Here is a 56,950-nt window from a genome sequence, read left to right as displayed (position 1 = left end):
ACGCCACCACTGCACCGCTGCGCCTGTCGCGCCTGGCGGAACAGGCCAACCGGCTTAACCTCAAGGCAAACGTGGCACAGACCATCAGCCAGATTATTGCCAACTACCGTGAGTTATTGCGTGCCCAGGAGCAACTGAGCATCAGCCAGGAGGCACTCAAGCGCTCCACTGCCTTACTGGACGTGAACAAGGCACTGATCGATGCCGGGCGCATGGCCGAGTTTGAAATCGTGCAGACCGAAGCCGACATCGCCACCCAGCAATTAAGTGTCGAGGAAGCCCAGAACCAACTGGATATCAGTCGCCTGGCACTCTTGCGCCTGTTGGCACTGGACCTGTCGACACCGATCCGCGCCACCGAAGCCCTGGAGGCCTCGCGCATGGACATCGATAAGCGCCAGGCCTTCAACCTGGCCCAGAACCAGCAGCCGGAATACCTCGCCACACTGCTCGGCAGCCAGCAGGCCGATCTCAATCTGGTGGTGGCCAAGGATTCCGGGCGCTGGCAGGTCAACCTGGTGGCCGGCGCCAACCAGGTGCGTGCCGCCACCAACAACCAGACCGGCAACACCCATGACCGACGCTGGGACAGCTATACCGGGATCCAGCTGCAGATTCCGATTGGCGACATCAGTACCCGGCAGGCCGAGGTGCGCGCGCGGGTGAATGTGGAGAACCAGGCCATTCTCATCGCGGACGCACGCCAGGAACTGGAGCGCAACGTCAACAACGTGGTGCGCGACCTCGGCACTCGCTGGCGCCAGTATGAAATCGCCCAGCGCGCGGTTGAACTGTCCAGGCGCAAGATCGACATTGAGCGCGACAAACTCAGCGCCGGACGCTCCACTAACTTCCAGGTGCTGAGCTTCGAAGCCGACCTGCGTAACGCCGAAAATTCGCGCCTCAATGCGTTGATTGCCTATTTGAATGCTCAGACCCAGCTCGACCTGACCCTGGGCATGACACTGGAAAGCTGGGAAATCGCCCTCAATGACTACTAATCGAAAACGCCTGCTGGGTGCTGGTTTGCTGGTGCTGCTGGGGTGCGCCGGGATCGTGCTGGTCAACCTCCAAAACCCTGGCACCGAACCTACCATCGGCACTGCCGAGCAATGGCTGGCGGTGAAGAACGATCCGCTGGTGCATCAAATCGGCCTGGTGGGCAAGATCGAACCTGACACCACCATCACCCTCACCGCACCGTTCGACGGCAACGTGCTGGACAATCTGGTGCAGCAGGGGCAACGGGTCGAGGCCGGCCAAGTGCTGCTGCGCATGGACCCGGCGACGCTCGAAGTGCAATTGCGCGATGCGCTTTCGGCCCAACTCAAGGCCCGTCGCACGGTGCAGGAGATGCAAGACTGGGACAGCGGCCAGCAAGTCAGTCGTGCCCGACGCAGCCTGCGTACCGCGCAAATGGCTACCGACAATACCCAGCGCAAACTCACCGAAAGCGAAAACCTCTTCAAACGCGGGATCATCCCGCGCAATGAACTGGACGACCTCAAGCAGCAGTCCAGGCAGCAACAGCTGGACTTGGCAGCGGCGCGCAGTGAACTGCAACAGACCCTGGAGCAAGGCAAAGGTGAGTATCGCCAGATCGCCGACATGGAGCTGACCAACGCTACAGTGAAATATGAGGCCTTGCGCACCCTGCTCGATGGCAAGGAAGTCAAAGCACCCTTCTCCGGCATCATCGTCCCGGGGCCGGGTAGCAACGGGCCGCAGGGTTCAGGCAGCAACAACGCGCCAGTGCAGGCCGGCAGCAAGGTCAACCAGGGCCAGGTTCTGTTCGGACTGGCCAATATCGAACGCCTGAAAATCATCGCCAATGTCTCTGAGCTGGATATCAACCAGCTGCATCAAGGCCAGGCTGTGGAAGTCATGGGAGACGGTTTCGACGGCGAACGCCTGAACGGTTCGGTAAGCGTGGTCAGCGGGCTGGCCATCTCCAGCGATAGCCAGGGTAGTGCGCAATTTCCGGTGACATTGTCGATCCCCACGCTTACACCGCAGCAGTTGCAAAAGGTTCGCCTGGGCATGAGCGCCAGGTTGACCATCGTCACATACAGCAATGACCAGGCCATCGTGGTCCCGGCCCAGGCGATTCGCCGCAATGGGAATGGCATGAGCGTGGAGTATCGGGCGGCGATGGATAAGCCAGTGGAGCGAGTGCCCGTGACCACTGGCCAGTCCACGGCGGCGGGCGTCGAAGTGTTTGGACTCAAGCCAGGCTTTGTGAAGACTGACTATTGAAAGCATGTCTCAGGGTGCCAGCCTTCCCCAAAGATGGGTGGACTTGTGTGGGAGCGGGCTTGCTCGCGATGGCGCAGAGTCAGTCAAAGCAGTCACGGCTGGCCCACCGCAATCGCGAGCAAGCCCGCTCCCACATTTGCACGCATGCGCTCCCCCTGGTGCCTGCAAAATCAGGTCGTCCTCACCAATCGCGCCGCCAACGCTTTGGCCTGTAGCGCCACGTCCGTCACCGCCGTGCTTTCCCACCACACTCCCCGCAACGGTGGCCCCATGGCGAACAGTCGCTGGCTGGCAAGACCCTGCGCATCCACAACCGCTCCGGATACATCCGCAGCGATCCCCAACGCCAGCGGCCCGGGCTGCACCAGGCCACGCGCCAATAATTGCTGCGGCAATGGCCGGGCCACTCGGCGCCAGTCGTATTCAATGCCGCTGGAATTGATCAACGCAGCGCCGCGAACCAATGTCGTGTGCTGCTCACCACGACGACGCAGGCGCAGAATGACGTCACCGTTTTGCGAAGGCTCCAGTCCCTGAAACGAGGCAGCCTGGATACGCAACCGCCCTTCCCCGTGCAGTCGCGCCACCAACTCGGCACTCAAGGGCGGCGAGCGGTGATGGTGACTTTCCCACCAGGGCCGTACATGGCGCACGAACTGACGCTTATGCCGCTCACTGGCCTGGCTCCACAACCGCCCGATGTGCGCACGTACGGTGTCCAGCGGCGCCTGCCAGTCGATACCCTGATGCACCGCACACCGGCATTGCCGGCGCACTTCCCGCAGCAATTGCCGGGGGCTGCACAGGCTCTGGTCTTCGGCCAGGAAATCTACCCAGGCCGGCGGCTGGCGGCGCACATGGGGCAGCAGGCCATGGCGCGAGAAGACTTCGATGGGACCGCGATGACCGGCCTGATCCAGCGACACCACCGCATCCACCATGGTCAGGCCGGAACCGATGATCAGCACCGTCGATTGCGGGTCCAATTGACGCATCGCGCTCACGTCCCAAGGGTCGACGGCGGCTGCGTTCAGTCCGCTGGAGGCAGTCTGCGGCGTGCGCGCCGCCGGGAACATGCCAGTGGCCAACACCGCAAACTCGCCGCGCAGCCACTGGCCGTCGCTCAACGTGAGCAAGGTCGAAGACACCTGCACCTGCAAATCGATCACTTCGGCACGGATATGTTCGACACTGGACGTCGACTGCGCCTTAGCCTCAGCCAGGCGCTGTTGCGCATACAGGCCAAACATCCCCCGCGGCACAAACAGTTCGCTGACGGGCACGTGCTGTTGGTCTGACTCCGGCCAGCCACCGGCCGCGATGTAGGCGGTCAACCATTGGGTCAAGTCGTCGGCGTTGTCCGGGTCGACACTCATGCGCGCCGCATTGCCGTTAAGGGTGTGGCCCAGTTCCACTGCGCTATAGGCTTCACCACGCCCCAGTTCTGCACGCGGCTCGATCACCAGAACCCGTCGCGTACCAGGCAAGCGCAGCAGCTGCACCGCCAGCATCGTACCGCTCAAGCCGCCCCCGACGATCAGCACATCAGCGTTACGGATGGCGCCGTTCACCTGTGCCCGCTCGGTTTCACTCATGAAAATGCGCCCTTACTGTGTGCCCAAGTAAATATCGTGTAAATCGCCCCGCGCCAGCAACCCGGCGGCTGTGCCACTGAGAACTATGCCCCAGTATCCAGCACCTGAGCCTGGGACGCATAGTCGAGCGCCAGACAGCCCCGCATCAAGGGTTGTGCCCGACACCATTCGTCGGGCCCTGCGAACATCTGATTAAACTCCCACCTCGCCACACACCTCTTAGTTAAACACCCGATCGCTTTCGTTCCGGGTGCGCTGCGTCAACGACGTCAACTCGCCTGCCGGCGTAAAACTGAGGGATCAGTACGGGGTCAGCATCATGAATAACTTAGGGTTGTCGATACTTGAATTAAGGTGCCTGATCGAAAAGGCCTTCCTCCCGGACCGCTGTATCTGCGAATGCCCCGACGGCAAGACCCTGCATCTTGAACTGAGCAGTTTCGCTCAGCCGACGGTGCCTACGTGGGTTACCAGTATTCCCATCAGCGATCTGGATTCTTTTCGGGTTGTGGCCGATTTGATTGCCAAGGCACGCTACGAACTGACCTGCGCGCACGCCCAACCAGCCGCTCGCCAGCCTGCCAGTCGATATTGACGTCAGGCTGGTCAGTGGGCTGTGTTTAACCGGGACGAGGATTTATACCCAACCGCCGTCGACGATAAAGTTCTGCGCAGAGCACATCGCCGACACATCAGAGGCCAGGAACAGCGCCATATTGGCAATATGCTCGGGTTGCACACTGCCGGGCAGGCACTGACTGCGACGGATCAACTCACGTGCCGTGTCATCGACCCACAGCGCCAGTTGTTTTTCAGTCATTACCCAGCCGGGAACCAAAGTGTTGACGCGGATATGCCAAGGTCCCAGTTCCCGTGCCAGGCCCCGGGTCATGCCGTGGGTCGCCGCTTTGCTCGCGGCGTACACCGGATAGCCGCCCGAAGCCATCATCCAGCCAATCGATCCCAGGTTGATGATCGCGCCCTGCCCCGCCGCTTTCATCATCGGCACTACCGCCTGACTGGCAAAAAAAGCGTGCTTGAGATTGACGCCAATCAGCTTCTCGAACATTTCCCCGTCAATTTCCTCAAGGGTGTGCCGGACATCATTGGCCGCGTTGTTGACCAGCACGGTGATCGGCCCCAGCGTGCGCGCCAGGTGCGCGATTGCAGCCTGATAGGCGCGCTCATCGGTGATATCGCAGTGTACAAATTCAACGCCATGGCCCTGGGCGGATAACTGCCCAGCCAGGTGTTCACCCGGCGCCTTGGCCAGGTCGACGAATCCGACCTTTGCACCCTGTTGTGCAAAGGCGCGCACCAGCGCTTCGCCGATGCCCGAGGCGCCACCGGAAACCAATACGGTTTTACCTTTCAGATCGGCATACACCGCCTGAGTGCCTGCCACCTTTTCATTATTCATACAATGCTCACCCATCCAATTAGTCTTATTTTATATTGCAAAAAAGCCTTTAACCGCTATAGATTTGCAGTGCAATCACACTATATCTGCAAATTAGTAGAACTATTCCATCAAAACAACAAAAGGAAGTTCAACCATGCCGCAATCCCGACACCTGCTTTCCAGCCTGGGCCTGGCCCTGGCGATGGCCAGCCTCGGCGCCCAGGCCGCTGGTCTGTCCAGCGAACACAAACCTTTCGGCAAAACCAACGATGGCACACCCATCGAACAATACGTGCTGCGTAACGGCAATGGCATGCAAGCCACGGTCATTACCTACGGCGGCGTCCTGCAATCATTGATCGTGCCGGATAAAAACGGCCAGCTCGACGATGTGGTCCTGGGTTTTGACGATGTACAGGGCTATCAGAGTGGAACGGCCTTTTTCGGGGCAACCATTGGCCGCTTTGGCAACCGCTTGGCCAAAGGCGCCTTCGAGCTGGACGGCAAACGCTACCAGGTACCGCTCAACGATGGCCCGAACTCGCTGCATGGCGGCGCCCAAGGCTTCGACAAACGCGTTTGGCAGGCCGAACCGATCAAGAGCCAGGACTCGGTAGGCGTGACGCTCAGCTACCTGTCCAAAGACGGCGAGATGGGCTTTCCAGGCAATCTCAAGACTCAGGTCACTTACCTTCTCAACGATAAAAACGAGCTGCACATCAACTACGCCGCCAGCACCGACAAACCGACGGTGCTCAACCTCACCAACCACAGCTACTTCAACCTCGCCGGCGCAGGTAACGGCGATGTGCTCAAACAGCTTGCGACCTTGCATGCCAGCCATTACACGCCAGTCAACAGTACCTTGATTCCCACCGGCGAACTGGCCCCGGTCGCCGGTACACCGATGGACTTCCTCAAACCCACCGCCATCGGCAAACACATCAAGGAAGATCACCCCCAGCTAAAATTCGCCGAGCCGAAACAAGGTGGTTTTGACTTCAACTGGGTCCTGGACGCCAAGGGCGACGTCAGCCAACTGGCCGCCGAGGTACATGATCCGCAATCGGGGCGCCGTTTGCAGCTCTACACCAGCGAGCCGGGTGTGCAGTTCTACACCAGCAACTTCCTGGATGGTTCGGTCAAGGGCAAGGCCGGCAAGACCTATAACCACTGGAGCGCGTTTACCCTCGAAACCCAGCATTACCCTGACGCGCCGAACCAGCCGAACTTCCCTTCGACTCGCCTGGATCCGGGGCAGGTTTATACCCAGAACACGGTGTTCAAGTTTTCCACTGACTGATCTTTTGGGCACGGCAAAAGAGATCTATCGGGTGTAAGCACCCCAAATGTGGGAGCGGGCTTGCTCGCTCCCACATGCATCAGCGCTGCTTCATCCTGTCGATTATCACCGCCAGCAGCAGGATCGAACCGCGAATTACATATTGGTAGAAGGTGTCGATGTTCTTCAGGTTCATCGCATTCTCGATAATCGCCAGGATCAACACCCCGGCAATCACATGACGGATCATGCCGATACCACCACTGAGCGATACCCCGCCCAGCACGCAGGCCGAAATCACCGTCAACTCGAAGCCCTGGCCGATCATCGGCTGGCCCGAGGTCATGCGTGAAGCCAGGATCACTCCGGCCAATGCGCCAATCACGCCGTGGACGGCAAAGATGATGATCTTGGTGCGATCGACATTCACCCCCGCCAGCAGCGCCGCTTCCTGGTTGCCACCGATAGCCATGGTGTTGCGCCCGTAGGTGGTGTAGTTCAACAACCAACCGAAAAACATGAAGCACACAATGGTGATCAGGATCGGCACCGGCACGCCCAGCAACTGCCCGTTGCCAAATACAAAGAACTGCTCCTGGGACACTCCGACCGCCTTGCCATCGGCAAAGATGTAAGCCAGGCCACGCACGATCTGCATGGTCGCCAGCGTGGTGATCAAGGCGTTGACTCGCAGCTTGGCGATCACGATTCCGTTGATCAGCCCAACGACGAGGCCCATCAACAATGCCGCGCCGATCCCCAGCATGACGCTGTCGGTATCGCGCATCACGATCGCCGCCACCACCCCGGCACAAGCAATCACCGAGCCGACTGACAAGTCGAAATGCCCTGATGCCAGGCAATACAACATCGTGCAGGCTGCGATGCCGACAGTGGAGATTGCCAGGCCCAGCCCGCGCATGTTCAGCGGCGACAGGAAGTTATCAACGAGCAACGCACAGAGTAAAAAAATCACCGCGGCGGCCATCAGCATCGCCCAATTGTCGAGCACGCCGCGCAGGTCCAAGGGTTTGCGCATCGTCGGCAACCCATTGTTTTGACTTGTCATATTCACCTCTTCAGTTCGCCAGGCCGTCGGCACGTTGGCTCGGCAAAGCCAGTTGCAGCAGATTGGATTCGGTTGCGTGTTCGCGGTTTTTTTCGCCGCGCATCGCGCCTTCGCACAGCACCAGGACGCGGTCGCTGATGCCCATCACTTCCATCAAGTCGCTGGACACCACAATCACCGCAATGCCGCTGGCGGCCAGGTTATGGATGATCTGGTAGATCTCGGCCTTGGCGCCGATGTCGATCCCCCGGGTCGGTTCGTCGAGCAGCAGCACTTTCATCGGCATCGACAGCCAGCGCCCCAGGATCGCTTTCTGTTGATTGCCGCCCGACAGGTACATGATTTTCTGCGCCGCAGTCGGGGTTTTGACTTTCATGGCTTTGATCTGCTGGCAGGCGTTGGCCTTTTCCCAGCCATCACGCAGCAGCCAGCCAAAGGCCGAATGCCTGCCACGGGCACTGATATTGATGTTTTCAGCCACGCTGGACAGCGGGATGATGCCTTCCTTCTTGCGGTCTTCCGGGCACAGCAGCACCCCGGCGGCGATGGCATCGCGCGGTGAGCGCAGGTGCAGTTGTTCGCCACACAGCTCCAACTGGCCGGCAGTGCGGCGCTCCAATCCGCTCAACAGCCGAAACAGCTCGGTGCGCCCTGCGCCTACCAGCCCGAACAAGCCGAGAATCTCACCCTTGCGCACCTGGAAACTGAGCGGTTCGCGCAAGCCCGGCCCCAGCAGGCCTTCGACCTTGAGCGCCACTTCGCCGTGCTCGCGCGCGCGGTAGTCGTAGATATCCTGGATATCACGCCCCACCATGCAGGTGACCAGTTGGTCGTGGGTCAGCGTGCTCATGTCGTCAAAGGTGCGCACGTAGCGGCCGTCCTTGAACACCGTCACCGCGTCGCAGATGCGGAACACTTCTTCCATGCGATGGGAGACATACAGCACCACTTTGCCCTCGTCACGCAGGCGCGCGATGATTGCCATCAAGCGGTCGATCTCGCGGGCCGACAGGCTGCTGGTGGGTTCGTCGAAGGCGATCACATGGGCGCCACGGGACAACGCCTTGGCGATTTCCACCAGTTGGCGCTGGCCCAGGGACAGGCGGCCCAGCTTCTCTTGCGGGTCGATTTCATCGGCCAGGCCCTTGAGGCAGGCCAGTGCCTGCTGGCGCAGCACGCCGCGGTTGACCACGCCGAACCGCGACGGCAGATGCCCCAGGAACAGGTTTTCGGCAACGGTCATTTCCGGCACCAGGTGCAGTTCCTGATGAATCACCGCGACGCCACTGGCAATGCTGTCGGCGGCGCACTTGAAGGCCATGGTCTGCGCGCCGATCTGCAGCGTGCCGCTGCTCGGGATGTAGGCACCGCCGAGGATTTTCAACAGCGTCGACTTGCCCGCGCCGTTTTCCCCCATCAGCGCGTGTACCTGCCCAGGGTGTGCGCTGAAATGGATGCCATCCAGCGCCTTGACCCCCGGAAAGGTCTTGCCGATGCCGTTGAAACACAGGCTGGCAGCGGTCATTTCCACAGCCCGATCTTGCTCAATTCTTCCTTGAAGTTGTCGCGGGTGATCAGCGTCACTTCGTCCATCGCCGTGTATTTCGGCGGCTCGGTGCCTTTGGTGACCCAGTCGAACATCATCTTCGCGGTGTCATAACCCTCGATGTGCGGGCTTGGCAGCATCGAGCCGAAGAACCCGCTGTTGGCTTTCTTCAGCTCGCCGATAGCGTCGGTGCCGTTGATGCCGATCCCAATCACGTTGGCCGCGGCAAAGCCTGCACTTTCCGTGGCGCGCACGCCGCCGAGCACGGTGTTGTCGTTCATGCCGCCGATAATCAGGTTTTTCGCACCGCTGGGCAGCTTGACCAGCGCCGAGTTGGTGGCGTCCATGCTGCCCGGCACATCCAGGGTCTTGAGGGCCGCAGTGAGGATATGGTCTTCAGGAATGCCGGCTTCCTTGAGGGCCTGGATCGAGCCGTCGGTGCGTTTTTTGCCAGTGTCCAGTTCGTTGAAGGTGTTGATCACCGCGTAGGTGTCCTTCCAGTCCCAGCCACGTTTCTGCGCTTCGCCAGCCATCGCGGCGCCTTGCTTCTGGCCGACTTCAAAAGCGGCCATGCCCAGGTACGGCACGTCTTCCATGAAGTTGCCCTTGGCATCGACGAAGCGATCATCCACCGCCATCACTTTCAAGCCGTTGAGCTTGGCCTTGGTGACGATGGCCGGGCCCAGGGACACGTCCGGCGGACAAATCACAAAACCCTTGGCGCCGTTGGCGGCCAGGCTGTCGATGGCCGACAGGGTTTTCTCGCCATCCGGCACGGCGATCTTGATCACGGTAAAACCATGCTCCCTGCCGGCCTTTTCGGCGAAGGCCCATTCGGTCTGGAACCAAGGTTCTTCGGCCTGTTTGACCAAGAAGCCGATTTTCACTTCTTCGGCGAGTGCGAATGTGCTGAGGCCGCTTAGCACGACGGCAGCGGCGCAGCACAGCGTACGGATAGCACGACGACGATTCATAGGGTGACTCCTTGTTGTTGTTTTTCTAAGGCAGAGTGGGTTATCCGGCAAAGCGATGGCAGGCTTTGCCGGGTATATCGACTTCGATGGCCAGCACCGCGCCGTCCAGCGGATGATTCAGTGGGCTGGCGGCGCTGGTGATGTACAGGGTGGTGAGATCCGGGCCGCCAAATACGCAACTGGTCGGGCGGCTGACTGGCAGTTCGATCACGCGATCGACTGCACCTTCAGGGCTCAGGCGCAGCAAACAACTGCCGTCCCAGCGCGCGTTCCAGATATAGCCCTCGACGTCCATCGCTGAACCATCCGGGCCGCCACGCCCATGCGGCCCGAACCACACCTTGGCGGGGCCCAGCTGACCATCGGTCTGGATCGGGTACCGGTACAGCGTGCCGTCGAGGCTATCGCCAAAATGCACATGGGTCGCCTCGTCGTTCCAAAGCAAGGTATTGGGAATGCCCAGCCCTTGTAGCAAGCGGGTGACCCGCGCATCGGGGTCCACACGAAACAAGCCACCGCAACGACGAAGCACGGGTAAATCTTCCCCATGCTCACCGATATTGTTCTGCATGGTGCCCAGCCACAATCGGCCCAGGGCATCGCAGCGGGCTTCATTGCCGCGATTGCCGGGTTGCGGATCGGCCACGCACAGCAAAGTCAAGCGTGGCGCCTGTGGCTCGCTGGCCAAGTCGAGGCGATACACGCCGCTGCTCATGGTCAGCAGCGCATCGCCGCTGGCACACGGGATGAACGCCGACGCATGCTCCGGCAAATGCCAGGCCTGCAGCCTGTCGCCGGTCAGGCGCAGGGCCTGTTTGCCGGCGATGTCTACCCAATACAGGGCCTGACTGGGCACGTCCCAGAAAGGCCCTTCGCCCAATTGCGCACGGTGTGCGGTGACGGCGTTACACGACATGAAGCCTCCTGGATTGTTGTTGTTCTCAGGTATGCGCTTTCAGGCAGGAAGATCGCGCGCCCTACAACGCTTCGCGCGATGGCACGCCATCCACCAGCCGCTGGATGCGCAATGGGTTGGCGTTTTTCAACGCATCCGGCAGCAGGCTGTCGGGGTAATTCTGGAAGCACACCGGACGCAGGAAACGGTCGATGGCCAGCGTGCCCACCGAAGTGCCACGGGCATCGGAAGTCGCCGGATACGGGCCGCCGTGGACCATCGAGTCGCACACTTCGACACCGGTCGGATAACCGTTGAGCAGGATGCGACCGACCTTGTGCTCGAGCAAGGGCGTGAGCTCGGCAAATTGCGCGAGGTCCGAAGGTTCACCAATGATGGTTGCCGTCAGTTGGCCGTGCAGGCCGTGCAAGGCGGCACTGAGTTGCGCCTGGTCGGCGACCTCGACAAACACGGTGGCCGGGCCGAATACCTCTTCTTGCAGCACTTGATCGGCATTGATCAGCAAGCTCGCGTCGGCCTTGAACAGTTGTGGCTGTGCCTGATTGCCCGCTTGAGCATTGCCGGCCAGATGCTCGATGCCAGGGTGCGCCGCAAGTTTCTCAAGGCCCTTGCCATAGCTGCTCAGGGTGCCAGCGTTGAGCATGGTTTGTGGCGGCTGGTCCCCCATCAGTTGCGCCACCTCCTGGGTGAACGCCGTGAACTGCGGCGAAGCAATGCCGATCACCAGGCCAGGATTGGTGCAGAACTGACCGCAACCCTGTACCACCGAGGCCGTCAGGTCGCGGGCCACCGTTTGCGCCCGCGCCTGCAGCGCCTGCGGCAGCACGATGACCGGGTTGATGCTGGACATCTCGGCAAACACCGGGATCGGTTGCGGGCGTGCCGCCGCCATGTCGCACAAGGCGCGCCCGCCTTTGAGCGAACCGGTGAAACCGACCGCCTGGATCGCGGGATGCTTGACCAGCGTCTCACCGACGCCGCCACCGAAGATCATGTTGAACACACCATCCGGCATGCCGGTAGTCTGCGCCGCACGCAGGATGGCATCGGCCACCTGCTCAGCCGTCGCCATGTGCCCACCGTGGGCCTTGAATACCACCGGGCAGCCCGCCGCCAGCGCCGCGGCCGTGTCGCCACCCGCCGTGGAAAAGGCCAGGGGAAAGTTGCTGGCGCCGAACACCGCCACCGGGCCCAGGCCAATGCGGTATTGGCGCAGGTCGGGACGCGGCAGCGGTTGACGCTCGGGCAATGCCTTGTCGATGCGCGCCCCGTAGAAGTCCCCACGACGCAGCACGGTTGCGAACAGACGCATCTGGCCGCTGGTACGTCCACGCTCACCCTTGATACGCGCGGCGGGCAGCGCGGTTTCGCGGCAAACCAGCTCGACGAAATCGTCGCCCAGCGCGTCCAGCTCATCCGCCACCGCATCCAGAAACTGTGCGCGTCGCTGGGCACTCAGGGCCCGATAGACCGGGTACGCGACGGCAGCAGCCTTGGCCGCCGCATCCACTTCCTGCAGGGTGGCCTGATAGAACAGCTGCGGCAAGGCCTCACCGGTATTGGCATCGACGCTGTGCAGCGTGACGCTACCCTTGGCACTGCGCTGGCCGCCGATATAGTTGTGGCCGAGAAACTGGGACATGTAGCTCTCCTTAAAGCGGAATGACGTTACCGGGTTCGAACACTGCGTCGACAGAGTCGATACCATTGATCAGGGGTGCACCGAATTGAGCCTGGCTGATCTCGAACACATCCCCCGGCTGGGTACGTATGCCGTCGGCGAATGACAGAGTGGCTGTGCCAAAGAAGTGAATGTGTACATCGCCCGGTTTGAGGAACTGAGCGTATTTGAAATGGTGGTACTCGAGGTTTTCCAGGCTATGGCACATGTTGGCTTCGCCACTGAGGAATTCGTTCTCCCAGATCACCTGGCCGTTGCGCAAGATCCGGCTGGTACCGGCCAGGTGCTGGGGCAGATCGCCAACCCGCAACTCAGGGCCATAGCTGCAACTGCGCAACTTGGAATGGGCCAGGTACAGGTAATTCTTGCGTTCCATCACGTGATCGGAAAACTCGTTACCCACCGCAAACCCCAGGCGATATGGCTTGCCATCGTGACCGATGACATACAAGCCACCGATCTCCGGTTCTTCGCCTGCGTCCTCGGCAAATGGCGGCACCGGGAAGGATTGGCCTGGCCGCACGACAATGCTCCCGTCGCCCTTGTAGAACCACTCCGGTTGTACGCCGACCTGGCCGGACGCCGGTTTACCGCCCTCCACGCCCCACTTGAAGATACGCATAGTGTCAGTCATTGCGCTGTCGTCACCGGCCTGCTGGTGCATTTTGTCACGTGCCGAGGCGCTGCCCAGATGAGTAAGTCCGGTGCCGCTGACCAGCATATGCGCCGGGTCCGGGTGATCCAGCGGCGCCAGGATTTTCAAGGCTGCCAGCAGTTGCGCGTAGTCGTGGCTTTCACCCAGGCCAAGGGTCTGGACTTGCTGCTGCAAATCGACACCCGCCTCGATGGCCGCCAGCGCCAGCTCGCGTGTAGTGTGGGCGTGCTGCACTTCGTGTACCCGCATGCCCTCGACCACGCCTACCCGACGCTCGCCGTTATTCAATTCAAACTGAACTAAACGCATGAATCTTCTCCTGATAACCGATTAAGTCCGCGTTGCGCCGCGGGCACTGGCAGCGAACTGCTCGGCCGGCAGCGCGTGCTTGCGCTCCAACAACCGATACACCACGCCGGTCAGCAACAAACCGAACACCATCACGCAAGACAGAAAGTACAAGCCCGAGGCCAGGTTGCCGGTGTATTCCTTGAGCGCACCGATCACGAACGGGCCGATATAGCCACCCAGGTTGCCCACCGAATTGATCAACGCAATGCCCGCCGCCGCACTGGCGCCGGCAAAGAAACGCCCGGGCAAGGTCCAGAACACCGCCGTGCAGGAAAACAACGCGAACGCCACCAGGCACAGCGCTGCCAACTGCAGCACCGGCACCGTCAGCCAGGCGCTGAGGAACAGGCCGATCGCGCCCAACACGTACAGCACCGCCAAGTGTCCGTAGCGATCATTCAGGCGGTCGGAGCTGCGCGGGATGATCAGCAACCCGACAATCCCGAAGATATACGGCACCGACGAGACAAACCCGGTGGTCAGGTCGCTGCCGCCAAATTGCTTGATCAAGGTCGGCAGCCACAGGCCCAGGCCGTAGATACTCAAGGTCACCGGCAGATAGAACAGCGCCAACAGCAGCACGCGTTTGTCCTTGAGGGCATGCAGCGGGTTGCCGTGACGGGTCTGGCCGTAGGCCTGCAGGTCTTTGCTCAATTCACCGGCCAACCAATCCTTCTCGGACTGGTTCATCCATTTGACCTGTTGCGGGCCATCCGGCAGGTAACGCAGCACCGGCCAGGTCAACAGGATCGCCGGGGTGCCGATCACGATAAACAACCACTGCCAGCCGTGCAGGCCAAGAATCCCGTCCATACCCAGCAAGCCGCCGGACACGGGACCTGTGATCATCATCGCAATGGGCTGGGACAGAATGAACAGGCCGAGGATCTTGCCGCGATGGCGCACCGGGAACCATTGGGTGATGTAGTAGAGCACGCCCGGAAAGAACCCGGCTTCTGCCGCACCGAGCAGAAAGCGCATCACATAGAAACTGTGAGGCCCCTGGACGAATGCCATGCCGATGGTAATCGCCCCCCAGGTAACCATGATCCGCGCGAACCAGCGACGTGCGCCGAAGCGGTCGAGCATCAGATTGCTGGGAATTTCGAACAGAAAGTAGCCAATGAAAAACAGGCCGGCGCCCAGACCATAGGCGGCGTCACCAATGCCGACATCGGCGCCCATGTGCAACTTGGCAAAACCCACGGCGGAGCGGTCCACGTAGGCGATCAGGTACAGCAGGATCAGGAAGGGAATCAGTTTCAGCGTGATGCGCCGTATAAGCCGCAGTTCCTCGCTCATGGGGGTCGATCTCCGATTGTTGTTTTTATAGAAGCTCGGGGGACGCCTCTCGCGGAAAACCGCCAGGGTCATGCCTCAGTTAGACCGACTATATAGTAGTACTATTTACTAAACAACACTTCCAAAGTGAAGATTTTGCGCTTATGTTTAGCCTTGTAGAGAACATATAGTCATACAATAAGAGAAGCGATCATGCCTGATAAAAAGCCCACCCTTCGCTCCGCCCAGTGGTTTGGTACCGCCGACAAAAACGGCTTCATGTACCGCAGCTGGATGAAGAACCAGGGGATTGCCGACCACCAGTTCCATGGCAAGCCGATTATCGGCATCTGCAACACCTGGTCGGAGCTGACGCCCTGCAACGCGCACTTTCGCCAGATTGCCGAGCATGTGAAACGCGGTGTGATCGAGGCCGGCGGCTTTCCCGTGGAGTTTCCGGTGTTCTCCAACGGTGAATCGAACCTGCGCCCCACCGCCATGCTCACCCGCAATCTGGCCAGCATGGATGTCGAGGAAGCCATTCGCGGCAATCCGATTGATGGCGTGGTGTTGCTGACCGGCTGCGACAAAACCACCCCGGCGCTGCTGATGGGCGCTGCCAGTTGCGACGTACCGGCCATCGTCGTCACTGGCGGGCCGATGCTCAACGGCAAGCACAAGGGCCAGGACATCGGCTCGGGCACCGTGGTCTGGCAGCTCAGCGAGCAGGTCAAGGCCGGCACCATTACCCTGGATGATTTCCTCGCGGCCGAAGGCGGTATGTCGCGCTCGGCGGGCACCTGCAACACCATGGGCACCGCCTCGACCATGGCGTGCATGGCCGAAGCACTGGGCACTTCCCTGCCCCACAACGCGGCGATCCCGGCGGTGGATGCGCGGCGTTATGTGCTGGCGCACATGTCCGGCATGCGCGCGGTAGAGATGGTGCGCGAAGACTTGAAGCTGTCGAAGATTCTCACTAAAGAAGCCTTTGAAAACGCGATACGCGTGAACGCCGCCATCGGCGGTTCGACTAACGCAGTGATTCACTTGAAGGCCATCGCCGGGCGTATCGGCGTCGAACTCGACCTGGATGACTGGACCCGCATCGGTCGCGGCATGCCGACCATCGTCGACCTGCAGCCGTCCGGACGCTTCCTGATGGAAGAGTTCTACTATGCAGGCGGACTGCCCGCCGTACTGCGCCGCCTGGGCGAAGCCAACCTGATCCCCCATCCTGATGCACTCACCGTCAACGGCAAGTCCCTGGGCGAGAACACCAAGGACTCGCCGATCTACGGCCAGGACGAAGTGATCCGCACCCTCGACAACCCGATCCGCGCCGATGGCGGCATTTGCGTGCTGCGTGGCAACCTGGCGCCGCTGGGTGCGGTGCTCAAGCCGTCAGCGGCCAGTGCGCAACTGATGCAACATCGCGGGCGCGCCGTGGTGTTCGAAAACTTCGACATGTACAAGGCGCGCATCAACGACCCGGACCTGGACGTCGACGCCAACTCGATCCTGGTCATGAAAAACTGTGGCCCCAAGGGTTATCCCGGCATGGCTGAAGTCGGCAACATGGGCCTGCCGGCCAAACTGCTGGCGCAGGGTGTGACCGACATGGTGCGCATCTCTGACGCACGCATGAGCGGCACGGCCTATGGCACCGTGGTGCTGCATGTCGCTCCGGAAGCCGCAGCCGGCGGGCCGCTGGCCACAGTGAAGGAAGGCGACTGGATTGAACTCGACTGCGCCAACGGACGCCTGCACCTGGACATCCCGGCTGCGGAACTGGCAGCGCGCATGGCGGATTTGCCACCGCCACAGAAACTGATCGTGGGCGGCTATCGCCAGCTGTATATCGACCATGTGCTGCAGGCTGACCAAGGCTGCGACTTCGATTTCCTGGTCGGTTGCCGTGGCGCCGAAGTCCCGCGTCATTCCCACTGACAGTGCCGGGAGCAATGCTATGATGCGCCGTATTTCGTCAGAGTAACCTCCCAGTTATGGATCACCAGCCGCCCAAGCCACGCAAGAGCATGCACGCCCAGATCGTTCAGGACCTGGGCATGCACATTGTCTCCGGACGCTTCAAGCCGGAAGAACGATTGCCCATGGAGGCGACACTGTGCGAAGAGTACAAAGTCAGCCGCTCGGTGCTACGCGAAGCGACCCGGGTGCTGAGCGCCAAGGGGCTGGTGTATTCCAAGCCACGGGTGGGCGCGGTGGTACGCCCGCGATTGAAGTGGCACTTGCTCGACCCAGACGTGTTGTCGTGGCTGATGCAGTCCACGCCTCACAGCGAATTCTTCAACACCCTGGCCGGGGTGCGCCGCATCCTCGAGCCGGAAATCGCCGCGATGGCCGCTACCACGGCGACCGACGCGGACATCGGCATCATCGAACAAGCCTATCTGGCCATGGAAACCGCGCAGACCCACGACAAACTGCTGCAGGCCGACCTGGATTTCCACCGGGCAATCGCCGACGCGACCCGCAATGACTTGCTCGCGTATATGTGCAACATGCTGTCGTTGCCGCTACGCGAGTCGATCAACATCACTAACCGCCGCCCCGACAGCCAGCGCCTCAGCCTGCCCCGGCACAAGGCGATCCTCACCGCCATCAAGAACCGCGACGCACTGGGCGCGCGGCATGCTTCGCTGGTGCAGTTGGACGACACCCGTGTAGCGCTGGATACGGTAATGAATGTGCTGACGCCGCTGTAGTGAAGCGGCGTCGACCCGAACCTCTTACTCGGTCACACCCGCCATCTGCTCAGGTGCAGGCTGCGCGCTGATCGGCGCGTTGAGCAGCAGGAAGTACGCCAGGGCCGAGCACAGCGCCACCACCGCGCTGATCATAAACGCGGTATTGAACGAACCTGAATACTGGATGCTGAAGCCGGTGACAATCGGCGCAACGGAGCCTGCGATGTAGCCGCCGAAGTTCTGGATCGAGCCGAACGAGGCCACCCGGCGGCTGTCGACGATGGTATTGACGATCATCCAGGCCGTGGCGCTGGCCATGTTGATGCTGAACAGCGCCAGGCACAGCAGGATGACGCAGCCGGTAAGACTGGTGACCTGTGACAGCGGCAAGGTGAAGAATGCAGCCAGCACCAGGCCCGTGATCACACTGAACTTGCGGCTGCCAAGGATGCTCATGCCACGGCGCACCAACATGTCGCAGAAGCGCCCGGCGACGATGGTGCCCACTGCGCCGAAGCCATAGGCCAGCGACACCAGCCAAGCGGTTTTATACAGATTCATGCCATGCTCGCGCTCGAAGTAACCGGGCAACCAGGTCAGGTGCAGCCACAGCATGTAGATCACGCCCATGAAGCCCAGCACCGCACCCCAGGTACTGCGGTGCTTGAACAGGTCGAACCAGCCGGCGAAGTAAGACACCTTCGGTGCCTGCGGGTCGGGCGCTTGCACTTGGAGCGACTGCGCGGTCGGCAACGGTTTGCCCTCAGCCGCGAGCTCGGCCAGGTACTGCGCCTTGCTCTTGTAGAAGGCCAGCCAGCACACGGCCAGGACAATACCGATCGCCCCGGTAATGATGAACATCCCACGCCAGCCGAAGTTGACCATGAACAGCGTCAGCAAGGGCGGCGCCAGGCATGGGCCCAGGCAGGTCGACGACCACACGACCCCGGTCGGCGTACCGCGCTCGTTGGCATCGAACCATTCGGACAGGGCCTTGGCCGCCGAGGGGAACATCGGTGCCTCGCCAATCCCCAGCAACACGCGCAGGCCCATGAAGCCGGCAAAGCTGTTGACCATGCCGAACGCCGACTGAGCCACCGACCAGGCCAGCAATGAGCCGCCCAAGACGATCTTGCTGCCCAGGCGGTCGATGATCAGGCCCATCGGCAACTGCGCAAAGGCATAGGCGACGGAGAAGGCAGACAACAGAATGCCCATCTGCGAAGGGCTGATCATCATGTCTTTCTGGATCGAGGTATTGGCAATCGACAGCGCGCTACGGTCCAGGTAGTTGACGATGCCGATCAATAGCAGGAAGACAACGGTGATGTTCTGATACTTCTTCAGTGCGTTCATCTGATGGCCTTTATTATTGTTATTCAGCGGTTTCAATGCACGGAAGGTCCTTCAACCGGTGCCACACTCATCCTTGGGGTATGGCAAAAAATCAGGGCTGGCGCGCCGTCACTGCCGCATCGAGCAGGCCACGCCGACTCAGGCTGTCAATCAACGAGCGCAGGCCGAAGTCCCACTGCGGTGCCTGGTCGCTGGTGGTCACACGGTTGCACAAGATACCGAGCTGGGCATTGCTGATGGACACCACATCGCCCAGCTTGTGGGTGAAACCGTTACCCGGCTGGTCGCGGTCCTGCTTGGGGGCAAACAGGGTGCCGAGAAACAGGACCAGGCCGTCGGGATATTGATGATTTTCGTTGAGCGTCTGCTGAACCAGGTCGAGCGGGTCGCGACTGATCTGGCGCATGGAACTGCGGCCTTCAAGGATGAAACCGTCCTGGCCTTCGACACGCAGGTCCACCTGTGCATTGCGCACGTCATCCAGGTTGAAGGTCTCGTCGAACAGGCGCAGCAACGGCCCTAGCGAGGTGGAAGCGTTATTGTCCTTGGCCTTGGACAGCAGCAAGGCGCTGCGCCCTTCGAAGTCGCGCAGGTTGACGTCGTTGCCGAGCATGGCCCCTTGAATGCTGCCATTGCTCGACACCGCCAGCACCACTTCCGGTTCCGGGTTGTTCCAGCTCGACTTGGGGTGAATGCCAATATCGGCGCCGTGGCCGACCGCTGACAGAGGCTGGGCCTTGGTGAAGATTTCGGCGTCCGGACCGATGCCCACTTCCAGGTATTGGGACCACAGGCCCTGCTCCACCAAGACCTTGCGCAAGGCTTCGGCCTGAGCCGAGCCCGGGACGATTTGCGAAAGGTCGGCACCAATACGGCTGGCCAGGGTGTCGCGGATCGCGTCGGCCTTGGCCGGATCGCCCTTGGCCTGCTCTTCGACCACGCGCTCCAGCAGGCTGGCGGCGAAGGTCACGCCAGCGGCCTTGACCGCTTGCAGGTCAATCGGCGCCAGCAGCCAAGGCAAGTTTTCGTCGCGCAGGCTTGGGTCACTATTGCCCAGCAACGCAGGCAGCTCGATCAGGGCCTGGTTCAATGGCAGTGCACGCAGGTACGCGACCGGGTCAGCTACTTCAAGCAAGGCCGAGACCGTCGCCACATGGGCGCTGATATCGTGCACGGCACCGGCCTTGACCAGCACCACTGCCGGCCCCTGGCCAGGCAACCAGACTCGTCCGACCCAACTGCCGGTATTGAATACCTCGGCGTTGTTACTCAACTGCAGCGGTGTCAGTACGCTCGATTGGTTTGTCATGTCTGTACTCTTGTTGTCGTTGTCAGTCATTGAGAAAGTGCTGGCAGCTGCAACTGCCCGGCGGTCTGGTTGAGTTCATCGACCACCCTCTGCGACAGGCCCACACCTTCGAGCAGCACACGGGTCACCACTTGGGCGACCTCGGCGTCGGCCCCGGCTTTTTCGAACAACTGCTCGAGGAACGTGGTGAGCGTTTGTACGTCGTAGCGTTGGCCTTCAGTCATGCTCACTGCTCCGTCATCAATCCAAGGCCGCTGCGCTGAACGTGCCATTCACCAAGCGCTGGATACCCAGCGGATTGGCATCCTGCAAGGCCTCTGGCAGCCATGCATCGGGCAGATTCTGGTAGCACACCGGGCGCAGGAAACGATCGATTGCCAGGGTGCCGACCGAGGTTCCCCGTGCATCCGAAGTCGCCGGGTACGGGCCGCCATGGACCATCGCATCACAAACTTCCACGCCAGTCGGGTAGCCATTGAGCAGCACCCGGCCGACCTTCACTTCCAGCACCTCGAACAGTTGGCCGTACGTCGCCAGGTCTTCCTCGTCAGCCAGCAACGTGGCGGTGAGTTGGCCGTGCAAGGCATTGACGGCAGCCAACAGCTCGGCGTGATCCGCCACTTCTACCACCACCGTGCACGGGCCGAAGACTTCCTCCTGAAGCAGCTCATCCTGTTCCAGCAGCAGGCTGACATCTGCCTTGAACATCTGGGGTTGAGCCTGTTTGCCTGATTGCGCCAGGCCACTGAGCCGAGTGATGCCAGGGTGCGCCAGCAATTTATCCAGGCCTTGGCCATAGCTGTGCAACGTGCCGGCATTGAGCATGGTTTGCGGCGCCTGCTCGGCCATACAGCCCGCCAGTTGCTCGACAAACGCACTGAACGCTGGCGAGCGGATACCCAGCACCAGGCCTGGGTTAGTGCAAAACTGACCGCAGCCCTGCACCACCGACGCGCACAATTGCCTGGCCAGTTGCGCACTGCGCTTGGCCAGCGCTTGCGGCAGTACCAGCACCGGGTTGATGCTCGACATCTCGGCAAACACCGGAATCGGTTGCGCGCGGGCCGCAGCCATATCGCACAGGGCGCGACCGCCTTTGAGCGAACCGGTGAAGCCCACAGCCTGAATACCCGGATGGGTGACCAGCGCAGCACCGACTCCAGCACCAAAGATCATGCTGAACACACCGGCCGGCATACCGCTGCGCTCGGCCGCACGAATCACCGCCTGCGCCACCTGCTCGGCAGTGCCCATATGGCCGCTGTGAGCCTTGAACACCACTGGGCATCCGGCAGCCAGTGCGGCGGCGGTATCACCACCGGCGGTGGAAAACGCCAGGGGGAAATTGCTCGCGCCAAACACCGCCACCGGGCCAACACCAATGCGGTACTGACGCAGGTCCGGACGTGGCAACGGCGCGCGGTCGGGTAATGCCCGATCGATACGGGCGCCGTAGAAATCGCCACGTCGCAGGACCTTGGCAAACAAGCGCATCTGGCCGCTGGTGCGAGCGCGCTCGCCAACGATCCGTGCGCTGGGCAGCGCGGTTTCCCGGCAAGTCAGGGCAATGAAGTCCTCACCCAGGCCGTCGAGCTCATCGGCGATGGCGTCAAGAAACTGCGCCCGCCGCTCTGCCGACATTCGGCGAAACGATGGGAACGCCGAACTGGCCGCTGCCACGGCGTTATCGACTTCCGCCAGGGTTGCCTGATGGAAGGCGCCAGGCAGGCGCTCACCAGTTTGCGCGTCGACGCTGTAGACCAGGGTGTCGCCCAGCGCGCTGCGCTGGCCGGCAATAAAGTTGTATCCGCTGAAATTCATGTGCTTTCGCCTCGTCAAGGTTGCAGGGCTGTCAATCAGGTCACGGCACCTATCTGCCAGGGCACAAACTCGTTCTGCCCATAGCCGTGCTGCTCGCTCTTGCTACGCTCGCCCGAGGCGATGCGCAGCATGTGTTCAAAGATGTAGGCACCGCGCTCTTCGATGCTGGTGGTGCCTTCGGCGATGCCACCGCAGTTGACGTCCATGTCTTCGAACTGGTGCTCGAATACCCGGTTATTGGTGGCCAACTTGATTGACGGTGCCGGGGCGCAGCCGTAGGCCGAACCGCGACCGGTGGTGAACGCAATCAAATTGGCACCGCCCGCGACCTGGCCGGTGGCCGAAACCGGGTCGTAGCCAGGCGTGTCCATGAATACCAAGCCCTTGGCACGGATCGGTTGCGCATACTCGTACACTTCCACCAGGTTGCTGGAACCAGCCTTGGCTACCGCGCCCAGGGACTTTTCAAGGATCGTGGTCAGGCCGCCGGCCTTATTGCCGGCCGAGGGGTTGTTGTTCAACGCGGCGTTCATGCGCCGGCAGTAGTCTTCCCACCAATGAATGCGCGCAATGAGTTTTTCCCCCACCTGCTGGCTTACGGCGCGGCGCGTAAGCAAGTGCTCGGCGCCGTAGATCTCCGGGGTTTCTGACAGGATCGCCGTGCCGCCCGCGGCTACCAGGCGGTCAACGGCATTGCCCAGCGCCGGGTTGGCGGTGATGCCGGAGTAGCCATCGGAGCCACCGCATTGCAAGCCGACAACCAGGTGGCGGGCGCTCACTGGCTCGCGTTTGACCTGATTGGCCTTGGCCAGCAGCGCATTGACCTGCTCGATGCCCTTGGCGATGGCCTTGGAGGTACCACCGATGCCTTGAATAGAAAGGGTGTGCAGTTGATCACTGGTTTGCAGTTGCTGGGTTTGCAACAGGCTTTCGATCTGGTTGGTTTCACAGCCCAGGCCAATGATCAGTACAGCGGCAAAGTTGGGATGCACGGCGTAGCCGCCCAAGGTACGCCGCAGCAGGCCCAGGGATTCGCCGTCGGGATCGACTGCGCAGCCAGCGCCGTGGGTCAGCGCCACCACGCCGTCGATGTTTGGATAAGCGGCCAGCGCCTGGGGATGAATGTCCCGGCGAAAGTGGTCGGCCACGGCGCGGGCCACGGTTGCCGAGCAGTTCACCGAGGTGAGGATGCCGATGTAGTTGCGGGTCGCGACCCGGCCATCGGCGCGCACGATTCCCTGGAAGAACGCTTCGCTGCTCGGCATAGGGTGAGCATCGATGCCGAAAGCGTAGTCACGCGTGAATTCACCCATCTCGACATTGTGCACATGCACATGCTCACCGGCCTCGATGAGCTGCGAGGCAAAACCGATGATCTGGCCGTAACGACGCAGTGGCTGGCCCGGCTCTACGCGCTGGGTGGCGACTTTGTGCCCGGAAGGTATCGACTGGCGCACGGTGATTGCTTCGGCTTCCAGGCGCAGGCCTTCGGGCAGGGCCTGGCGTGCAATCAGTACATTGTCCAGAAGGTTGAGGCGGATCACGGCAGGGGCGCCGTTGCGGGTGCTGGCGATCAGTTGCATGGGACCTCTCACGGCGGGTGCGGCTGACTTCTTGTTATGGCAACGCCCGCTGTAGACCGGGCGAATCTGCAATAACTGTAAGGAGCCTGGCGTTACATTCCCAATGAGATGATCCGATCAGTTGATAACCCTGGGTTATCAGCAAAGCAGATATCGTGGTTTTTATAAATCAGATCTCGGCCTCAAATGTGGAGCGGGCTTGCTTGCGATAGCGGTGTGTCAGTCACCGGATAGATTGGCTGACACACCGCTATCGCGAGCAAGCCCGCTCCCACACAAGCCTACATTTGCGTCATGACAGCAGCCCCATCTACCCGATTCGCTTCAAGGCAAAGTCCAGCAAGATGTCCACAAACTCTGCGGCAGTTGCGCTCAATGGCTCGTCCTTGCGGGTTATCACCCCATATTCCAACGGTGCCAACTGCAGAGGGCTGTTGAGTTCCCTGAATTGGCCACTGCTCAATTGCGCCGCCACCATCGAGCGGGGCAGCATGGCGATCATCGGCCCCGACTGCAGCAAATGCAGGAACATCGGCATCGAGATGGTGTTGACGCTGTCCACCGGCGTGGCAATCCCGGCGATTCGGAATGCCTGCTCCAGGCGTTCGCGCAGCGGCGTGCCGACCGGGTACAGCACCCATGGCCAATCACCCAGTACGTCCAACGGCGTGCAGTCCTGCGCGAGCAACGGGTGTTCGCTGTTTACCACCAGGCAGAACGGTTCCGGCTCCAACGGCTGGAAATCGAAAAGCTGGCTGAAGCGCGCTTCAGTGAAGCGGCCGATCATCAAGTCGAGCTTGTTCTGCTCCAGCATCAGCAGCAGGTGGTCGCTGGACTGCTCCACCACCTCGATCGACAACAGAGGGCTGCGAGCCTTGATCGTCGCAATGGCCTGGGGCAACACCACCGAGGTTGCCGCGAAAATTCCGCCGACCTTGAGAAAACCGTGACCGCCCTTGCGCAAGCGGTTGACCTGATCGACAAACTGCGCGGATTCGGCCAGCGCCCCTTGCGCATAACGCACCACGTGCTCGCCCAACTCGGTGGGCGGCATGCTGCGCGGCAGGCGCTCGAACAGGGCAAAGCCGAACTGTTGCTCCAGGTCGCGCAGCATCTTGCTCAAGGCCGGCTGGCTGAGGTTCATGCGCGTGGCAGTAACGTGCATGTTGCGCGTGCGCGCCAGGGTATCGATCAGCACCAGGTGCTTGAAGCGGATCCAGTTGCAGAAACTGGAATGGGTAATATCGGTCGTCATCTACTGACTGCCTCTTGCAGATACCGGCCCATGGTTATTGGGCCCGCAGGTAGTGAAGCAACGTGTCCAGCGCCACCGAGCGGGGGCGCGAGCGCAGGGTCAACAAACCCAGGTTGACCATCGAAATCGGCAGCTCCACCGGCAAAATGGAGACCATTTGGTAACGCGCATAATGCTCGGCCACGTCATTGGGCACCACTGCAATCATGTCCGAGGCCTCGAGCATGACGGTGGTTGCCAGAATGGAAGCGGTCTCGACGATGTCCAGCGACTGCACCATGCCAGCAGCCTGCAAGGCATTTTCCACCCGGCGACGCATCGGGCTGCCCATGGGGTGCAGGATCCAGGTCAGGTCGACCAGGTCTGCCAGCTCAAGCACCGAAGCACTGGCCAAGGGATGCCCGGCGCGGGCGATCACGCGCATATGTTCATCGCCGTCGAGCAACTCGATGTTCAACTCCTGGCTGTCGCTCTGGTCCGGCAGGCGCCCTACCACCACGTCGAAATCCCCGCGCAACAATGAAGGCAACAAGGTGTCACTGGTGCCGACCTCCAGGGAAATCCGCACTTTGGGATGGTCGCGCTTGTAGGCCAGCACCGCCTGGGTCAACAGCCGGGGCACCGGGCCCATGACGCTACCGACACGCACCAGCCCAAGCGCACCGCGGGCCAGCTCGGCGATTTGCGCCTGGGCATGCTCGAACTCATGCAGGGCGCCCTGGGCGTAACGGATCATCACCTCACCGTACAGCGTGGGCTGCATGCCACGCGGCAAGCGTTCGAACAGGCGCACGCCGAGGCGTTCTTCCAGTTGCTGCAACAACAGGCTCGCCGCAGGTTGCGTGGTGTGCATCGCGGCGGCAGCGCGGCGTAGGTTGGCGAACTCACCCAGCGCATTCAACAAGGTGATCTGTCGACTGGAGATTTTCAATGTGCCCAGGCTGGCGGGCACTGGTGCAGTGTTTTCGCGAGGCTTAGACATATCAAATCCGATATCACTACTTAGGAAATCGCGATTATGCCTGTATCACTCATCAACCTACAGTCATGGCTCCGAAGTGGTCACAGAGAACAAGAGCTGCCATGAGCATACGAATTACCCACCTGAGCGTTCGCGATATTCGCTTCCCCACCTCCCTTTCGCTGGACGGCTCGGATGCGATGAACAGCGCGCCCGACTACTCGGCCTCGTATGTGGTGCTGCATACCGACACCACGGGGCTGGAAGGCCACGGACTGACCTTCACCATCGGCCGGGGCAACGAGATCTGCGTCGCCGCCGTGCAATCCCTGGCACCGTTGATCGTGGACCTGACCCTGGAAGAAATCGTCGCCGACATGGGCGCTTTCTGGCACCGTTTCACCGTCGGTGACAGCCAGTTGCGCTGGCTTGGCCCGGAAAAAGGTGTGATCCACCTGGCGACAGCGGCCATCGTCAACGCTGTCTGGGACCTGTGGGCCAAGCACGACGGCAAACCGGTGTGGAAACTGCTGGCCGACATGACGCCCGAGCAATTGGTGCGCTGCCTGGACTTCAGCTACGTCACCGATGTACTGACCCCGGAGGAAGCGATCGCCTTGCTGCGCCGCCAGGCACCGGGCAAAGCCCAGCGTGAAGCGCAGATGCTGCGCGAGGGCTATCCCGGATACACCACCGCGCCCGGCTGGTTGGGGTACAGCGAAGAGAAAATGCGCCAATTGGCCCGCGAAGCGATCGAGGACGGCTGGACCCATATCAAACAGAAAATCGGCGCCAACCTTGAGGACGATATCCGGCGTGCGAGCATCCTGCGCGACGAAATCGGCTGGGAGCGCACCTTGATGATGGACGCCAACCAGGTCTGGAGCGTGGACGAATCAGTGGCGAACATGCGTCGCCTGGCTGAATTTGAACCGTTGTGGATTGAAGAACCGACCAGCCCCGATGACATCCTCGGCCATGCCACGATCCGCCAGCGTATCGCGCCGATTGGCGTGGCCACCGGCGAGCACTGTCACAACCGGGTAATGTTCAAGCAGATGTTCCAGGCTGGCGCGCTGGATTTCTGCCAGTTGGACGCCGCACGCCTGGGTGGCCTCAACGAAGTGTTGATCGTGTTGCTGATGGCCGCCAAGTACGACGTGCCAGTCTGCCCCCATGGCGGCGGCGTGGGCCTGTGTGAGTACGTGCAGAACATTGCACTGTTCGACTACATCGCCGTCTCGGCGTCGTTGCACAACCGCGTGCTGGAATACGTCGACCACCTGCACGAACACTTCCTCGATCCGGTGGTTATCCGTCGCGGCCGCTACATGCCGCCGCAGCGTCCGGGCTACAGCATCGAAATGCACGCCGAAACCCTGGAGCGCTACCAGTATCCCAACGGCGCCGTGTGGCTCGATATCAATCGCGCCTGACCTTGCACCGCAGCGTTCCGCACCCGGTGCGGCGCGCTGCCGACATCTTTGACGGGGAAACAACAATGACAATCCTCAATACTGCGACAGCGGCCTCTGCGCCTGCTGTTTCTGCCGATCAACGCCTGAACCGGCTGCTGCTGCGCAAGCTGATGCCATTGCTGATCGTGGTCTACGTGATGAGCTTTCTGGACCGCACCAACATTGCCCTGGCCAAGGCCAGCATGGGCATCGACCTGGGGCTGTCCGCAGCGGCCTACGGCCTGGGTGCGGGCCTGTTCTTCCTGACCTATGCACTGGCTGAAGTGCCCAGCAACCTGATCATGCAGCGGGTCGGTGCAAGGTTCTGGATTACCCGCATCATGATTACCTGGGGCCTGCTGTCGGCAGGCATGGCTTTCGTCCAGGGCGAAACGTCGTTCTACATCATGCGCCTGTTGCTCGGGGTGGCCGAAGCGGGCCTGTTTCCCGGGGTCATGCTGTACCTGACCTACTGGTTCGACCGCGAGCAACGCGCACGTGCCACCGGTTATTTTTTGCTTGGGGTGTGCCTGGCCAACATTCTCAGCGGGCCACTGGGCGGTGCCTTGCTTGAACTCGATGGCGTGCTGGGCTGGCATGGCTGGCAGTGGTTGTTTGTGATCGAAGGCCTTCCAGCGGTTGCCCTGGCCTATGTGGTGTGGAAAAAACTGCCGGACGGGCCCTCCTCCGCGCCCTGGCTGTCGGCGGCCGACGCGCAGGACATCCAGCGACGCTTGGATGCCGAAAAAGCTGGCGCGCCGCAACAAAGCCGATTGGCCCAGATGTTTCGCGACAAGCAGATCTGGCTGGCGATCGCGGTGTATTTCGTGCACCAGATCACGATCTACACGGTGATTTTTTTCCTGCCCGGGATCATCGGTACCTACGCGGCCTTGTCCCCGTTGCAGATCGGCCTGCTTACCTCAGTGCCCTGGATTGCCGCCGCCATCGGCGCGGCAACACTCCCACGCCTGGCCACCTCACCAGGTCGGTGCCGCGCGCTGCTGTTCTTTGGTTTGTTGACCATGGCCGCCGGATTGCTGCTGGCCTCGCTGTCCAACTCGTTCATCGGCCTGCTCGGGTTCTCGTTGACCGCATTGATGCTCTTCGTGGTGCAGTCGATCATTTTCGTCTTCCCATCGAGCCGCCTGACAGGCAACGCCCTGGCAGCGGGTCTGGCGTTCGTGACCACCTGCGGCCTGCTCGGCGGCTTTGTCGGCCCGACCGTCATGGGGCTGATCGAACAAACCACCGGCAACACCCGCAATGGCCTGTGGCTGATCGCGGCGATGCTGGTGGTGGCCGCCATGCTCAGCACCCGCCTGCGCCAGGGACAGGAATCGGTAGACCAGCCACAGCAAAGCGCGGCCCAAGCCCGGGCTTGATGCATTTGAACCATGGAGCGGTCGTCACCCGGAGCACAGAGACTGCGCCGGGTGACGACCGCTGATCCCCTATTCTGCTGATTCGCTGAAAAGCGTTTGACCTTGCCATGCTGGCAAACCGGATATTGCCCGCACGCAATGATCCAAGCCATCAAGACGAGGAATGAACGCCATGGATATCAAGCATCTTTCAGCGGGCAACGCAGCAGCGACCGGGATTGCACCCCAGGCGCCGATCAAGGGCGTGTTTGCCCTGCCGGGTATCAGCGAGAAAGTTACTGCCCAGTTGATCCTGCAGGACACCGGCCCGCTTGAGCGCGAGTTGCTGATCGCGTTTACCGACAAGGCCACCGGCCAACCCATCAAGCAGTTCGACGAGGAGCTTACCCAGCAACTCCATGTACTGGCGACCGACGACGGTCTCACCCGCTTCATCCACGAACACGCCCGCAAGGCCGAGCCGGATGGGCGCTTCAAGGTGAAGATGAGTTTTCCCGCGAACGGCACCTACTACGTCTACGCCGATGCGGTGCCAACAGGGCTTGGCCAACAGGTTGTGCGCTTCGAGGTAGCAGTAGGCGTTGCCACAGGCCCGACCGAACCACAACATGCGCCCGTTGCCCTGGCAAGCGGATCCGACGGACCTTATACGGTCACCCTGGAGCCCTCGGCGTTGCAAGCCGCCACCGAGAGCATGATGCCCATGACGGTGCTCAAGAACGGCAAGCCGGCAACGGATCTGGGGCTTTATCTTGGCGTGGCAGCCCATGCCGTGTTCATCGGCACCGAAGACCTTGCCTATGTTCACGCCCACGCCATGGCGGCGCACGCAGGCCCAGGCGCCCATGCCTCGCAAGAATCCCATGACGCTCCTGCGCTCCCCCCCGCCAGCCTGATGCTCCATGTAACACCGCCCCATGCAGGACGCTATGCACTGTGGATCCAGTTCAAAGGCGGTGATCAGATACGTACCGTACCGTTCACTGTAGAGGTTCAGCCAGCATCGCCTAAGTGCTGCCGTTGAAGCATAAACCCGGGACCACCGGCCGCTACACGAACACGGTTCATCGCAACAATGTACTAACTGGTTACTTATGTTGCTAAAATCGCGCCTTTGCCCTCTCTCACTCGAGTCCTTTCGATATGAAACGAGCATCGCGCGCCGCTGGCGTCTCTAGATTCTTACTGCTGGGCCTGGGCGTGATCATCGCCCTGCTCGGCGTGGCCCTGGCTGTTGGCGGGGCAAAACTTGTCAGCCTGGGTGGGTCGCTGTACTTCGTGATCGGCGGCTTGGCGATGGCCATCTCCGGCCTGCTGATTGCACAGCGCAAACCTGCTGGTGCCTGGTTGTTCGCGGGTTTCCTGATCGGCACCGCCGTGTGGGCGGTAGCGGATGTGGGCCTGGTGTTCTGGCCACTGTTTTCGCGACTGTTCATGTTCGCGGTGATCGGCCTGGCGGTGGCGTTGGTATATCCGCTGCTCTCCCCGAATACGAGGCGCAGCGCCTATGGCATCGCGGGTGTGCTGGCGGTGGTGCTGGCTGTTGCAGCGGGCAATATGTTTGTCGCCCATCCCAGTGTTGCCCCCACCGGCAATGGCCCAGGCTTGACGCCCGTGGCCCCGGCCGATGCGCAGAAAGACTGGGCGCACTACGGCAATACCGAAGGTGGCAGCCGCTTTGCCGCGCTGGATCAGATCAACCGGGACAACATCGACGCACTCAAGGTCGCCTGGACCTATCGCACCGGTGACGTGGCCATCAGCGACGGCAACGGCGCGGAGGATCAACTGACGCCGCTGCAGATTGGCAACAAGGTCTTCATCTGTACGCCTCACAACAACCTGATCGCGCTGGATGCCGACACCGGCAAAGAGCTATGGAAGAACCCGATCAACGCCAAGTCAGCCGTGTGGCAGCGCTGCCGGGGTATGGCGTATTTCGACGCCAGCGCGCCGCTTGCCCAGCCGGCCCAGCCCAATAGTTCGCCAATCATTACAGCAGGCGTTGCGGCTGGCGCCCAGTGCCAGCGCCGCCTACTGACCAACACCATCGACGCGCGGCTGATCGCAGTCGATGCCGACACCGGTGAGTTCTGCCAGGACTTCGGCAACCACGGCCAAGTGGATTTGAAAGCCGGGTTGGGCAATGTCCCGGACAGCTATTACCAGTTGTCCTCGGCGCCCTTGATCGCCGGCACCACAGTGGTGGTTGGCGGGCGCGTGGCCGATAACGTTCAGGCCGATATGCCTGGCGGTGTGATCCGCGGCTTTGATGTCATCAGCGGGGAAATGCGCTGGGCGTTCGACCCGGGCAACCCGCAGGACAAGCATGCGCCCGCAGCCGAAGGCACCTATGTGCGCAGCACGCCCAACAGCTGGGCGCCGATGTCCTACGATCCGTTGACCAATACCGTGTTTGTGCCCATGGGCAGCTCGTCCACCGATATCTACGGCGTCGAGCGCACGGCGCTGGACCACAAGTACGGCGCCTCGGTGCTGGCACTGGATGCTTCCAGCGGCGCAGAAAAATGGGTCTACCAAACGGTCCACAACGACCTGTGGGACTTCGACCTGCCGATGCAACCAAGCCTGATCGACTTCCCCCAGGCAGACGGCAAGAGCGTGCCCGCCGTGGTGATTGGCACCAAGGCCGGGCAGATATTTGTCCTCGACCGCACCACCGGAAAACCCTTGACGCCGGTCGAAGAAGTGCCGGTCACGGCTGCAGACATTCCCAACGAACCCTACTCACCGACCCAACCCAGATCCGTCGGCATGCCACAGATCGGTGCGCAGACATTGACCGAATCAGACATGTGGGGCGCCACGCCGTATGACCAGTTGCTGTGCCGCATCGACTTCAAGCAAATGCGCTATGAGGGCCTGTACACGGCACCGGGTACCGATAAATCGTTGAGCTTTCCAGGTTCACTGGGTGGCATGAACTGGGGCAGTATTTCTACCGACCCGGTGAATGGCTTCATCTTTGTCAATGACATGCGCCTTGGCCTGTGGATCCAGATGATCCCCTCGCAAAACACGGCTCAGGCCGCGTCCGGTGGTGAAGCGCTGAACACCGGGATGGGCGCGGTGCCACTCAAGGGCACGCCGTATGCGGTGAACAAAAACCGCTTCCTGTCGGTAGCCGGCATTCCGTGCCAGGCACCGCCGTTCGGCACGCTGACCGCCATCGACATGAAGACCCAGAAGATTGCCTGGCAAGTGCCGGTCGGTACGGTTGAAGACACCGGGCCATTGGGTGTTCGCATGCACCTGCCGATCAAGATCGGCTTGCCCACCCTCGGCGGCACCCTGGCGACCCAGGGCGGCCTGATCTTTATCGCCGGCACCCAGGATTTCTACCTGCGCGCCTTCAACAGCGGCAACGGCGAAGAAATCTGGAAAGCTCGCCTGCCGGTGGGCAGCCAAGGTGGCCCGATGACGTACGTGTCGCCCAAAACGGGCAAGCAATACATCGTCGTAACGGCCGGCGGTGCCCGCCAATCGACCGACCGTGGCGACTACGTGATCGCCTACGCCCTGCCCTGAGCCCTCTGCCATCTTGATCAAAAGGCAGGGCGCTCGATAGACAGCGTTTCCCTGCCGGTGGGTGATGCAGGGAAACGGTCTTGGTATCCTGTGTCTTCACACCCTGTGGACATGCGTTTGTGAAGATCGACCCGTCATTTATCCTCCACGAGACCGAGCACTGGCTGCTAAACCATCATCTGGGCTCGGCGCTACCGGGTTACTTGATGCTGGGGGCAAAAGAGAATATCCACTCGCTGGCGGATCTGTCCGAACCTGCCCTGGCAGAACTGGGCGGCCTGCTGGCCAAAACCCAGCGCATCATGGAAGCGCAATTGCAGCCCAAGTGGCTGTACATCAGTCGTTTTGGCCACATGCCGGGCTTCCCGCTGCACTTTCACTTCATCCCGGTGTACCACTGGGTCGAAACGCTGTTCTGGCAGGACGAGCGTTATCGCCTCTTGGAAACCTTCGCCTCATCCGCTACCTGTCAAACGCTGACAGATGGTGCCGAGCTGACGCTGTTCATCTGGCGGGAGTTCGGTGAGAGCGCCACACCGCCGGCCCCTCAAGGCCCATCGGTGCAGGTGGTGATCGAACGCTTGCGCGAGGCCTTTGCCAACCCTGGCCCTCTCCCTCTGGGGAGAGGGCCAGGGTGAGGGGCTTTACGACAGGCGTTTAACCATCGGAACACACGCCAACTGCAGCCCCGTCGGTGAATGGTAGATCGATTGCTCGCCACCCTCGTAGCCACAGCGGCGATAAAAATCGACGGCGTTCAGCGTCGCATCCAGCACCACCTCGCCGATGCCCGACTCTAGCGCCAGGTGCTCAAGGTGGTCGAGGATTTTTTTACCGAAGCCGCGTCCGATGAACCCCGGCAGCACAAACAGTGCGCCGATTTCATTGTGATCCAGGTCCAGCATGCCGGTGGCGACCGGTTCGCCGTCAATGCAGCCCAGGTAAAACGGTTTATCCAGCAACGCGCTATAGCCGTCCTCGGCCGAGCCTCGGGTCCAGATCATCATCTGCTCGGCGGTGTAGGCGCCGATGCATTGGCTGCGAATTGCCTGCAGGCGTATATCGAATGCGGCCGGGCCGTCGTCGGGGGTAGCTCGTCTGATCTGCAGCATTGTTATCTCCATGAATAAACCGCGTTGTCCGTGACCTCAAGGTGCCATTAGCCCATTTGTGCTAATCGACCCTTGCTTTTGCCGGCGCTATATTTCCCGCCAATCCCAATGCTCGCTCAAGCACGGCAAGCCCGCTGTGCGAGGGACTGTTGCGCGTGAAAAACCATAACAACCCCAAGGAAGAAGCACCATGAAACTGCAAGTCTCCTTTACTCGCCTCACCCTGCTCGGCGCCTTGATGATCGGTGTCGCCGGTTGCAGCAACATCAAGCCCAGCGAAGACCACCTCAAGACGCTCTCGGAAACCAACCTGGGCGAGCCGGTCAAGCACATCTCCAATGTGCGCAGCGATTCCATGCAAACCTACTACGTCGCCACTACCGCCTCCGGCGTCTACAACTGCCAGGTACCCAGCGGCGCCAGCGGCGGAATCATGGCAGTGGGCAGTTTTGGCCTGATGAAACCCAGCGCCCTTTGCCAGGCCAAGGGCGCCAAGGGCGGCCAACTGACGCCGTTCATGCAATAGGCATTCGTGCCGTTGTCGGGCGCTGGCTGAGGTCACGCAGGGTCGCCCGCAGCTCCGTGGGACGCACCGGTTTGGAGAGGATCGCGATCTGGCGATCATGCAACGCCGCCTGGATTTTCTCCACATCGTGCCCGGTGAGAATCAACGCCGGGACCGCCTCGCCGCGCTGCTGGCGCAGTTGGTCAATGCACTCGATGCCGGTAGCGTGATTGCCCAGGTCGTAGTCGGCGACGATGATATCGCAGGCACTGACCAAATCCCGCCCGCTTGACTCGGCCTGCACTTCACAACCCCAGCGCTCCAGCAATGCCTGGGTGGCCAGCAGCACATTATGGTCATCTTCCACCAGGCACACTTTCAAGCCGGTCAGCAGCCCGGCCTGGCGCGCCTCGCCGCGTTGGACCGGTTGCCGGGAAGGCGTTGCCAGCGTCAGGCCCTGCAGGCTGACCGAAGTGCCATGGCCGAGTCGTGAGCGCAATAGCACCTGCATATTCATCAACTGCCCAAGGCGCTTGACGATGGACAAGCCCAGGCCGACGCCTTCAACGTCCTTGTCGCGCAATTGCCGCACCCGATAGAACTCCTCGAACACTTTGGACAAATGTTCCTCGGCAATCCCCCGGCCCTGATCATGAATCTGCACCACCACACCGTCCGCACGCTTGCGCACGCCCATCAGCACCGGTCGTTGCGCGCCATATTTGAAGCAGTTGGAAAGTACATTTTGCACCATGGTCGACAGCAACGCCGGATCCACCTGTACCCAATGGGCACACGGGCGCAACCGCAGTTCCACCCCGGCCCAGCGTGCGGCTTCGGCGTTCTGGTGCACCAGGTCGGCAAGCAACTCACCCAGGTTCACCACCTGGTATTTGGGCAGCAGCCGGCCATTATCCAGGGTGTAGAGATCGAGGATGGAACGGAACAATTGCGACACGTTGAGCAGCGAACGGTCGATATTGTCCACCAGCCGCCGCTCCTCGTCCCCCAGCCGCGCCTCGCGCAAACAGGCAGTGAACAGACCGATGGAGTGGATCGGCTGGCGCAGGTCATGGCTGGCCTGAGCCAGGAACCGGGATTTTTCCAGGTTGGCGGCAATCGCTTCTTCGGACGCCTTGCGCGTGCGCTCCAGCAGCAAATGTGCGTAGACCGGAATCACCGTGCTGGTGATCATCAGCATCAGCACCATAAACGGATGCGCCTGCCACAAGGGCGTCAGCCGATAAACAATCAACAGTGCCAGCAACGCCAGCGCCGTAGCTATCGCCAGGTAGCGCGAGCCATAGCGCATGCCATTGCCCAGATTGACCCAGACCATCACCGCATACAGCGGCAGTGCCGCTTCGCCGCCCACGATCAGGCCAAACGAGGTGCCGGTGTAGTCGTGGATCATCCCGAATATTCGTCGCGCCGGGTAATGCCCCGGCCAACGGGCGATGATCTGGCGCAACACGATAGACGCCAGCAGGAACACGCCAATATAAATGATCACCGGCAGGTAGCGGTCAATCGACTGCCCCGGCAAAAAACCCAGCACACTGATGTACACAATGGCGCAGGCCGCGACCACAATACGCAGGTTGGCCTGGTCGAGTTCGGCATCTTTCTCGAACTTCATGGGTAACATCCTTGTGCGTCAATCATGATATCCATCACACCCTGCAGCAGCCTGCGAACGGGGTGTTAAAGTAACACGCTACGCAACAACCTGGCCCAGGGAGGCGCACACCATGACATGCCGGATCATCATAGCCGACGATCACCCGATGTTTCGCGAAGGCATGCTGCGCACCGTGCAACGCCTGCTGCCCGAGGCTGCGGTGGAACAGGCCGGTGACCTGGGCACAGTACTCGATCTGATCAGGAGCGAGCCTGAAGTCGATACCCTGATCCTCGACCTGCGCTTCCCCGGCTTGACCGGCATGCACCAACTGGCAGAACTGCGCCAGCAACTGCGCCGCACGACCTTGATTATCGTGTCGATGGTCGACGACCCGGCGCTGATCGAACAGGTCATGCAGATTGGCGTCGATGGTTTCATCGGCAAGAATATCGCTCCCGAGGAAATCGGCCAGGCGCTGCTCGCTATCCGCCAGGGCGAAGTGCTGGTCAAGTTCGCGCCGTCGGGGCTATTGCCGCTGGACACCAATGCCCTGACAGCTCGCCAGCAAGAGGTGTTGCGCCTGATCGCCCAAGGCAAGACCAACAAGGAAATTGCCAAAGTGCTGGATATCTCGCCATTTACCGTGCGGATCCATGTTTCGTCGCTGTTGCGCAGCTTGAATGTTCCATCGCGGGCCGCGGCGGCAGTCAAGTATTCGGGAGAAGCTTAGGCGCGTGGCTACCGCAGGGAAAAGTCCGGCCCGTAGCAGACTGGCGAGCGCCCATCGTCCCGGCGGTCCAACTCTTCTTCCAGCCATTGAGCGAGTACCACGGCATTGTTCGCCTGAGGGTCGTGTGCCGCATAGACCAGCGTCAGCGTCCCGACCTGGGCGATATCCAGCAGGTCGCAAGCACATTTGCATTGGATCATGACGATAGCCTCATGCGTTCATAACCGGTTGGGCATGGCGTTACCAACTCCCCGAAGCCCCGCCTCCGCCACTGGAACCGCCACCACCGGAAAACCCACCACCGGAACTGGAGCTTGAGCTTGAGCTTGAGCTAGAACTGCTGCCTGAACCGGAGCCGGAACCGCCCGCCCCCTGGCTAAAGATAAATAATGCCGCGAACGAACTGATCGGCACCGCAAACAACCAACCATCACGGCCCAACTCCAGTAAATGGCCCGCCGCCGCATACACCCCCAGCACCGCCGCCAACTGAAAGAAAAACGCCACACGACTGTGTTTCCAGGCGCCTTTCATGACCGCGAACAGAATCAGGTACAGCCCCAGCACTACCAACCCCGCCAGCGGCCACGCCAGCCAGTTGATAAAGGACACCTCCATCAGGTAACGGTCGACCAGCGCCAACCCGGTGCCATACCCAATCAACCCCAGTACGAAGTAGAGAGCACCTTTGGCCTGCCACAACACCCCGAACAACCCGCCGCCAATCAACATGAAAAATGGCATGGCCATCAAGTAGATCGGCCAACTCCTTCCAGTGGCCGCAGCCAGTATCGTCAACAACACCGTCAACCCAGCGAAAGCAAACAGGGCGCGTCGCCAATGCAACTTGCCCGAGGCCAGCAGCACGCCGCCGACCGAACCTGCGATCAGTGCGAGCAATACCACGTAGACCTGGATCGTCTCCGTCGTCTCGCTCACTGCCGGCAAATCACCGCCCTCTACGAGCAAAACCAAGTCATCCACCGCTAGTTGCACACCGCCGGTGTGGTCGCCCTGGCGGAAGGCGGGGGTGACATGCTCTTCGATGATGCGGTGGGTCAGCAGGTCGGTGACCACGCCTTCCAGGCCGTAGCCGACTTCGATGCGTACAAGCCGGTCGTCCTTGGCCACCAGCAACAGGATGCCGTCGTCGATGCCCTTGCGCCCCAGTTTCCAGGCGCGGAACAATTGGTTGGTGAAGTCTTCAAGAGTGGCGTCGCCGATGCTCGGCAGCAACAGCACCGCGATCTGCGCACCCTTGCGCTGTTCCAGCTCGGCAAGCTGGGCGGTCAAGCGGGCCTTGGCGGCCGAGTCGAGGGTGTTCGTCAGATCGATTACCCGCTGGTTTAACGGAACGGGCACCAGCGCCGATGGCAACGCTTGGGCATGGGCCAGGACAGCAAATACGCTGACAAAAAACATGGCCAACAGGCCCAAATGGGTGTGCCTGAACAAAGTCCGCATGCTGGCTACCTGAAGTCACATCCTGAAGTGGCAGACTTTACCCTATCTGCCCTATCTGCCCTATGGCGTGTGACCCGGTGGCCATGACTCTCTAGACTGGGCCACACATCGTCATGCCTTGTTTGACGTCGCCCCCTGCGCCCGGCCGTCACCCGGGAGGACGGCGCGATTGTGCAGGTCAACCAGTGTTTCAAGCTCGACCTGCGTCATCGCGCCGGACACACCGTCACCATCCTGCTCAACGCCGTCAAACGTCAGCATGCCGGCGGCGTATTCCATGATTTGGCGTTGTTCGGCACGAACGACCGCGACAAGTACGAGCGCGAACTGCTCAATGCACGCAAGATGGCCGAAGCCTTGCTGCTGGAAAAACCGCTGCCGAAACTGCGCTCCAGCAAACCCAGGCCGAGCTCAACCTGGCCTACGTCAAGGCCCAGCGCCGGGCACTGTTTGCCGAGCAGATGGTCGCCATTGTTTATCGTCAGGGAAATCGCCAAGGCCCATGGCGGCGATGTGTCGGTAAGTTCAAGCCGGCTCGGCGGTACGACCTTGGAGGTGCGCTTCGCGCCCTGCCGTCAAGGGTAGGCCAGCGTTACCAGATAAGCGCCTGAGTGCAGCGGTTTTCCGGTGGCATCGCTCAAGGTGAATTGCCGATTGAAGTAACGGCCATCACCAGTCGTTTCGAGCACCAGCTTCATGTTTACCACAGAGCCATCAGGCTTGCTGACCGCGTGAACCGGCTCCACGCTGCGGGCGCTGACAGTGGCCGCACGGGCGAACGACGGGCAACCGCTGAACGTCAGGCTCGAACCGGCTCTGCGGTTCGCCTGGCATGCCGGCTCGACGATACTGCCTTGAAAGTGAATGACACCAGTACCCACGGGGGTTTCTGCCAGTGAACTGGTGCTTACGAGGGCGAAAAGTACGCTGATACCAACTGCTGGACGTTGAATGATCATGATGGCCGCTCCTGGGTGTGTGATAACCCTGTCGGCAAGTCTAGGCAATTTCTTTAGCTTTTAAGAATTTTCTGATTGCAGTTTTAAAAAGCACCACCCGAAATGCAATCAAGGGAAGACTGGTGGCGCGGCTGTATCGCAAAAGTTATGGAGCGCACACCCTGCAAGCGCAGCTCCCACATTTGATTTTCGCTATCTTGAGCATCGCCTTCACTTGACTCCAAGGCCTACAAAACCATGCCCAATGCCTTCAATAGGGCCGGATCCCGCCCGTAGATATCTGGCGCATACAATAAAGCCCCCTGGCTATCGACCTGCACCGTCCAATACCCCAGCAACACCGACACCGGCCTGGACAGCCTGAACTCATGGGTAACCCCGGTGGCCAACAACTCCTCGGTACGCGCGCGCTCCGCCGGGCTCACCAGCAAATCACGCAGCAACAGCGGCTGCTCGACCCGCACACACCCTGAACTGAAGGCCCGTGGGCCTTTACTGAAAAGCGGTTGGCTCGGTGTGTCGTGCAGATAAACCGAAAATGGGTTGGGGAACCGCAACACAATCCTGCCCAGCGGATTGCGCGGACCGGCGTCCTGGCGCAGCAGAATATTGCCGGGATGCGACCAATCGACCTGTTCGGGGCTGAGCGGGCGGCCCTCGCTGTCCAGCACTTGCAGGTTCTGCTGGCGCAGGTACTCCGGGTTCAAACGAATGGCCGGCAGCTTGTCTTCACGCATGATGGTCGGCGGAATGGTCCAGGTCGGATTGAGGGTCAACCGCGTGATGCGTGATTTGAGCAACGGTGTCTGCCGTTCGGCGCGACCGACCTGCAAGCGGGTCTGCCAAACGGGTACCCCGCCTTGGTAAACGCTCAACTGGGCAGCGGCAACATTGACCAGGATACCGTCGGGTTCCAGGTCCTGGGCCAACCAGCGAAAGCGTTCCAGGTTGGCCCGCAATTGCTCACGGCGTACCTGCGGGCTGACGTTGAGCTCGCTCACGGTGCCCGGGCCGAGCACGCCATCGGCTTGCAGGGAATGGCTGGCCTGGAAACTCTTCACCGCCGACACCAACTCATTGCCGTAGTGGTTGCCGGCATCCTTGGGCAGGCTCGCCAGGTAACCACCACTGAGCAAGCGCCGGGCCAGCTCCGGTACCCGAGGATCTTCGCGCCCCGGGCGCAACAGCGGCCCGCTGGCGATCATGCCCCACTGCGCCAGAGGCTGTTGGCGCTGCGTGGCATAGACCGTACGCAGGCTGCGATACAGCGCCGCGCTCGGCCTGGCCTGGTCGAACCCCGCCGCCATGTCCCCAAGCCCCGCACCTGCCAGCGCCAGCACTTGCATGGCCGGGTCCTGGCTCGGTGGCTGGGAATGCCACAGCGGCTCGAAATGCGCTTGTTGCAAACGGCCGTAATGCAACTCATGCAAGGCCTGGAGGTACTGGTGGCTGGTGGCGAAGTCGCTGCACAGCACATTGTCGCTGGTTGCCGCGTCGGGCAGCCGGTAGTGCGCGGGGTCCAGGCCATCGTCAGCCAACAGTTGCAACTGCGCGGCCAATGCCTGGCGGCGTGCAGCGTCCGACCATAGGGCAACATTGCCCTGCTGCTGGTAAAACTGTTGCAAGCGCTGCTCGGCCGGTGCGTCCCATTGCGCAGTTAAACCGGGGCAAACGCTCGACAACTGCGCAAGAGCCAGCTGTACTGGGTTTGGCGGGTCAACCTGCACCTCGTCGGCCATTGCGACCAATGGCACTACGAGCAAGCACAGGCTCAAGTAACATGCGTGTTTTTTGAACAATGACTTAGCTCCAATCCACGGCGGAGATGCTCGATAAATGTTGAACCCTTACTGCCGACTCGGGCTGTTCGCCGCCACCCTGGCCGCGTTCTGCACGGGTGCCTTCGCAGAAAATGCACCACCTCATGTCTTGTATAGCAGCCTCGCGCGCTCGGCTCCAGAACTCAATCCCAACGTACTGAAAAGCGCCCTCAGTGCGATGCAATGCGCCGTCAGCAATGGTCAGGAACGCTCCGAACGCCTGGCCGTGATCGATTACTCGCAACCGTCCACCGCTCGTCGCCTGTGGATTTTCGACTTGCGCAAAAAGAAACTGGTGTTGCGCGACCTGGTGGCCCATGGGCAAAACTCCGGGGAAAACTTCGCTACTCAGTTCTCCAATCGAGAAGGCAGCTACCAATCCAGCCTGGGCTTGTTCCGCACCCAGGAAAGCTACGACGGCGCCCATGGCTACTCGTTGCGCATGGATGGCCTGGAGCCGGGCTTCAATGATCTGGCCCGCGATCGTGCGATCGTGATCCACGCCGCCGATTACGTCAGCCCGCTGTGGAGCAAACGCCAGGGCCGTATCGGGCGCAGCCAGGGCTGCCCCGCCGTGCGCCCGCAAGTGGCGCGCCAGGTAGTGGACAAGCTCAAGGATGGCCAGTTCATGTTCTCCTGGTATCCCGATCAGCGCTGGTTGAAATCCTCGACCTATCTCAACTGCAAGCCACGCCAGATCGCCAGCGCCGGTTGAGGTAGTATCTGGCAGGCCAAGCCTGATCAGAGAGAGACCTTCACATGCTTTTGCAGCAATCTACGTGGATCGAGATAGGACAGTTCCTCGAACGCAGCCGCACGGTGGTGATCCCCATCGGTTCCAACGAGCAACACGGCCCTACCGGTCTGCTGGGGACCGACTGGATGTGTCCGGAAATCATCGCCCATGAGGCGCAAAAAAACGCTGACATCCTGATTGGCCCTACCTTCAATATCGGCATGGCTCAGCATCACCTTGGGTTCCCTGGCACCATTTCCCTGCGCCCTTCCACGTTCATCGCCGCCATCGGCGACTGGACGCGTTCGCTCGCGGTCCACGGCTTTGAGAAAATCCTGTTCCTCAACGGCCATGGCGGCAATATCGCGACCATTGAAGCGGCATTTTCCGAGCTATACGCCGAAGCCAGCTTCGCCCGGCGACCGGCCGGCTTCGCCTTGAAACTGTGCAACTGGTGGGACCTGGAAGGCGTCAATGACCTGGCTCGCGCGCAGTTCCCGACAGGGCATGGCAGTCACGCCACACCGTCGGAAATCGCGATCACCCAATGGGCCTACCCGGACTCGATCAAGACCGCGCAGTACTCACCCCAGATTGCCCCCTCCGGCCCGATTCGCGAGGCCCTCGATTTCCGAGCCCGTCATCCGGACGGCCGCATGGGCTCGGACCCGGCGCTGGCGACACCGCAAAAAGGTGGAGAATTAGTGGCACTGGCGGCCAACGGACTGGTGAAAGCGGTGGATGCGTTCAGTCGCGAGGCCATCCCGGCCTGACGTTTACGAGGCCTCGGGCGCAGAAACCGAACTTGCGCCCTCTGGTGGTGACTATTATTTATAGCCGTTGCATCGCACCGCCCAAGACCCACAAAACGATAAGGATCAATCCATGAAGCCTCACCAGAAAACCTTCGACCGCATCCGCGAAGCCGTCCTGCCGGAGTTCCGCGAGCGTGTAGACACCTATCTGGTCGACTATGAGACGGTCTTGCAAAACCCCGCCACCGCTCCAGATCAGAGAGCGGCCACGATGCAACAACTGCGCGGCTATTTGCGCGGCCTGAACACGACCCGAGTGCTGGGCATGGCGGACTGGGAAGACCTCGATCGTCGGGTGGAGGAAATCGTGAAGGCTACAAATCCGGCCGTGGCTGGTTGATCCACGCCTGGACCGATGGCCGTTGCCATACACGCTGGGCATATTCCACCAGCGGCGTGGGCACCGGATCGCCGTTGAGGATCAATCGGTTGAGCATCACCGCCAGGTCCACGTCAGCGATTGACCACTGATCGAACAGGTACTCGCGCCCGCCGGCCAACAGCAACTGCGCAGCGTCCACTAACTTGCGGGCCGCCAATTGGGCCGCTGGCGACAACGGCGCGTACTGGACCCCGTAAAACACCACCAACGTGGAGCGCTCCTGGCGAATCGGCAACAGATCGCTGCGCAACCACGCCTGGACCTGCCGCGCCCGTGCGCGTTGACTGAGCGCTGGCGGGTAGAGCGCAACCTGCGGGAACACCTCATCCAGATACTCGGTGATCGCCGAGGACTCGGACAACGCAAAGTCGCCGTGCTCCAGCGTCGGCACCCTTTGGGTCAGAGAAAGACCGGCATAGTTTTTTGACTGGTTCTCCAGAGCGTCGAGGTCCAGCGTACGCACCTCGAACGGCAAACTCTTTTCCCGCAGCGCGACGAACACTGACATGGCGTAGGGGCTGGTGAACTGGGCGTCTACATACAAGCGCAGCGGATGATTGCTCACGGCATGACCTCCTTGGGTGAGCCTTCACGCTACGAGATGCCGCGCGATAAATACAATCGCGCTTTTTCATGGGGCCATTCCGGGCTGGAATACGACAGGCCCAGGCTTATCCGGAAAACCCTCCGCCCTTGAGAAATGCCTGTTCCTCATCGCTGGTAACCCTGCCCAGCACCGCGTTGCGATGGGGAAAGCGACCGAAACGCTCGATGATCTCGGCATGCTCCCTGGCCCACTTGTAGGTGTCGGCGTCCAACTGCTGGTTCAACGCCAACGAGCGTTGCTGATCCTCAGGGTTTTCCGAGTGCTCGAACGGCAGATAACAAAATGCGCGCAAGGCAGGATCGATCGCTTGATCCAGGCCAGCGGCCACCATACGACTCGCATAGGCTCGGGCCAGCGGGTCGGTGGCGAACATATGCGCAGTGCCGCGAAATGAGTTGCGTGGGTATTGATCGAGCAGAATCAGCAGCGCCAGGGCACCTTGTGGCTCATCCATCCAATGTTCCAGTTCGCCCCGGGCGGCTTGAAAATGCGCGACGTGAAAGGTCTGGCGAAACTGGTCATCGAAGGCCTGGTCTTTCTTGAACCAACGCGCCGGCCCGGCTAAGGTCCAGAACGCAATGACCGCCTCGGGAGCGACGCCCTCCACCGCAGGCCTGGACGAACCCGACAAATCGGCTTGCGCCACCGCCACGGCACGCCGCAAGCCGCTGTTGACAGCCCCCTCGAACCCGTTTTCGAGCATCCCTGCGATCCCGGCAGCGCTGACGTTCTTATAAGCCTTCAAGGTCTCCAGCAACTCGCTGAAACCACGCTGTTCATCGATCAACTGACTGGCCTGCAGCACTCCATTGACCGCACGTCGTGCCAGCGCTTCGGGCAGCCCTCGTGCCAGGGCATCGTTGTACAGCGCCTGCGCCAGCAGCGCCGGGTAGGAAGGCCCGGTGCCCGACAGGCCGGTCAGGTAGTTGAGGTGCTCTTCGCTGGCCACTTCATCTGCCTCGCCGCAAGTTTCGAAGAGCTGTTGTACGTAGGCCCTGGCAGCGTCGTCGACCGTCGGGCTGGCCAGCCACGGCGTGTAGGAGCGGCAGATTTCCATGGCTGCATTGGGCATCGCACGTACGACCTGGCGGCTGCCCGTCAGTTGCTGAATCTGCTCGAGAGAGACACCGGCCACCAGGGAAATCAACAGGCGCTCGCCCACGGCGATACGCACGTCGCATAAATCCTCAGGCCTGACCGAAAGAATCACCACCTCGCTGTGGTCCACCAATCGCTGATTGTCGTCGGTCACAGTCACATCGCCCAGCGCACCATGAGGCTCGCCAAGCCGGCCTGAACGATTGGACAGCATCAATGACCCTGCCTGCACAAAACCACTGTCCACCAAGGCTGTCGCGATTGAGCGACCGAGCCAGCCGGTGCCGCCAATGATGCCGATTGAGCCGTGCATGGAAATCTCCACTGTTGGTAAAGTCGATGCCCCTACCCTAACCCTGGCACCACCGTGTCGCAAATCCGCTGTCGCCGTGCTGCCTTTGCCAGGCAGCACGGCTCATCATGATGTTATAAGATAACCGCCCCTATCCACTTCTATCCCGACGACTTTCTGCCATGAGTGATGCTGTTCCCGCTGGCCGCCTGCGCCAACGCCTGTTATCCATCGATGCCTTGAGAGGCCTGGTGATCCTGTTCATGTTGCTGGACCACGTGCGCGAAACCTTCCTGTTGCACCGTCAGGTCAGCGATCCAATGGACATCGCTGCAACTGAGCCTGCATTGTTTTTCAGCCGCACCCTCGCCCACTTGTGTGCACCAGTGTTCGTATTGCTGACCGGCCTTTCGGCGTATCTGTATGGCGAGAAATACCAGGGACGCGGCGATGTCTCGGCATTTTTGTTCAAGCGTGGGTTGTTTTTGGTCGTGCTGGAATTCACCTTGGTGAACTTTGCCTGGACCTTCCAGTTGCCACCCGGCGTGATCTACATGCAGGTGATCTGGGCGATTGGCGTGAGCATGATCGCCCTCGCCGCCCTGGTCTGGTTGCCGCGTCCACTGCTGATCGGCTTGGCACTGGTGATCATCTGCGGGCATAACCTGCTTGATGACCTGCACGTTGCAGCTGGCTCGGCAATGCATATTCCGTGGACGATTTTGCATGAGCGCAGCTGGATCGAAGTCAGCGACAGCCTGCGCCTGCGCACGACCTATCCGGTGCTGCCGTGGATCGGCGTGATTGCCCTGGGCTATGCGCTCGGCCCGTGGTTCAGCGGGGCGATGCCCGCCGTGGTGCGCCAGCGCTACTTGTTGATTGCCGGTGCGGGCGCAGTGCTCGGTTTCATCCTGCTGCGCTTGATCAACGGTTACGGCGAAGCACCGTGGCACACCTACGACAACGGCGTACAGACACTGATGAGTTTCTTCAACATCACCAAATACCCACCTTCACTGTTGTTTCTGGCGTTGACGCTGGGTGTGGGGCTGTTATTGCTGTTGGCTTTGGAGCGCGTCGGGCACTCACGCTGGATAAGTACGCTGGCAGTGTTCGGCGCGGCGCCGATGTTTTTCTACCTGCTGCATTTGTATGTGTTGAAAGTATTGTATGTGGTGGGCATGGCACTGTTTGGCCTGAACCAGGGCACTCACTTTGGCTTCGACAGCGTGGGAGCCGTGTGGCTGGTGGCACTGTTGCTGCCCCTGGCGTTGTACCTGCCGGTGCGCTGGTTTGCCGGGCTGAAGGCGCGGCGACGGGATATCGCGTGGCTTAAATACCTCTGATCGCGAGGACCAGGACTGTGGGAGTGGCTTGCCCGCCATTACGGTGTATCAGTTAGCGATTGAGTGACTGACACACCGCCATCGCGAGCACGCCCACAGGCTTGGGTATTTGCCGTTACGCCAATTCAGCACGCAATTGCCGCGCCGCCTTGACCATATGGATCAACGCCGCTTCAGTCTCAGGCCAGCCGCGGGTTTTCAGGCCGCAATCAGGATTGACCCATAACCGTTCGGCGGGGATGCGTTGTGCGGCCTTGCGCAGCAGGTTGACCATCTGCGCAGCTTCCGGCACTCGTGGCGAGTGGATGTCATAGACGCCCGGGCCAATGTCGTTCGGGTAAGCAAAGGCTTCAAATGCATCCAGCAGCTCCATATCCGAACGCGAGGTTTCGATGGTGATCACGTCGGCATCCATCGCCGCAATGGACTCGATCACGTCATTGAACTCGCTGTAGCACATGTGGGTGTGGATCTGCGTGTGATCCTGCACGCCGCTGGCACACAGTCGAAACACTTCGGTGGCCCAATCCAGGTAGGCCTGCCACTGGGCCTGGCGCAACGGCAAGCCTTCACGAAACGCGGCTTCGTCGATCTGCACGATCTTGATGCCGGCAGCTTCCAGGTCCTGTACTTCGTCACGGATCGCCAAAGCCAATTGCCGGGCCTGCACTTCGCGGCTCACATCCTCACGGGGGAACGACCACATCAACAGGGTGACCGGGCCGGTGAGCATGCCCTTCATCACCTTGTCGGTCAGGCCCTGGGCATAACGGATCCACTCCACCGTCATGGCTTTGGGGCGGCTCAAGTCACCGAAGATCACCGCCGGCTTCACGCAACGGGAACCGTAGCTCTGTACCCAGCCAAAACGGGTGAACGCGTAGCCATCCAATTGCTCGGCAAAATACTCGACCATGTCGTTACGCTCGGCTTCGCCGTGTACCAGCACGTCCAGGCCGAGGTTTTCCTGCACTTGCACCGCGTGACGAATCTCGCTGTGCATGGCCTCCACGTACTCGGCTTCGCTCAACTTGCCGGCCTTATAGGATTGGCGCGCCAGGCGGATAGAGGCAGTTTGCGGGAACGAGCCGATGGTGGTGGTGGGGAACAGCGGCAGGTTCAGTCCCGCGCGCTGAAGCTCGATACGCCGGGCAAACGGCGACTGACGCTGGCTGTCACTGGCGGTGATTGCCGCGACCCGCGCTTGCACCGCAGGCTTGTGGATGCGCGGCGATGCCGCACGCGTCGCTTGCACGGCACGGCTTTGGGCAAGTTTGGCGAGCACGTTGGGCGCCTGCGGCTGGTTCACTGCCTGGGCCAGGATGGCGACTTCCTCGCATTTCTGTACGGCGAAGGCCAGCCAGCTCTTGAGTTCGGCGTCGAGCTGGTCTTCGCGCCCCAGATCAACCGGGCAGTGCAACAACGAGCAGGAAGGCGCAACCCACAACCGCTCACCCAGGCGCTCATGGGCATGCTGCACCGTTGCCAGCGCCTGCTCCAGGTCGCAGCGCCAAACGTTACGACCATTGACCACACCCAGGGACAGCACCTTATAGGCAGGCAAACGGTCGAGAATCGTCGGGTATTGCTCGCCAGCGCGGACCAGATCAATGTGCAGGCCATCCACCGGAAGGTTGGCCGCCAGGCCGAGGTTCTCTTCCAGGCCACCAAAATAGGTGGCCAGCAGTTTTTTCAGCGGGTCGCGCTGGATCTGGTTGTAGGCCCGTTCAAACGCATTTTTCCAAGCCTGCGGCAAGTCGAGCACCAGGATTGGCTCATCAATCTGCACCCACTCCACACCCAATTCAGCCAGACGCTGAAAAATCTGCCCGTACAGCGGCAGCAGGCGATCAAGCAACTCGAGCTTGTCGAAATCAGTGCCCTTGGCCTTGCCCAGCCACAGGTAAGTCAACGGTCCGATTACCACTGGTTTGACCGTATGGCCCAACTCGCGGGCTTCCTGGACCTCTTCGAACAGTTGGTCCCATCCCAGGTGGAACTGCTGGTCGACGCTGAATTCGGGCACCAGATAGTGATAGTTGGTATCAAACCACTTGGTCATTTCCTGGGCGTGCGCCCCGCCGCAGCAGGGGTCGCTGACCCCACGGGCCATGCCGAACAACGTGTGCAACGTGGCATGGCCATCGGCCGGGCGAAAGCGCTCGGGAATCACGCCGAACATCAAGGAATGGGTCAGTACCTGGTCATACCAGGCGAAATCACCGACAGGCAGCAGCTCGATACCGGCGTCTCTCTGCAACGCCCAATGTGCCTTGCGCAGTTCACGGCCCACCGCACGCAGGCCGGCTTCGTCGAGTTCGCCCTTCCAGAACGCTTCCTGCGCTTTTTTCAGTTCACGATCGCGTCCAATGCGCGGAAATCCGAGGGAATGAGCGACAGCCATGACAAAAAACTCCAATGCGTTGAGATGGGAGCTATTGTCGGCAGCAGGTCACAATGAGACAAACTCATTTTATTTTAGATGATCAAGAGATTCGCTCATGTTATGGGCACGGAGGCACGACTCAAGCGATGCCCCACGACCGTCACACTGACCCATTACCCTCAAACACCGAGCACGCAAAATCCGCTGACTAACCTTTCGATCCTGCCCAAGTGCGGGCACAATGCGTGTCCTTTTTTGGCAGGCTCCGCCACAGGCTCTGAAAAATGATCAAGACACCGTATTACCTCATCGACAAGCAGAAGCTTCTGGTCAACATGCAGAAGATTGCCTACGTGCGCGAGCAGTCCGGGGCCAAGGCCCTGCTGGCACTCAAGTGCTTCGGCACCTGGTCGGTGTTTGACCTGATGCAGCAGTACATGGACGGCACCACCTCCTCTTCCTTGTATGAGCTCAAGCTCGGTCGCCAGAAGTTCGCAGGCGAGACCCATGCCTATAGCGTTGCCTGGGCCGACGACGAAATCGAAGAGATGCTCGACAACTGCGACAAGATCATCTTCAACTCCATCGGTCAGCTACAACGCTTTGCCGAGGCGTCCGAAGGCAAGGTCCGTGGCCTGCGCGTCAACCCGCAAGTGAGCAGCTCCGATTACCTGCTGGCCGACCCGGCGCGTCCGTTCAGCCGCCTGGGCGAATGGGACCCGGTGAAGGTTGGAGAGGTTATCGAGCAGATTTCCGGCTTCATGTTCCACAACAACTGTGAGAACGGTGATTTCGGCCTGTTCGACAAGATGTTGGGCACTATCGAAGAACGCTTCGGCCACCTGCTGCATAAAGTCGAATGGGTCAGCCTGGGTGGCGGTATTCATTTCACTGGCGAAGGGTATGACGTCGACGCTTTCTGCGCGCGACTCAAGGCGTTCTCGCAAAAGTACGGCGTGCAGGTGTATCTGGAACCCGGCGAAGCGGCGATCACCAACAGCGCATCCCTGGAAGTCACTGTGCTCGACACGCTCTACAACGGTAAAAACCTCGCCGTGGTAGACAGCTCCATCGAAGCCCACCTGCTGGACCTGCTGATCTATCGCCTGAATGCCAAGCTGGCGCCGAGCGACGGTGAGCACACCTACATGGTGTGCGGCAAATCCTGCCTGGCAGGCGACATTTTCGGTGAGTACCAATTTGATCGTCCGCTGGCCATCGGCGATCGGCTGTCGTTCATCGACACCGCAGGCTACACCATGGTCAAGAAAAACTGGTTCAACGGCCTGAAAATGCCGTCCATCGTAGTGAAACAACTCGACGGTACAGTCGAAGTGGTTCGTGAGTTTGGCTTCGAAGACTACCTGTCCAGCCTTTCGTAAGCTGGCAGATAAAGGAGAGATAAAGAAATTGAAAAAGAACGTTCTTATCATTGGTGCAGGAGGTGTCGCCAAGGTGGTGGCCCACAAGTGCGCGCAGCACAACGACGAACTCGGTCGTATTGCTATCGCGTCGCGCAACATCTCCAAATGCCAGGCCATCATCGACAGCGTCAAGGCCAAGGGTAGCCTCAAGCAACCCGCACAAATCCAGGCTTTCGCCCTGAACGCACTTGACGTTGAAGCAACCAAGGCGCTGATCCGCGAGACCGAATCACAGATCGTGATCAACGTCGGTTCCGCGTTCCTCAACATGTCGGTGCTGCGTGCGTGCATCGATACTGGCGTGGCTTACCTGGACACCGCCATCCACGAAGAACCGGGCAAGGTCTGCGAGACCCCGCCGTGGTACGGCAACTATGAGTGGAACCACCTCGAAGAATGCAAGCAGAAGAACATCACTGCGATCCTCGGCGTGGGTTTTGACCCAGGTGTCGTCAACGCCTACGCGGCGCTGGCGCAACAACAGCATTTTGACCGTATTGATTCGATCGATATTCTCGACGTCAATGCCGGCTCCCATGGCAAATATTTCGCCACCAATTTCGACCCGGAAATCAACTTCCGCGAATTCACCGGGCAGGTGTGGAGCTGGCAGAACAGCCAGTGGACCAGCAACACCATGTTCGAAGTCAAACGTACTGACGACCTGCCGGTAGTCGGTTCGCAGAACCTGTACCTGACCGGCCACGACGAAGTGCACTCGCTGTCGAAAAACCTCGACGTGCCCAACGTGCGTTTCTGGATGAGCTTCGGCGAGCACTACATCAATGTGTTCACCGTGCTGAAAAACCTCGGCCTGCTCTCCGAGAAACCGGTCACCACCGCCGAAGGCCTGGAAGTCGTGCCGTTGAAACTGGTCAAGGCCGTGCTGCCCGACCCGTCTTCGCTGGCGCCGGGCTACACCGGCAAGACCTGCATCGGCGACCTGGTCAAGGGCACCAAGAATGGCCAGCCGCGCGAACTGTTCATCTACAACGTGGCCGACCACGAAGACGCCTTCGCCGAAACCGACAGCCAGGGCATTTCCTACACCGCTGGCGTTCCTCCAGTGGCTGCAGCCCTGTTGGTCGCCCGTGGCGAGTGGGATGTGCAACGCATGGCCAACGTTGAAGAACTGCCGGCCGAGCCGTTCCTCAAGGCACTGGATGTGATGGGCCTGCCGACTCGTATCAAAGACGAGCACGGCGATCGTCCATGGGATGCTATCGCCTGATAGCCGCCTGAAAGCAAGATGCGCCCAGAGCGGGCGCATCTTGTTGTTGAACGTTCACGGCAGCAGCATCAAGCTGCGCCAGATCACTTTGGGCTCAGGTAACGCTCAGCCACTTCTCCTTGGCGCAACTGCGCAAGCAAACCCTGACGAGACGCCTCAAGCGCGTCCCAACGTTGCCCATCATGCAGCGGCGGAATGGTCACCAGCTCACGTCGATCAAAGCCCACCAGCGCAGCGTCGACCAGATCTGCGACTTCCATCACCTCAGGCAGCGTATTGATGTCGATGCCCGAGCGTTCCCAGATCTCCGTGCGCGTGGCCGCTGGCAGCACCGCTTGGACATAGATGCCCTTGGGTGACAACTCCAGGCTCATGCCTTGGGACAGGAACTGCACGAAGGCCTTGGTCGCACCGTAGACAGTCATGCCCAGCTCCGGCGCCAGGCCCACCACCGAGCCGATATTGACGATCGCGCCCTCGCCCGCCTGCGCCAGCCGCGGCGCAATCGCGCTGGCCAGGCGTGCCAGTGCGGTGGTGTTGAGGGCGATCAATTGCTCGAGGCTGGCCGGGGTCTGCGCCAGGAAATGACCGGTCTGGGCCATGCCCGCGTTGTTGATCAGGATGCCGATTTTCGCATCTTCACGCAGCCGTGCTTCCACTGTTTCCAAGCCTATCGACTGGGTCAGATCAGCCTGGAGCACATCCACAGCCACGCCATGCTGGCGACGCAGACCCGCCGCCAGCACGTCCAATCGCGCTTTGTCGCGAGCCACCAGGACCAGGTCGTGGCCGCGTGCCGCGAAGCGATCAGCATAGACAGCGCCAATGCCGCTGGAAGCGCCGGTGATAAGAACAGCTGCGAAAGTCGTCATGTAAGTGCTCTCTTGCGGGGTAAAACAGGCTGCAACAAGCGGCCTGTCGAAGGGGTGAATTTATGATGACGATCATAATCTAAGCAGTCAAGGATTTTGATGACGAATATAATCAATGTATGCTGCGCGCTTGCAGATTGCTGTCAGCCAAGAGGTAGATACAGATGAGGGTCACCAAAGCCCAGGCCCAGGCCAACCGGGCACATATCGTCGAGACAGCGGCCCGCTTGTTTCGCGAACGCGGTTATGACGGCGTGGGCGTAGCCGACCTGATGGCGGCCGCAGGCTTCACCCATGGCGGGTTCTACAAGCACTTCAAGTCCAAGGCCGACTTGATGGCCGAAGCGGCAGCCTGTGGGTTTGCACAGTCGATGCAAGCGTCCGCTGACAGCGACCCAGCCAGCTTTGTCGAACACTACCTGTCCCGTGAACACCGCGACGAACCCGGTGCCGGCTGCACCCTCGCCGCGCTGGGCGGTGACGCCGCGCGGCAATCAGAGAACGTCAAGGCGACCTTTGCCATCGGGATCGAACGCATGCTGGCGGACCTGGCAACCGCCCAAACATCACTGGACGAAGCCGAGCAACGCGAACTGCGCTCGGTGAGAATCCAGTGCATGGCACAAATGATGGGGGCGCTGATGCTGTCCCGCGCCTGCCCGGATGACTCGCCGCTGGCGGATGAGATACTTGAGGTGTGTCGTACGCGGGTTCTTGCACAACTGGCCTAATCCAGATTGCGCGCCGAGTTGCTCAACGCCCGCGAACATTGCAACAAGGCTGGCGCCAGTTGCCGCTCGGCATCCGCCTGGCTCCAGCGACTGGTGGGCGCCACCACGTGTACCGCGGCTACCGGGCGCCCATTGGCCCCGAGCACGGGCGCGCCGATCGTCATATCCCCGAGAAACAACTCCTGGGTATTGACTGCATAACCCTGTTCACGCACAGCGTGCAACGACTCCATGATCTGCCCCACGTCAGTCAAGGTATGGCTGGTGTGGACCACCCTTTGGCTGCGTTCTATAAGCCCCAACGCCTCATCCTGCGGCAACGCGCTCAAGTAAGCCCTTCCAGATGCCGTGCAATACATCGGCACCCGAGAGCCAATCGGCATATGCACCGGCACAAATCCGGAACTGACAAAACGCGCAATGTAGGTCATGTCGTAACCGGCAGGTTCGGTCAGGCACGACGTCTCGCCGGTCAGCCGCGTCAATTCGGAGAGAAACGGATTGGCTACCTCAATCAATGAATGGGCATCCAGATAACTGAAGCCCAACTCCAGCACCCGTGGTGTGAGTTGGTAATGCCGCGTGCGCGAGTGTTTCCGAAGGTAACCCAGGCTTTCCAGCGTAAAAACCATGCGCTGGGCCGAGCTTTTGGTCATCCCGGCGGCATCTGCCACCTCTGCAAGGCTCATGCTGCGGCGCTGCGCGCTGAATGCCTTGAGCACCGACAGGCCTTTTTCCAGGGATTGGTTGTGCAGACTGTTGCGTTCTTCAGACATGACGGACTCGCGGTCAGGGCGATCAGATATGCGGATTATTTCTACACCAAACTGCAAAAATAGGCCACAAAATATCGCATATCGATACGAATGGTTCATTTTAGAAAATTTAATACATCAATATCGATTTATAACAATCGAAATGGCACAGAGCTTGCGTTTTCATCCAGAGCCGCTTGGCGGCGCTGACTATCCGTTTTCCTTCTGGAGTAACCCGATGAACAGTCTGTCACCTCTGTTTCGCCGTTTCGCACTCAGTGTCTGCGTGACGCTTTGCGCTTCCCTTGCGCACGCCGATGGTGCCCCCTCGTACAAAGTCGGTGCGACAGCCAGCGGTTCACCGTTCACCTTCCTCGACATCAAGAGCAATAGCATTCAGGGCGTGATGGTCGACGTCGCCCAGGCGGTGGGCAAGGCCGGTGGGTTCAGCAGCGAGATCCAACAGACCAACTTCGCCGCACTGATCCCTTCGCTTACCTCAGGCAAACTGGACTTCATTTCCGCCGGCATGCTCAAAACCGCGGAGCGCGCCCAGGTGGTGGACTTCAGCGCTCCGGTCTATGCCTACGGCGAAGGCTTGATCATCAAGGCCGATGACGACGCGCAGTACCCGGACCTCAGTTCCTTGAAGGGCCAGGTGGTGGGCGTGCAGGCCGGTACCATTTTCTACGACCAACTCAACAAGCTGGGGATTTTCCAGGAGATCCGCACTTACGACTCCATTGCCGAGATGGTTCGCGACTTGTCCCTGGGCCGCATCAAGGCCGCTGTAGGCGATCAGCCAGTGGTGGCGTACCAGATCAACCAGAAGCTGTTCAAAGGTGTGAAGCTGGCCGCCGATTACCAGCCAGTCAATGTGGGCGATGTATGCCTTGTAGTACGCAAGGGCGACAGCGAAACCCTGGCCCGGCTGAACCAGGCCATCGCCGGCATCAAGGCTGACGGTACCCTCGCAGCCATCCTCAAGAAGTGGGGACTTGCTGCCCAGGTGACCCCATGAACCCGGCAGAATTTCTGCAGAACGCCCAGGATTTTTTGCCGATCCTGCTTCAGGGGGCGTGGGTAACCATCCAGATCACCGTGCTGTCGTTCCTGCTCAGCAGCGGGATCGGCCTGGTCCTGGCGTTGCTCAAACTCTCGCCGATCCGTGCGCTGTCATGGGCGGCGAGCACGGTGATCAACGTCATTCGCGGCCTGCCGATCATTGTCCAGCTGTTCTACATCTACTTTGTCCTGCCGGAAATGGGCATTCACCTCACTGCATTCCAGGCGGGTGTGATCGGCATGGGCATCGCCTACTCGGCGTACCAGGCCGAGAACTTTCGCACTGGCATCATCGCCGTCGAACAAGGCCAGCGCGAAGCCGCCGAAGCCCTGGGCATGCGTTCGTTCCTGATGATGCGCCGGGTGGTGCTGCCCCAGGCGTTTCGCATCTCGCTGCCGCCTTATGGCAACACCTTGGTGATGATGCTCAAGGACTCCTCACTGGTGTCGACCATCACCGTCGCCGAAATGACCCGACAGGGCCAACTGATTGCCTCGTCGACGTTCGAGAACATGACCGTCTACACCTTGGTCGCCCTACTCTACCTGCTGATGAGTCTGCCACTGGTGTATGGCCTGCGTCGTATGGAACAGCACCTGAGCCGGAGGAAAAAAGCATGATCAAGGTTCATCAGTTGCAAAAACACTACGGCACTCACCGCGTGCTGCACGGCGTCGACCTGGATGTGGCCAAGGGCGAAGTGGTGTGCCTGATTGGTCCTTCGGGCTCGGGTAAATCCACCCTGCTGCGTTGCATCAATGCCCTGGAAGCCTACGACGGCGGCGTCATCAGTGCATTCGGTGAAACCGTGCAGCGCAGCAGCAAAACCGTGCATGCCCTGCGCAGCCGGATGGGCATGGTGTTCCAGCGCTTCAACCTGTTCCCCCATCGCACGGTGCTGGAGAACGTCATGGAGGGCCCCGTGTACGTCAAGGGCGAACCCGCCGCCCAAGTACGCGAAGAGGCCTTGGCCCTGCTGGAGAAAGTCGGCTTGTCGGTCAAGGCCGATGCCTATCCCGAACAACTGTCCGGCGGCCAGCAACAGAGGGTCGCCATCGCCCGCGCCCTGGCGATGAAACCCGACGCCATGCTGTTTGACGAGCCTACTTCGGCACTCGACCCGGAACTGGTGGGCGATGTGCTGGAGGTGATGCGCACCCTCGCCGACGAAGGCATGACCATGATCATCGTCACCCATGAAATGGGCTTCGCCCGCGAAGTTGCTGACCGTGTGTGCTTCCTGCATGGCGGCTACATAGTGGAAAGTGGTCCTGCCGAACAAGTGCTGGGCAATCCGCAACATCCGCGCACCCAGGACTTTTTGCGCCGCGTGCTGCACCCCACCGCCAGCACACGGAGCCAGCCATGAGCAGCATGCCCTCATTATGGGCGGCCACGGCGCCGTCGATTACCGCAACGCCTGCGCTGAGCGAATCACTGAGTGTCGATGTCGCCATCGTCGGCGCCGGCTATACCGGTTTGTCCACGGCCTTGCACCTGGCAGAGCGCGGCGCCAGCGTGTGTGTACTGGAAGCCCGCGAGCCGGGCTGGGGTGCGTCGGGGCGCAACGGTGGGCAGGTCAACCCGACACTCAAGCATGACCCCGATGAACTGGTGCGACTGTACGGCGCTGCACACGCTGAGCCACTGATTGAAACCGTGTCGGGGTCGGCTGACCTGGTATTCAACCTGATCGAACGCCACCGCATCGATTGTGCGCCCGTGCGCAAAGGCTGGATGCAAGTGTCGTACTGCGAAAAAGGCGTTGCCGGTTTGCACGCACGGGCAGACCAGTGGGCGCGGCGGGGGGTGCCGGTACAACGCCTGGACGCCCGTGCCGTCGCCGCCCGCATGGGCAGTGAAGCGTTTGCCGGCGGCTGGATCGATGGCCGCGCCGGTGCTATTCAACCGCTGGCCTATGCCCGGGGTTTGGTAAGCGCGGCGCAGGCGGCCGGAGTGCGCGTACACGGCCGAAGCCCGGTCACCGGCTTGCAACGCCAAGGCAGCGGCTGGCAACTGCAGACCGCCGGTGGTCCACAGGTCACAGCGGATCAGGTGGTGTTGGCCACGAACGGCTACAGCGGCGATCTGTGGCCCGGCATGGCGCAGAGTGTCCTGGCAGCCAACAGTTTTATCGTCGCCACAAAGCCATTGAGTGGGCACGCGGCGCAGAGCATTTTGCCAGGGCAGGAAACGGTTTCCACCTCCCAACGCCTGCTGCTGTACTTTCGCAAAGATGCCTACGGTCGCTTGTTGATGGGCGGACGCGGCCTGTTCGACGATCCGACCGGGCCTGCGGATTTTGCGCACCTGGAGCGCTCGCTGGCGCTGTTGTTCCCGCAGTTGGGCGCCCTGGAATTTGAGTACCGCTGGGCGGGCCGGATCGCGATTACCCGGGACTTTATGCCCCACGTTCACGAGCCCGCACCCGGCCTGACCCTGGCACTGGGCTGCAACGGGCGCGGCATTGCACTGTGTACCAGCCTCGGGCAGCAACTGGCCGGGCGGCTGTGTGACCGCCACTCCCCGTTCGCCTATCCGGTAACCGCGTTGCAACGCCTGCCCATGCATGGGTTGCAGCGCATCTACATTGGCGCGGG

General features: G+C 60.8%; 49 protein-coding genes and 5 pseudogenes (2 of these 54 running past the window's edge). 25 read left to right on the top strand and 29 right to left on the bottom strand.

Translation table 11 applies throughout. The annotated features are described in order from the left end of the window. Both OQ460_RS10310 and OQ460_RS10305 read left to right on the top strand, forming a co-directional pair. Nucleotides 1–1,001, top strand: partial view of a TolC family protein gene (locus tag OQ460_RS10310; RefSeq protein WP_410021698.1) — the 3' portion only. It extends 481 nt beyond the left edge of the window; 1,001 of the gene's 1,482 nt are visible here — the last part of the coding sequence; the start codon falls outside the window, past its left edge; the stop codon is at nt 999–1,001. Then, complete coding sequence (locus OQ460_RS10305; RefSeq protein WP_410021697.1) at nt 991–2,256, top strand: efflux RND transporter periplasmic adaptor subunit; 1,266 nt, start codon at nt 991–993, stop codon at nt 2,254–2,256. Before OQ460_RS10310 ends, OQ460_RS10305 begins: the two co-directional genes overlap by 11 nt. A gap of 170 nt (nt 2,257–2,426) precedes the next feature. Here OQ460_RS10305 and OQ460_RS10300 read toward each other — a convergent pair whose 3' ends face one another. Both OQ460_RS10300 and OQ460_RS10295 read right to left on the bottom strand, forming a co-directional pair. Further along, complete coding sequence (locus OQ460_RS10300) at nt 2,427–3,851, bottom strand: FAD/NAD(P)-binding protein (RefSeq protein WP_410021696.1); 1,425 nt, start codon at nt 3,849–3,851, stop codon at nt 2,427–2,429. Nucleotides 3,852–3,863: 12 nt separating this feature from the next. After that, nucleotides 3,864–3,985, bottom strand: a pseudogene (locus OQ460_RS10295) (ABC transporter ATP-binding protein); the annotation flags it as partial. A 185-nt stretch (nt 3,986–4,170) separates the two neighbouring features. Here OQ460_RS10295 and OQ460_RS10290 point away from each other — a divergent pair. Continuing rightward, nucleotides 4,171–4,446: a DUF1652 domain-containing protein gene (locus tag OQ460_RS10290; RefSeq protein ID WP_410021695.1), complete on the top strand. Its 276-nt coding sequence runs from the start codon at nt 4,171–4,173 to the stop codon at nt 4,444–4,446. A 42-nt stretch (nt 4,447–4,488) separates the two neighbouring features. Here the strand turns inward: OQ460_RS10290 and OQ460_RS10285 are convergent, their stop codons facing one another. After that, nucleotides 4,489–5,271: an SDR family NAD(P)-dependent oxidoreductase gene (locus OQ460_RS10285; protein ID WP_410021694.1), complete on the bottom strand. Its 783-nt coding sequence runs from the start codon at nt 5,269–5,271 to the stop codon at nt 4,489–4,491. Between the two features lie 136 nt (nt 5,272–5,407). On the opposite strand from OQ460_RS10285, the gene OQ460_RS10280 reads away from it, so the two are divergent. Then, nucleotides 5,408–6,556, top strand: coding sequence for an aldose epimerase family protein (locus OQ460_RS10280; protein ID WP_410021693.1), 1,149 nt, complete (start codon nt 5,408–5,410; stop codon nt 6,554–6,556). A 79-nt stretch (nt 6,557–6,635) separates the two neighbouring features. Here the strand turns inward: OQ460_RS10280 and araH are convergent, their stop codons facing one another. From araH to OQ460_RS10245, 7 genes are all read right to left on the bottom strand, one after another. Further along, entirely contained in the window at nt 6,636–7,604 is a 969-nt protein-coding gene (gene araH / locus OQ460_RS10275) for an L-arabinose ABC transporter permease AraH (protein ID WP_410021151.1), read from the bottom strand. A 10-nt stretch (nt 7,605–7,614) separates the two neighbouring features. Then, nucleotides 7,615–9,129 (bottom strand): L-arabinose ABC transporter ATP-binding protein AraG, encoded by a 1,515-nt coding sequence (gene araG / locus OQ460_RS10270; RefSeq protein ID WP_410021150.1) that lies wholly within the window; start codon nt 9,127–9,129, stop codon nt 7,615–7,617. Continuing rightward, nucleotides 9,126–10,124, bottom strand: coding sequence for a substrate-binding domain-containing protein (locus tag OQ460_RS10265; protein ID WP_410021692.1), 999 nt, complete (start codon nt 10,122–10,124; stop codon nt 9,126–9,128). The genes araG and OQ460_RS10265 overlap by 4 nt, the downstream gene beginning before the upstream one ends. A 40-nt stretch (nt 10,125–10,164) precedes the next feature. Further along, nucleotides 10,165–11,040: an SMP-30/gluconolactonase/LRE family protein gene (locus tag OQ460_RS10260; protein ID WP_410021691.1), complete on the bottom strand. Its 876-nt coding sequence runs from the start codon at nt 11,038–11,040 to the stop codon at nt 10,165–10,167. A gap of 61 nt (nt 11,041–11,101) precedes the next feature. Continuing rightward, nucleotides 11,102–12,682, bottom strand: a complete 1,581-nt coding sequence (locus OQ460_RS10255; protein WP_410021690.1) for an aldehyde dehydrogenase (NADP(+)) — start codon at nt 12,680–12,682, stop codon at nt 11,102–11,104. Nucleotides 12,683–12,692: 10 nt separating this feature from the next. Beyond that, complete coding sequence (gene araD1 / locus OQ460_RS10250; RefSeq protein ID WP_410021689.1) at nt 12,693–13,685, bottom strand: AraD1 family protein; 993 nt, start codon at nt 13,683–13,685, stop codon at nt 12,693–12,695. 21 nt (nt 13,686–13,706) lie between these two features. Beyond that, nucleotides 13,707–15,029: an MFS transporter gene (locus OQ460_RS10245; protein WP_410021688.1), complete on the bottom strand. Its 1,323-nt coding sequence runs from the start codon at nt 15,027–15,029 to the stop codon at nt 13,707–13,709. A 192-nt stretch (nt 15,030–15,221) separates the two neighbouring features. On the opposite strand from OQ460_RS10245, the gene OQ460_RS10240 reads away from it, so the two are divergent. Both OQ460_RS10240 and OQ460_RS10235 read left to right on the top strand, forming a co-directional pair. Then, entirely contained in the window at nt 15,222–16,958 is a 1,737-nt protein-coding gene (locus OQ460_RS10240) for an IlvD/Edd family dehydratase (protein ID WP_410021687.1), read from the top strand. 56 nt (nt 16,959–17,014) lie between these two features. Continuing rightward, nucleotides 17,015–17,737 (top strand): FadR/GntR family transcriptional regulator, encoded by a 723-nt coding sequence (locus OQ460_RS10235; RefSeq protein WP_410021686.1) that lies wholly within the window; start codon nt 17,015–17,017, stop codon nt 17,735–17,737. A gap of 24 nt (nt 17,738–17,761) precedes the next feature. Here the strand turns inward: OQ460_RS10235 and OQ460_RS10230 are convergent, their stop codons facing one another. The 7 genes and pseudogenes from OQ460_RS10230 to OQ460_RS10200 form a co-directional block, all read right to left on the bottom strand. Continuing rightward, nucleotides 17,762–19,075, bottom strand: coding sequence for an MFS transporter (locus OQ460_RS10230; protein ID WP_410021685.1), 1,314 nt, complete (start codon nt 19,073–19,075; stop codon nt 17,762–17,764). A 91-nt stretch (nt 19,076–19,166) separates the two neighbouring features. Then, on the bottom strand, nt 19,167–20,384 hold the full coding sequence (locus OQ460_RS10225; protein ID WP_410021684.1) for a fumarylacetoacetate hydrolase family protein: 1,218 nt from the start codon (nt 20,382–20,384) through the stop codon (nt 19,167–19,169). A gap of 86 nt (nt 20,385–20,470) precedes the next feature. After that, nucleotides 20,471–20,608 (bottom strand): annotated as a pseudogene (locus OQ460_RS10220) (Ldh family oxidoreductase); the annotation flags it as partial. Between the two features lie 16 nt (nt 20,609–20,624). Next, a complete protein-coding gene (locus OQ460_RS10215) occupies nt 20,625–22,205 on the bottom strand; it encodes an aldehyde dehydrogenase (NADP(+)) (protein WP_410021683.1) in 1,581 nt (526 codons plus the stop codon). 35 nt (nt 22,206–22,240) lie between these two features. Continuing rightward, the gene (locus OQ460_RS10210) at nt 22,241–23,788 is read right to left on the bottom strand and encodes a UxaA family hydrolase (RefSeq protein ID WP_410021682.1); all 1,548 of its coding nucleotides are present in this window, start codon (nt 23,786–23,788) and stop codon (nt 22,241–22,243) included. 310 nt (nt 23,789–24,098) lie between these two features. After that, the gene (locus tag OQ460_RS10205) at nt 24,099–25,043 is read right to left on the bottom strand and encodes a LysR family transcriptional regulator (RefSeq protein WP_410021681.1); all 945 of its coding nucleotides are present in this window, start codon (nt 25,041–25,043) and stop codon (nt 24,099–24,101) included. 34 nt (nt 25,044–25,077) lie between these two features. Beyond that, a complete protein-coding gene (locus OQ460_RS10200; protein WP_410021680.1) occupies nt 25,078–26,025 on the bottom strand; it encodes a LysR family transcriptional regulator in 948 nt (315 codons plus the stop codon). A gap of 101 nt (nt 26,026–26,126) precedes the next feature. Here OQ460_RS10200 and OQ460_RS10195 point away from each other — a divergent pair, with 101 nt between their 5' ends. The 5 genes from OQ460_RS10195 to OQ460_RS10175 all read left to right on the top strand — a co-directional run bounded on the left by OQ460_RS10195 (nt 26,127) and on the right by OQ460_RS10175 (nt 33,033). Next, nucleotides 26,127–27,440 (top strand): L-fuconate dehydratase, encoded by a 1,314-nt coding sequence (locus tag OQ460_RS10195; RefSeq protein ID WP_410021679.1) that lies wholly within the window; start codon nt 26,127–26,129, stop codon nt 27,438–27,440. 65 nt (nt 27,441–27,505) lie between these two features. Further along, nucleotides 27,506–28,846: an MFS transporter gene (locus OQ460_RS10190; protein ID WP_410021678.1), complete on the top strand. Its 1,341-nt coding sequence runs from the start codon at nt 27,506–27,508 to the stop codon at nt 28,844–28,846. A 172-nt stretch (nt 28,847–29,018) separates the two neighbouring features. Then, the gene (locus OQ460_RS10185) at nt 29,019–29,870 is read left to right on the top strand and encodes a hypothetical protein (protein ID WP_410021677.1); all 852 of its coding nucleotides are present in this window, start codon (nt 29,019–29,021) and stop codon (nt 29,868–29,870) included. A 119-nt stretch (nt 29,871–29,989) separates the two neighbouring features. Beyond that, entirely contained in the window at nt 29,990–32,395 is a 2,406-nt protein-coding gene (locus OQ460_RS10180; RefSeq protein ID WP_410021676.1) for a glucose/quinate/shikimate family membrane-bound PQQ-dependent dehydrogenase, read from the top strand. A 119-nt stretch (nt 32,396–32,514) separates the two neighbouring features. Beyond that, entirely contained in the window at nt 32,515–33,033 is a 519-nt protein-coding gene (locus OQ460_RS10175; RefSeq protein ID WP_410021675.1) for an HIT family protein, read from the top strand. Between the two features lie 6 nt (nt 33,034–33,039). Here the strand turns inward: OQ460_RS10175 and OQ460_RS10170 are convergent, their stop codons facing one another. Further along, nucleotides 33,040–33,507, bottom strand: a complete 468-nt coding sequence (locus tag OQ460_RS10170; RefSeq protein WP_410021674.1) for a GNAT family N-acetyltransferase — start codon at nt 33,505–33,507, stop codon at nt 33,040–33,042. A gap of 190 nt (nt 33,508–33,697) precedes the next feature. Between OQ460_RS10170 and OQ460_RS10165 the strand changes: the two genes are divergently transcribed. Next, nucleotides 33,698–34,033 carry a hypothetical protein gene (locus OQ460_RS10165; protein ID WP_410021673.1) on the top strand — a complete coding sequence of 112 codons (336 nt, stop codon included), beginning with the start codon at nt 33,698–33,700 and terminating at the stop codon, nt 34,031–34,033. Here OQ460_RS10165 and OQ460_RS10160 read toward each other — a convergent pair. Next, nucleotides 34,023–35,651: a hybrid sensor histidine kinase/response regulator gene (locus tag OQ460_RS10160; protein ID WP_410021672.1), complete on the bottom strand. Its 1,629-nt coding sequence runs from the start codon at nt 35,649–35,651 to the stop codon at nt 34,023–34,025. The two genes, OQ460_RS10165 and OQ460_RS10160, sit on opposite strands and share 11 nt — an antisense overlap. Before the next feature lie 112 nt (nt 35,652–35,763). On the opposite strand from OQ460_RS10160, the gene OQ460_RS10155 reads away from it, so the two are divergent. Further along, entirely contained in the window at nt 35,764–36,366 is a 603-nt protein-coding gene (locus OQ460_RS10155) for a LuxR C-terminal-related transcriptional regulator (protein ID WP_410021671.1), read from the top strand. A gap of 8 nt (nt 36,367–36,374) precedes the next feature. On the opposite strand, the pseudogene OQ460_RS10150 reads toward OQ460_RS10155, so the two are convergent. Both OQ460_RS10150 and OQ460_RS10145 read right to left on the bottom strand, forming a co-directional pair. Further along, a pseudogene (locus OQ460_RS10150) lies at nt 36,375–36,539 on the bottom strand (DUF488 domain-containing protein); the annotation flags it as partial. Nucleotides 36,540–36,606: 67 nt separating this feature from the next. Beyond that, nucleotides 36,607–37,830 (bottom strand): TPM domain-containing protein, encoded by a 1,224-nt coding sequence (locus OQ460_RS10145; protein WP_410021670.1) that lies wholly within the window; start codon nt 37,828–37,830, stop codon nt 36,607–36,609. 192 nt (nt 37,831–38,022) lie between these two features. Between OQ460_RS10145 and OQ460_RS10140 the strand changes: the two are divergent. Beyond that, nucleotides 38,023–38,306: pseudogene (locus OQ460_RS10140) on the top strand (PAS domain-containing sensor histidine kinase); the annotation flags it as partial. A gap of 99 nt (nt 38,307–38,405) precedes the next feature. On the opposite strand, the gene OQ460_RS10135 reads toward OQ460_RS10140, so the two are convergent. Next, nucleotides 38,406–38,789: a type 1 fimbrial protein gene (locus OQ460_RS10135; RefSeq protein ID WP_410021669.1), complete on the bottom strand. Its 384-nt coding sequence runs from the start codon at nt 38,787–38,789 to the stop codon at nt 38,406–38,408. A gap of 227 nt (nt 38,790–39,016) precedes the next feature. Continuing rightward, on the bottom strand, nt 39,017–40,588 hold the full coding sequence (locus tag OQ460_RS10130; protein ID WP_410021668.1) for a L,D-transpeptidase family protein: 1,572 nt from the start codon (nt 40,586–40,588) through the stop codon (nt 39,017–39,019). Nucleotides 40,589–40,625: 37 nt separating this feature from the next. On the opposite strand from OQ460_RS10130, the gene OQ460_RS10125 reads away from it, so the two are divergent. The 3 genes from OQ460_RS10125 (at nt 40,626) to OQ460_RS10115 (ending at nt 42,500) form a co-directional block, all read left to right on the top strand. Beyond that, nucleotides 40,626–41,324: a murein L,D-transpeptidase catalytic domain family protein gene (locus OQ460_RS10125; protein ID WP_410021667.1), complete on the top strand. Its 699-nt coding sequence runs from the start codon at nt 40,626–40,628 to the stop codon at nt 41,322–41,324. 44 nt (nt 41,325–41,368) lie between these two features. Then, nucleotides 41,369–42,118: a creatininase family protein gene (locus OQ460_RS10120; protein ID WP_410021666.1), complete on the top strand. Its 750-nt coding sequence runs from the start codon at nt 41,369–41,371 to the stop codon at nt 42,116–42,118. 112 nt (nt 42,119–42,230) lie between these two features. Further along, nucleotides 42,231–42,500, top strand: a complete 270-nt coding sequence (locus OQ460_RS10115; protein ID WP_410021665.1) for a hypothetical protein — start codon at nt 42,231–42,233, stop codon at nt 42,498–42,500. On the opposite strand, the gene yfcF is transcribed toward OQ460_RS10115, so the two are convergent. The 3 genes and pseudogenes from yfcF to OQ460_RS10100 form a co-directional block, all read right to left on the bottom strand. Beyond that, entirely contained in the window at nt 42,475–43,107 is a 633-nt protein-coding gene (gene yfcF / locus OQ460_RS10110; RefSeq protein WP_410021664.1) for a glutathione transferase, read from the bottom strand. The two genes, OQ460_RS10115 and yfcF, sit on opposite strands and share 26 nt — an antisense overlap. 106 nt (nt 43,108–43,213) lie before the next feature. Next, on the bottom strand, nt 43,214–43,756 hold the full coding sequence (locus OQ460_RS10105) for a DUF924 family protein (RefSeq protein WP_410021969.1): 543 nt from the start codon (nt 43,754–43,756) through the stop codon (nt 43,214–43,216). A gap of 42 nt (nt 43,757–43,798) precedes the next feature. Continuing rightward, nucleotides 43,799–44,560, bottom strand: a pseudogene (locus OQ460_RS10100) (pyrroline-5-carboxylate reductase family protein); the annotation flags it as partial. 161 nt (nt 44,561–44,721) lie between these two features. Between OQ460_RS10100 and OQ460_RS10095 the strand changes: the two are divergent. Then, entirely contained in the window at nt 44,722–45,885 is a 1,164-nt protein-coding gene (locus tag OQ460_RS10095; protein WP_410021663.1) for a DUF1624 domain-containing protein, read from the top strand. Between the two features lie 115 nt (nt 45,886–46,000). On the opposite strand, the gene metE is transcribed toward OQ460_RS10095, so the two are convergent. Next, nucleotides 46,001–48,289 carry a 5-methyltetrahydropteroyltriglutamate--homocysteine S-methyltransferase gene (metE, locus tag OQ460_RS10090; protein ID WP_410021662.1) on the bottom strand — a complete coding sequence of 763 codons (2,289 nt, stop codon included), beginning with the start codon at nt 48,287–48,289 and terminating at the stop codon, nt 46,001–46,003. A 266-nt stretch (nt 48,290–48,555) separates the two neighbouring features. Between metE and OQ460_RS10085 the strand changes: the two genes are divergently transcribed. Together OQ460_RS10085 and OQ460_RS10080 are read left to right on the top strand one after the other, a co-directional pair. Next, the gene (locus OQ460_RS10085) at nt 48,556–49,653 is read left to right on the top strand and encodes a carboxynorspermidine decarboxylase (protein ID WP_410021661.1); all 1,098 of its coding nucleotides are present in this window, start codon (nt 48,556–48,558) and stop codon (nt 49,651–49,653) included. A 28-nt stretch (nt 49,654–49,681) separates the two neighbouring features. Beyond that, nucleotides 49,682–50,926, top strand: coding sequence for a saccharopine dehydrogenase family protein (locus tag OQ460_RS10080; RefSeq protein WP_410021660.1), 1,245 nt, complete (start codon nt 49,682–49,684; stop codon nt 50,924–50,926). Nucleotides 50,927–51,009: 83 nt separating this feature from the next. Here OQ460_RS10080 and OQ460_RS10075 read toward each other — a convergent pair whose 3' ends face one another. Then, nucleotides 51,010–51,798, bottom strand: a complete 789-nt coding sequence (locus OQ460_RS10075; protein WP_410021659.1) for an SDR family NAD(P)-dependent oxidoreductase — start codon at nt 51,796–51,798, stop codon at nt 51,010–51,012. A 164-nt stretch (nt 51,799–51,962) separates the two neighbouring features. On the opposite strand from OQ460_RS10075, the gene OQ460_RS10070 reads away from it, so the two are divergent. Next, complete coding sequence (locus tag OQ460_RS10070; RefSeq protein WP_410021658.1) at nt 51,963–52,529, top strand: TetR family transcriptional regulator; 567 nt, start codon at nt 51,963–51,965, stop codon at nt 52,527–52,529. Here OQ460_RS10070 and OQ460_RS10065 read toward each other — a convergent pair. Further along, a complete protein-coding gene (locus tag OQ460_RS10065) occupies nt 52,526–53,305 on the bottom strand; it encodes an IclR family transcriptional regulator (protein ID WP_410021657.1) in 780 nt (259 codons plus the stop codon). The two genes, OQ460_RS10070 and OQ460_RS10065, sit on opposite strands and share 4 nt — an antisense overlap. A gap of 217 nt (nt 53,306–53,522) precedes the next feature. Between OQ460_RS10065 and OQ460_RS10060 the strand changes: the two genes are divergently transcribed. The 4 genes in view from OQ460_RS10060 to OQ460_RS10045 are tightly spaced (at most 5 nt apart) and all read left to right on the top strand, a layout consistent with a single transcriptional unit that may run on beyond the window. Next, the gene (locus OQ460_RS10060) at nt 53,523–54,305 is read left to right on the top strand and encodes an ABC transporter substrate-binding protein (protein ID WP_410021656.1); all 783 of its coding nucleotides are present in this window, start codon (nt 53,523–53,525) and stop codon (nt 54,303–54,305) included. Further along, on the top strand, nt 54,302–54,970 hold the full coding sequence (ehuC, locus tag OQ460_RS10055) for an ectoine/hydroxyectoine ABC transporter permease subunit EhuC (RefSeq protein WP_410021655.1): 669 nt from the start codon (nt 54,302–54,304) through the stop codon (nt 54,968–54,970). The genes OQ460_RS10060 and ehuC overlap by 4 nt, the downstream gene beginning before the upstream one ends. Next, nucleotides 54,967–55,719 (top strand): amino acid ABC transporter ATP-binding protein, encoded by a 753-nt coding sequence (locus OQ460_RS10050; protein WP_410021654.1) that lies wholly within the window; start codon nt 54,967–54,969, stop codon nt 55,717–55,719. Before ehuC ends, OQ460_RS10050 begins: the two co-directional genes overlap by 4 nt. Before the next feature lie 5 nt (nt 55,720–55,724). Beyond that, a protein-coding gene (locus OQ460_RS10045; RefSeq protein ID WP_410021968.1) for an NAD(P)/FAD-dependent oxidoreductase crosses the window boundary here: on the top strand, nt 55,725–56,950 show its 5' portion. Its footprint extends 43 nt past the window's final position; only the first 1,226 of its 1,269 coding nucleotides appear in the window; its start codon is at nt 55,725–55,727; the stop codon falls past the right edge of the window.

Origin of the sequence: Pseudomonas imrae, from assembly GCF_046352735.2 — a bacterium.
GTDB classification, from domain to species: Bacteria; Pseudomonadota; Gammaproteobacteria; order Pseudomonadales; family Pseudomonadaceae; genus Aquipseudomonas; species Aquipseudomonas imrae.
This window is presented reverse-complemented; position numbering and strand designations above follow the sequence as displayed.

What these genes read in the sequence shown, in the direction of transcription:
- OQ460_RS10305 (WP_410021697.1), top strand. Translation starts at nt 991, where the DNA reads ATGACTACTAATCGAAAACGCCTGCTGGGTGCTGGTTTGCTGGTGCTG.
- OQ460_RS10300 (WP_410021696.1), bottom strand. Translation starts at nt 3,851, where the DNA reads ATGAGTGAAACCGAGCGGGCACAGGTGAACGGCGCCATCCGTAACGCT.
- OQ460_RS10290 (WP_410021695.1), top strand. Translation starts at nt 4,171, where the DNA reads ATGAATAACTTAGGGTTGTCGATACTTGAATTAAGGTGCCTGATCGAA.
- OQ460_RS10285 (WP_410021694.1), bottom strand. Translation starts at nt 5,271, where the DNA reads ATGAATAATGAAAAGGTGGCAGGCACTCAGGCGGTGTATGCCGATCTG.
- OQ460_RS10280 (WP_410021693.1), top strand. Translation starts at nt 5,408, where the DNA reads ATGCCGCAATCCCGACACCTGCTTTCCAGCCTGGGCCTGGCCCTGGCG.
- araH (WP_410021151.1), bottom strand. Translation starts at nt 7,604, where the DNA reads ATGACAAGTCAAAACAATGGGTTGCCGACGATGCGCAAACCCTTGGAC.
- araG (WP_410021150.1), bottom strand. Translation starts at nt 9,129, where the DNA reads ATGACCGCTGCCAGCCTGTGTTTCAACGGCATCGGCAAGACCTTTCCG.
- OQ460_RS10265 (WP_410021692.1), bottom strand. Translation starts at nt 10,124, where the DNA reads ATGAATCGTCGTCGTGCTATCCGTACGCTGTGCTGCGCCGCTGCCGTC.
- OQ460_RS10260 (WP_410021691.1), bottom strand. Translation starts at nt 11,040, where the DNA reads ATGTCGTGTAACGCCGTCACCGCACACCGTGCGCAATTGGGCGAAGGG.
- OQ460_RS10255 (WP_410021690.1), bottom strand. Translation starts at nt 12,682, where the DNA reads ATGTCCCAGTTTCTCGGCCACAACTATATCGGCGGCCAGCGCAGTGCC.
- araD1 (WP_410021689.1), bottom strand. Translation starts at nt 13,685, where the DNA reads ATGCGTTTAGTTCAGTTTGAATTGAATAACGGCGAGCGTCGGGTAGGC.
- OQ460_RS10245 (WP_410021688.1), bottom strand. Translation starts at nt 15,029, where the DNA reads ATGAGCGAGGAACTGCGGCTTATACGGCGCATCACGCTGAAACTGATT.
- OQ460_RS10240 (WP_410021687.1), top strand. Translation starts at nt 15,222, where the DNA reads ATGCCTGATAAAAAGCCCACCCTTCGCTCCGCCCAGTGGTTTGGTACC.
- OQ460_RS10235 (WP_410021686.1), top strand. Translation starts at nt 17,015, where the DNA reads ATGGATCACCAGCCGCCCAAGCCACGCAAGAGCATGCACGCCCAGATC.
- OQ460_RS10230 (WP_410021685.1), bottom strand. Translation starts at nt 19,075, where the DNA reads ATGAACGCACTGAAGAAGTATCAGAACATCACCGTTGTCTTCCTGCTA.
- OQ460_RS10225 (WP_410021684.1), bottom strand. Translation starts at nt 20,384, where the DNA reads ATGACAAACCAATCGAGCGTACTGACACCGCTGCAGTTGAGTAACAAC.
- OQ460_RS10215 (WP_410021683.1), bottom strand. Translation starts at nt 22,205, where the DNA reads ATGAATTTCAGCGGATACAACTTTATTGCCGGCCAGCGCAGCGCGCTG.
- OQ460_RS10210 (WP_410021682.1), bottom strand. Translation starts at nt 23,788, where the DNA reads ATGCAACTGATCGCCAGCACCCGCAACGGCGCCCCTGCCGTGATCCGC.
- OQ460_RS10205 (WP_410021681.1), bottom strand. Translation starts at nt 25,043, where the DNA reads ATGACGACCGATATTACCCATTCCAGTTTCTGCAACTGGATCCGCTTC.
- OQ460_RS10200 (WP_410021680.1), bottom strand. Translation starts at nt 26,025, where the DNA reads ATGTCTAAGCCTCGCGAAAACACTGCACCAGTGCCCGCCAGCCTGGGC.
- OQ460_RS10195 (WP_410021679.1), top strand. Translation starts at nt 26,127, where the DNA reads ATGAGCATACGAATTACCCACCTGAGCGTTCGCGATATTCGCTTCCCC.
- OQ460_RS10190 (WP_410021678.1), top strand. Translation starts at nt 27,506, where the DNA reads ATGACAATCCTCAATACTGCGACAGCGGCCTCTGCGCCTGCTGTTTCT.
- OQ460_RS10185 (WP_410021677.1), top strand. Translation starts at nt 29,019, where the DNA reads ATGGATATCAAGCATCTTTCAGCGGGCAACGCAGCAGCGACCGGGATT.
- OQ460_RS10180 (WP_410021676.1), top strand. Translation starts at nt 29,990, where the DNA reads ATGAAACGAGCATCGCGCGCCGCTGGCGTCTCTAGATTCTTACTGCTG.
- OQ460_RS10170 (WP_410021674.1), bottom strand. Translation starts at nt 33,507, where the DNA reads ATGCTGCAGATCAGACGAGCTACCCCCGACGACGGCCCGGCCGCATTC.
- OQ460_RS10165 (WP_410021673.1), top strand. Translation starts at nt 33,698, where the DNA reads ATGAAACTGCAAGTCTCCTTTACTCGCCTCACCCTGCTCGGCGCCTTG.
- OQ460_RS10160 (WP_410021672.1), bottom strand. Translation starts at nt 35,651, where the DNA reads ATGAAGTTCGAGAAAGATGCCGAACTCGACCAGGCCAACCTGCGTATT.
- OQ460_RS10155 (WP_410021671.1), top strand. Translation starts at nt 35,764, where the DNA reads ATGACATGCCGGATCATCATAGCCGACGATCACCCGATGTTTCGCGAA.
- OQ460_RS10145 (WP_410021670.1), bottom strand. Translation starts at nt 37,830, where the DNA reads ATGCGGACTTTGTTCAGGCACACCCATTTGGGCCTGTTGGCCATGTTT.
- OQ460_RS10135 (WP_410021669.1), bottom strand. Translation starts at nt 38,789, where the DNA reads ATGATCATTCAACGTCCAGCAGTTGGTATCAGCGTACTTTTCGCCCTC.
- OQ460_RS10125 (WP_410021667.1), top strand. Translation starts at nt 40,626, where the DNA reads ATGTTGAACCCTTACTGCCGACTCGGGCTGTTCGCCGCCACCCTGGCC.
- OQ460_RS10120 (WP_410021666.1), top strand. Translation starts at nt 41,369, where the DNA reads ATGCTTTTGCAGCAATCTACGTGGATCGAGATAGGACAGTTCCTCGAA.
- OQ460_RS10115 (WP_410021665.1), top strand. Translation starts at nt 42,231, where the DNA reads ATGAAGCCTCACCAGAAAACCTTCGACCGCATCCGCGAAGCCGTCCTG.
- OQ460_RS10095 (WP_410021663.1), top strand. Translation starts at nt 44,722, where the DNA reads ATGAGTGATGCTGTTCCCGCTGGCCGCCTGCGCCAACGCCTGTTATCC.
- metE (WP_410021662.1), bottom strand. Translation starts at nt 48,289, where the DNA reads ATGGCTGTCGCTCATTCCCTCGGATTTCCGCGCATTGGACGCGATCGT.
- OQ460_RS10085 (WP_410021661.1), top strand. Translation starts at nt 48,556, where the DNA reads ATGATCAAGACACCGTATTACCTCATCGACAAGCAGAAGCTTCTGGTC.
- OQ460_RS10075 (WP_410021659.1), bottom strand. Translation starts at nt 51,798, where the DNA reads ATGACGACTTTCGCAGCTGTTCTTATCACCGGCGCTTCCAGCGGCATT.
- OQ460_RS10070 (WP_410021658.1), top strand. Translation starts at nt 51,963, where the DNA reads ATGAGGGTCACCAAAGCCCAGGCCCAGGCCAACCGGGCACATATCGTC.
- OQ460_RS10065 (WP_410021657.1), bottom strand. Translation starts at nt 53,305, where the DNA reads ATGTCTGAAGAACGCAACAGTCTGCACAACCAATCCCTGGAAAAAGGC.
- OQ460_RS10060 (WP_410021656.1), top strand. Translation starts at nt 53,523, where the DNA reads ATGAACAGTCTGTCACCTCTGTTTCGCCGTTTCGCACTCAGTGTCTGC.
- ehuC (WP_410021655.1), top strand. Translation starts at nt 54,302, where the DNA reads ATGAACCCGGCAGAATTTCTGCAGAACGCCCAGGATTTTTTGCCGATC.
- OQ460_RS10050 (WP_410021654.1), top strand. Translation starts at nt 54,967, where the DNA reads ATGATCAAGGTTCATCAGTTGCAAAAACACTACGGCACTCACCGCGTG.